The organism is Arcobacter vandammei, from assembly GCF_016106035.1.
In the GTDB taxonomy this organism is placed as follows: domain Bacteria; phylum Campylobacterota; class Campylobacteria; order Campylobacterales; family Arcobacteraceae; genus Aliarcobacter; species Aliarcobacter vandammei.
Window position 1 is genome coordinate 1 of record NZ_JADKPZ010000005.1, and the last position, 57,671, is coordinate 57,671.

At 27.8% G+C, this 57,671-nt stretch carries 61 protein-coding genes, 3 tRNA genes and 1 pseudogene (1 of these 65 running past the window's edge); 45 read left to right on the top strand and 20 right to left on the bottom strand.

Annotated features, from left to right (window positions below; all coding sequences use genetic code 11):
- Positions 1-560 precede the first annotated feature (560 nt).
- The 5 genes from IQC44_RS03610 (at position 561) to mltA (ending at position 5,465) form a co-directional block, all read left to right on the top strand.
- Positions 561-1,352, top strand: coding sequence for a heat-shock protein (locus tag IQC44_RS03610; protein WP_198304853.1), 792 nt, complete (start codon positions 561-563; stop codon positions 1,350-1,352).
- 9 nt (positions 1,353-1,361) lie between these two features.
- Positions 1,362-1,931 carry a nucleotide exchange factor GrpE gene (gene grpE / locus IQC44_RS03615; protein ID WP_198304855.1) on the top strand — a complete coding sequence of 190 codons (570 nt, stop codon included), beginning with the start codon at positions 1,362-1,364 and terminating at the stop codon, positions 1,929-1,931.
- Between the two features lie 210 nt (positions 1,932-2,141).
- The gene (gene dnaK / locus IQC44_RS03620; RefSeq protein WP_198304859.1) at positions 2,142-4,025 is read left to right on the top strand and encodes a molecular chaperone DnaK; all 1,884 of its coding nucleotides are present in this window, start codon (positions 2,142-2,144) and stop codon (positions 4,023-4,025) included.
- Between the two features lie 10 nt (positions 4,026-4,035).
- The gene (locus tag IQC44_RS03625; RefSeq protein WP_198304860.1) at positions 4,036-4,338 is read left to right on the top strand and encodes a hypothetical protein; all 303 of its coding nucleotides are present in this window, start codon (positions 4,036-4,038) and stop codon (positions 4,336-4,338) included.
- Positions 4,335-5,465: a murein transglycosylase A gene (gene mltA, locus IQC44_RS03630; RefSeq protein ID WP_198304861.1), complete on the top strand. Its 1,131-nt coding sequence runs from the start codon at positions 4,335-4,337 to the stop codon at positions 5,463-5,465. Before IQC44_RS03625 ends, mltA begins: the two co-directional genes overlap by 4 nt.
- Positions 5,466-5,480: 15 nt before the next feature.
- On the opposite strand, the gene IQC44_RS03635 is transcribed toward mltA, so the two are convergent.
- On the bottom strand, positions 5,481-5,723 hold the full coding sequence (locus IQC44_RS03635) for a hypothetical protein (protein ID WP_198304863.1): 243 nt from the start codon (positions 5,721-5,723) through the stop codon (positions 5,481-5,483).
- Between the two features lie 114 nt (positions 5,724-5,837).
- Between IQC44_RS03635 and IQC44_RS03640 the strand changes: the two genes are divergently transcribed.
- The 5 genes from IQC44_RS03640 (at position 5,838) to rimK (ending at position 10,370) form a co-directional block, all read left to right on the top strand.
- Complete coding sequence (locus tag IQC44_RS03640; protein WP_198304864.1) at positions 5,838-6,644, top strand: phosphatidylserine decarboxylase; 807 nt, start codon at positions 5,838-5,840, stop codon at positions 6,642-6,644.
- Between the two features lie 3 nt (positions 6,645-6,647).
- The gene (locus IQC44_RS03645; RefSeq protein ID WP_198304866.1) at positions 6,648-8,681 is read left to right on the top strand and encodes an EAL domain-containing protein; all 2,034 of its coding nucleotides are present in this window, start codon (positions 6,648-6,650) and stop codon (positions 8,679-8,681) included.
- Positions 8,682-8,742: 61 nt separating this feature from the next.
- Complete coding sequence (locus IQC44_RS03650) at positions 8,743-8,967, top strand: hypothetical protein (protein WP_198304868.1); 225 nt, start codon at positions 8,743-8,745, stop codon at positions 8,965-8,967.
- Positions 8,968-9,014: 47 nt separating this feature from the next.
- Positions 9,015-9,428 carry an ATP-dependent zinc protease family protein gene (locus tag IQC44_RS03655; RefSeq protein ID WP_198304870.1) on the top strand — a complete coding sequence of 138 codons (414 nt, stop codon included), beginning with the start codon at positions 9,015-9,017 and terminating at the stop codon, positions 9,426-9,428.
- A 9-nt stretch (positions 9,429-9,437) separates the two neighbouring features.
- Positions 9,438-10,370, top strand: coding sequence for a 30S ribosomal protein S6--L-glutamate ligase (rimK, locus tag IQC44_RS03660; RefSeq protein ID WP_198304872.1), 933 nt, complete (start codon positions 9,438-9,440; stop codon positions 10,368-10,370).
- Between the two features lie 19 nt (positions 10,371-10,389).
- Here rimK and IQC44_RS03665 read toward each other — a convergent pair whose 3' ends face one another.
- Positions 10,390-10,746: a rhodanese-like domain-containing protein gene (locus tag IQC44_RS03665; protein ID WP_198304874.1), complete on the bottom strand. Its 357-nt coding sequence runs from the start codon at positions 10,744-10,746 to the stop codon at positions 10,390-10,392.
- Positions 10,747-10,878: 132 nt separating this feature from the next.
- Here IQC44_RS03665 and IQC44_RS03670 point away from each other — a divergent pair, with 132 nt between their 5' ends.
- The 3 genes from IQC44_RS03670 to IQC44_RS03680 are packed head-to-tail and all read left to right on the top strand — an operon-like array spanning position 10,879 to position 13,828.
- The gene (locus IQC44_RS03670) at positions 10,879-11,241 is read left to right on the top strand and encodes a thioredoxin family protein (RefSeq protein WP_198304876.1); all 363 of its coding nucleotides are present in this window, start codon (positions 10,879-10,881) and stop codon (positions 11,239-11,241) included.
- A gap of 9 nt (positions 11,242-11,250) precedes the next feature.
- Positions 11,251-13,035, top strand: coding sequence for a protein-disulfide reductase DsbD (gene dsbD, locus IQC44_RS03675; protein ID WP_198304878.1), 1,785 nt, complete (start codon positions 11,251-11,253; stop codon positions 13,033-13,035).
- 49 nt (positions 13,036-13,084) lie between these two features.
- Positions 13,085-13,828 (top strand): sulfite exporter TauE/SafE family protein, encoded by a 744-nt coding sequence (locus IQC44_RS03680; RefSeq protein WP_198304880.1) that lies wholly within the window; start codon positions 13,085-13,087, stop codon positions 13,826-13,828.
- Positions 13,829-13,857: 29 nt separating this feature from the next.
- Here IQC44_RS03680 and IQC44_RS03685 read toward each other — a convergent pair whose 3' ends face one another.
- A complete protein-coding gene (locus IQC44_RS03685; protein ID WP_198304882.1) occupies positions 13,858-15,264 on the bottom strand; it encodes an anion permease in 1,407 nt (468 codons plus the stop codon).
- Positions 15,265-15,392: 128 nt separating this feature from the next.
- On the opposite strand from IQC44_RS03685, the gene IQC44_RS03690 reads away from it, so the two are divergent.
- From IQC44_RS03690 to IQC44_RS03705, 4 genes are read left to right on the top strand one after another with little or no spacing between them, the layout of a single operon-like run.
- On the top strand, positions 15,393-16,016 hold the full coding sequence (locus IQC44_RS03690; protein WP_198304884.1) for a GDSL-type esterase/lipase family protein: 624 nt from the start codon (positions 15,393-15,395) through the stop codon (positions 16,014-16,016).
- Positions 16,017-16,075: 59 nt separating this feature from the next.
- Complete coding sequence (locus tag IQC44_RS03695) at positions 16,076-17,017, top strand: Wzz/FepE/Etk N-terminal domain-containing protein (protein ID WP_198304886.1); 942 nt, start codon at positions 16,076-16,078, stop codon at positions 17,015-17,017.
- 3 nt (positions 17,018-17,020) lie between these two features.
- Positions 17,021-17,626 (top strand): transglutaminase-like domain-containing protein, encoded by a 606-nt coding sequence (locus tag IQC44_RS03700; RefSeq protein WP_198304888.1) that lies wholly within the window; start codon positions 17,021-17,023, stop codon positions 17,624-17,626.
- Positions 17,623-18,051: a hypothetical protein gene (locus IQC44_RS03705; RefSeq protein WP_198304890.1), complete on the top strand. Its 429-nt coding sequence runs from the start codon at positions 17,623-17,625 to the stop codon at positions 18,049-18,051. Before IQC44_RS03700 ends, IQC44_RS03705 begins: the two co-directional genes overlap by 4 nt.
- On the opposite strand, the gene IQC44_RS03710 is transcribed toward IQC44_RS03705, so the two are convergent.
- Complete coding sequence (locus tag IQC44_RS03710; RefSeq protein ID WP_198304898.1) at positions 18,023-18,934, bottom strand: RluA family pseudouridine synthase; 912 nt, start codon at positions 18,932-18,934, stop codon at positions 18,023-18,025. The two genes, IQC44_RS03705 and IQC44_RS03710, sit on opposite strands and share 29 nt — an antisense overlap.
- Before the next feature lie 102 nt (positions 18,935-19,036).
- Between IQC44_RS03710 and purB the strand changes: the two genes are divergently transcribed.
- From purB to IQC44_RS03735, 5 genes are read left to right on the top strand one after another with little or no spacing between them, the layout of a single operon-like run.
- Positions 19,037-20,365: an adenylosuccinate lyase gene (gene purB, locus IQC44_RS03715; protein WP_198304899.1), complete on the top strand. Its 1,329-nt coding sequence runs from the start codon at positions 19,037-19,039 to the stop codon at positions 20,363-20,365.
- Between the two features lie 22 nt (positions 20,366-20,387).
- Positions 20,388-22,766 (top strand): ribonucleoside-diphosphate reductase subunit alpha, encoded by a 2,379-nt coding sequence (locus tag IQC44_RS03720; RefSeq protein WP_257120163.1) that lies wholly within the window; start codon positions 20,388-20,390, stop codon positions 22,764-22,766.
- 29 nt (positions 22,767-22,795) lie between these two features.
- Complete coding sequence (locus IQC44_RS03725) at positions 22,796-23,818, top strand: ribonucleotide-diphosphate reductase subunit beta (RefSeq protein ID WP_198304901.1); 1,023 nt, start codon at positions 22,796-22,798, stop codon at positions 23,816-23,818.
- A gap of 11 nt (positions 23,819-23,829) precedes the next feature.
- On the top strand, positions 23,830-24,813 hold the full coding sequence (locus IQC44_RS03730; protein WP_198304902.1) for an OmpA family protein: 984 nt from the start codon (positions 23,830-23,832) through the stop codon (positions 24,811-24,813).
- Position 24,814: 1 nt separating this feature from the next.
- Entirely contained in the window at positions 24,815-25,207 is a 393-nt protein-coding gene (locus IQC44_RS03735) for a hypothetical protein (RefSeq protein ID WP_198304903.1), read from the top strand.
- A 17-nt stretch (positions 25,208-25,224) separates the two neighbouring features.
- On the opposite strand, the gene IQC44_RS03740 is transcribed toward IQC44_RS03735, so the two are convergent.
- The 4 genes from IQC44_RS03740 to ilvD all read right to left on the bottom strand — a co-directional run bounded on the left by IQC44_RS03740 (position 25,225) and on the right by ilvD (position 30,367).
- Entirely contained in the window at positions 25,225-26,448 is a 1,224-nt protein-coding gene (locus IQC44_RS03740) for an ArsS family sensor histidine kinase (RefSeq protein ID WP_198304905.1), read from the bottom strand.
- Complete coding sequence (locus tag IQC44_RS03745) at positions 26,445-27,122, bottom strand: response regulator transcription factor (RefSeq protein ID WP_257120164.1); 678 nt, start codon at positions 27,120-27,122, stop codon at positions 26,445-26,447. Before IQC44_RS03745 ends, IQC44_RS03740 begins: the two co-directional genes overlap by 4 nt.
- 12 nt (positions 27,123-27,134) lie before the next feature.
- Positions 27,135-28,556: a Do family serine endopeptidase gene (locus tag IQC44_RS03750; protein WP_228286248.1), complete on the bottom strand. Its 1,422-nt coding sequence runs from the start codon at positions 28,554-28,556 to the stop codon at positions 27,135-27,137.
- Positions 28,557-28,678: 122 nt separating this feature from the next.
- Entirely contained in the window at positions 28,679-30,367 is a 1,689-nt protein-coding gene (ilvD, locus tag IQC44_RS03755) for a dihydroxy-acid dehydratase (RefSeq protein WP_198304910.1), read from the bottom strand.
- A 188-nt stretch (positions 30,368-30,555) separates the two neighbouring features.
- Here ilvD and IQC44_RS03760 point away from each other — a divergent pair.
- The 3 genes from IQC44_RS03760 to IQC44_RS03770 all read left to right on the top strand — a co-directional run bounded on the left by IQC44_RS03760 (position 30,556) and on the right by IQC44_RS03770 (position 30,857).
- A tRNA-Leu gene (locus tag IQC44_RS03760) sits at positions 30,556-30,642 on the top strand.
- A 9-nt stretch (positions 30,643-30,651) separates the two neighbouring features.
- Positions 30,652-30,740 (top strand) — tRNA-Ser (locus IQC44_RS03765).
- A 41-nt stretch (positions 30,741-30,781) separates the two neighbouring features.
- Positions 30,782-30,857 (top strand) — tRNA-Cys (locus IQC44_RS03770).
- A gap of 728 nt (positions 30,858-31,585) precedes the next feature.
- Here IQC44_RS03770 and IQC44_RS03775 read toward each other — a convergent pair.
- From IQC44_RS03775 to IQC44_RS03790, 4 genes are all read right to left on the bottom strand, one after another.
- Entirely contained in the window at positions 31,586-31,750 is a 165-nt protein-coding gene (locus IQC44_RS03775; RefSeq protein WP_198304912.1) for a hypothetical protein, read from the bottom strand.
- Positions 31,751-31,771: 21 nt separating this feature from the next.
- Entirely contained in the window at positions 31,772-32,197 is a 426-nt protein-coding gene (locus tag IQC44_RS03780; RefSeq protein WP_198304913.1) for a hypothetical protein, read from the bottom strand.
- Positions 32,198-32,337: 140 nt separating this feature from the next.
- On the bottom strand, positions 32,338-32,667 hold the full coding sequence (locus IQC44_RS03785) for a hypothetical protein (protein ID WP_198304914.1): 330 nt from the start codon (positions 32,665-32,667) through the stop codon (positions 32,338-32,340).
- Positions 32,668-35,649: an Eco57I restriction-modification methylase domain-containing protein gene (locus IQC44_RS03790; protein ID WP_198304917.1), complete on the bottom strand. Its 2,982-nt coding sequence runs from the start codon at positions 35,647-35,649 to the stop codon at positions 32,668-32,670. It lies immediately after the preceding gene.
- Positions 35,650-35,811: 162 nt separating this feature from the next.
- Here IQC44_RS03790 and IQC44_RS03795 point away from each other — a divergent pair, with 162 nt between their 5' ends.
- A complete protein-coding gene (locus IQC44_RS03795; protein WP_198304919.1) occupies positions 35,812-36,165 on the top strand; it encodes a hypothetical protein in 354 nt (117 codons plus the stop codon).
- 27 nt (positions 36,166-36,192) lie between these two features.
- On the opposite strand, the gene IQC44_RS03800 is transcribed toward IQC44_RS03795, so the two are convergent.
- From IQC44_RS03800 to IQC44_RS03815, 4 genes are read right to left on the bottom strand one after another with little or no spacing between them, the layout of a single operon-like run.
- Positions 36,193-37,155, bottom strand: a complete 963-nt coding sequence (locus tag IQC44_RS03800; protein WP_198304920.1) for a hypothetical protein — start codon at positions 37,153-37,155, stop codon at positions 36,193-36,195.
- Positions 37,148-37,819 (bottom strand): ABC transporter ATP-binding protein, encoded by a 672-nt coding sequence (locus tag IQC44_RS03805; protein ID WP_198304921.1) that lies wholly within the window; start codon positions 37,817-37,819, stop codon positions 37,148-37,150. Before IQC44_RS03805 ends, IQC44_RS03800 begins: the two co-directional genes overlap by 8 nt.
- Entirely contained in the window at positions 37,816-38,907 is a 1,092-nt protein-coding gene (locus tag IQC44_RS03810; protein WP_198304922.1) for an ABC transporter permease, read from the bottom strand. The genes IQC44_RS03805 and IQC44_RS03810 overlap by 4 nt, the downstream gene beginning before the upstream one ends.
- The gene (locus IQC44_RS03815) at positions 38,897-39,181 is read right to left on the bottom strand and encodes a hypothetical protein (RefSeq protein WP_198304923.1); all 285 of its coding nucleotides are present in this window, start codon (positions 39,179-39,181) and stop codon (positions 38,897-38,899) included. The genes IQC44_RS03810 and IQC44_RS03815 overlap by 11 nt, the downstream gene beginning before the upstream one ends.
- Positions 39,182-39,240: 59 nt before the next feature.
- Between IQC44_RS03815 and dksA the strand changes: the two genes are divergently transcribed.
- Positions 39,241-39,612, top strand: a complete 372-nt coding sequence (dksA, locus tag IQC44_RS03820; protein WP_198304928.1) for an RNA polymerase-binding protein DksA — start codon at positions 39,241-39,243, stop codon at positions 39,610-39,612.
- Positions 39,609-40,607 (top strand): tRNA pseudouridine(13) synthase TruD, encoded by a 999-nt coding sequence (locus IQC44_RS03825; protein WP_198304929.1) that lies wholly within the window; start codon positions 39,609-39,611, stop codon positions 40,605-40,607. The genes dksA and IQC44_RS03825 overlap by 4 nt, the downstream gene beginning before the upstream one ends.
- A 46-nt stretch (positions 40,608-40,653) precedes the next feature.
- On the opposite strand, the gene IQC44_RS03830 is transcribed toward IQC44_RS03825, so the two are convergent.
- Both IQC44_RS03830 and IQC44_RS03835 read right to left on the bottom strand, forming a co-directional pair.
- The gene (locus tag IQC44_RS03830) at positions 40,654-41,637 is read right to left on the bottom strand and encodes a hypothetical protein (protein ID WP_198304930.1); all 984 of its coding nucleotides are present in this window, start codon (positions 41,635-41,637) and stop codon (positions 40,654-40,656) included.
- Positions 41,638-41,646: 9 nt separating this feature from the next.
- Entirely contained in the window at positions 41,647-42,225 is a 579-nt protein-coding gene (locus IQC44_RS03835; RefSeq protein ID WP_198304931.1) for a hypothetical protein, read from the bottom strand.
- A gap of 114 nt (positions 42,226-42,339) precedes the next feature.
- On the opposite strand from IQC44_RS03835, the gene IQC44_RS03840 reads away from it, so the two are divergent.
- The 10 genes from IQC44_RS03840 to argS are packed head-to-tail and all read left to right on the top strand — an operon-like array spanning position 42,340 to position 49,838.
- Positions 42,340-43,638, top strand: a complete 1,299-nt coding sequence (locus IQC44_RS03840; RefSeq protein ID WP_198304932.1) for a S41 family peptidase — start codon at positions 42,340-42,342, stop codon at positions 43,636-43,638.
- 8 nt (positions 43,639-43,646) lie between these two features.
- The gene (locus IQC44_RS03845; protein WP_198304933.1) at positions 43,647-44,600 is read left to right on the top strand and encodes a phosphoribosylaminoimidazolesuccinocarboxamide synthase; all 954 of its coding nucleotides are present in this window, start codon (positions 43,647-43,649) and stop codon (positions 44,598-44,600) included.
- Positions 44,601-44,648: 48 nt separating this feature from the next.
- Positions 44,649-44,894, top strand: a complete 246-nt coding sequence (gene purS, locus IQC44_RS03850; RefSeq protein ID WP_198304942.1) for a phosphoribosylformylglycinamidine synthase subunit PurS — start codon at positions 44,649-44,651, stop codon at positions 44,892-44,894.
- Between the two features lies 1 nt (position 44,895).
- The gene (gene purQ, locus IQC44_RS03855) at positions 44,896-45,567 is read left to right on the top strand and encodes a phosphoribosylformylglycinamidine synthase subunit PurQ (RefSeq protein ID WP_198304944.1); all 672 of its coding nucleotides are present in this window, start codon (positions 44,896-44,898) and stop codon (positions 45,565-45,567) included.
- Positions 45,568-45,592: 25 nt separating this feature from the next.
- Complete coding sequence (locus IQC44_RS03860; protein ID WP_198304945.1) at positions 45,593-46,663, top strand: hypothetical protein; 1,071 nt, start codon at positions 45,593-45,595, stop codon at positions 46,661-46,663.
- Positions 46,650-47,336: a lysophospholipid acyltransferase family protein gene (locus IQC44_RS03865; protein WP_198304947.1), complete on the top strand. Its 687-nt coding sequence runs from the start codon at positions 46,650-46,652 to the stop codon at positions 47,334-47,336. Before IQC44_RS03860 ends, IQC44_RS03865 begins: the two co-directional genes overlap by 14 nt.
- Positions 47,326-47,712, top strand: a complete 387-nt coding sequence (crcB, locus tag IQC44_RS03870; RefSeq protein ID WP_198304948.1) for a fluoride efflux transporter CrcB — start codon at positions 47,326-47,328, stop codon at positions 47,710-47,712. Before IQC44_RS03865 ends, crcB begins: the two co-directional genes overlap by 11 nt.
- A gap of 59 nt (positions 47,713-47,771) precedes the next feature.
- The gene (locus IQC44_RS03875; RefSeq protein WP_228286249.1) at positions 47,772-48,002 is read left to right on the top strand and encodes a Sec-independent protein translocase subunit TatA/TatB; all 231 of its coding nucleotides are present in this window, start codon (positions 47,772-47,774) and stop codon (positions 48,000-48,002) included.
- A 17-nt stretch (positions 48,003-48,019) separates the two neighbouring features.
- Complete coding sequence (gene tatA, locus IQC44_RS03880; RefSeq protein WP_198304951.1) at positions 48,020-48,238, top strand: twin-arginine translocase TatA/TatE family subunit; 219 nt, start codon at positions 48,020-48,022, stop codon at positions 48,236-48,238.
- Positions 48,239-48,248: 10 nt separating this feature from the next.
- Entirely contained in the window at positions 48,249-49,838 is a 1,590-nt protein-coding gene (argS, locus tag IQC44_RS03885; RefSeq protein WP_198304953.1) for an arginine--tRNA ligase, read from the top strand.
- Positions 49,839-49,848: 10 nt separating this feature from the next.
- On the opposite strand, the gene rsfS is transcribed toward argS, so the two are convergent.
- Positions 49,849-50,175, bottom strand: a complete 327-nt coding sequence (gene rsfS, locus IQC44_RS11505; protein WP_228286254.1) for a ribosome silencing factor — start codon at positions 50,173-50,175, stop codon at positions 49,849-49,851.
- A gap of 3 nt (positions 50,176-50,178) precedes the next feature.
- Positions 50,179-50,715 (bottom strand): annotated as a pseudogene (gene nadD, locus IQC44_RS11510) (nicotinate (nicotinamide) nucleotide adenylyltransferase); the annotation flags it as partial.
- Positions 50,716-50,805: 90 nt separating this feature from the next.
- On the opposite strand from nadD, the gene gap reads away from it, so the two are divergent.
- From gap to hisC, 7 genes are all read left to right on the top strand, one after another.
- Entirely contained in the window at positions 50,806-51,804 is a 999-nt protein-coding gene (gene gap, locus IQC44_RS03895) for a type I glyceraldehyde-3-phosphate dehydrogenase (protein WP_198304964.1), read from the top strand.
- A gap of 8 nt (positions 51,805-51,812) precedes the next feature.
- Positions 51,813-53,009, top strand: a complete 1,197-nt coding sequence (locus IQC44_RS03900) for a phosphoglycerate kinase (RefSeq protein WP_198304965.1) — start codon at positions 51,813-51,815, stop codon at positions 53,007-53,009.
- Between the two features lie 3 nt (positions 53,010-53,012).
- Positions 53,013-53,723, top strand: coding sequence for a triose-phosphate isomerase (locus IQC44_RS03905; RefSeq protein WP_198304967.1), 711 nt, complete (start codon positions 53,013-53,015; stop codon positions 53,721-53,723).
- Positions 53,723-54,547: an enoyl-ACP reductase FabI gene (fabI, locus tag IQC44_RS03910; RefSeq protein WP_198304969.1), complete on the top strand. Its 825-nt coding sequence runs from the start codon at positions 53,723-53,725 to the stop codon at positions 54,545-54,547. Before IQC44_RS03905 ends, fabI begins: the two co-directional genes overlap by 1 nt.
- 243 nt (positions 54,548-54,790) lie before the next feature.
- The gene (gene lysA, locus IQC44_RS03915; RefSeq protein WP_198304971.1) at positions 54,791-55,999 is read left to right on the top strand and encodes a diaminopimelate decarboxylase; all 1,209 of its coding nucleotides are present in this window, start codon (positions 54,791-54,793) and stop codon (positions 55,997-55,999) included.
- 8 nt (positions 56,000-56,007) lie between these two features.
- Positions 56,008-57,087, top strand: coding sequence for a chorismate mutase (gene pheA / locus IQC44_RS03920; protein WP_198304973.1), 1,080 nt, complete (start codon positions 56,008-56,010; stop codon positions 57,085-57,087).
- Between the two features lie 35 nt (positions 57,088-57,122).
- Positions 57,123-57,671, top strand: the beginning of a protein-coding gene (hisC, locus tag IQC44_RS03925) for a histidinol-phosphate transaminase (protein WP_198304975.1). Its footprint extends 555 nt past the window's final position; 549 of the gene's 1,104 nt are visible here — the first part of the coding sequence; the start codon lies at positions 57,123-57,125; its stop codon lies beyond the right edge, outside the window.

A 57,671-nucleotide genomic window follows, 5' to 3' on the forward strand; every position in this document is an offset into this window, starting at 1 on the left:
CAATCACACTAACTCCAAATATTTTATTTAGAGTTATTTTATTTATTTTTATTAATAAAGTGGTGCATTTTTACTTTGCACTACTGGTACATTTTACCTTTGCATTTGACAAATGCCATAAATCGGAAAAAAGAATAACCAAATGTAGCTTTATCAGATGTTAGAGTTTCAGAACCATTAAATTGGATAGAAATAGAGGGAATTGAAATAAATAAAGATATATATGAATATTTAAATAAAGTTTGTGAGGAAATAGAACTTTGTCATTTAAATGATTATACAGGAGCTTTAACACAAGAGCAAAAAGAGTATATAAAGAAAAATAGATGGAGTACAGATAAAGTTTGGAAATAAAAACCACAAAAAGAAGATAAAGGAAGTTCTAATCCTTGGAGATAGGATACTATCCAATAAACCTAGAGTTTGACAACAAAGGATGCTTTACTTTATAAATAATGAACTAAAAGAGTTTTAAATACTTGACAAACTTTGACTCAATTTGCTATAATTCTTTAGCAGTTTGAGATATAGAGTGCTAAATCATAGAAAGGTTAAATAAAGTGATAGATAAAAAAGAGTTTTTATTACAATCAATTATAAAAGCATATATCGAACACTTAGAACCAATTGGCTCAAAAGAGCTAAAATCTATGTACGATTTAGAGTATTCAACTGCGACAATTAGAGGTTATTTTAAAAAATTAGGCGATGAAGGTTTTTTAGCTCAAGAGCATATAAGTAGTGGAAGAACTCCTACAAATGAGGCTTTAAAACAATACTGGTTGGGAAAACTAAATTTCCCAATAAGTGGTGTAAATATAAAAGCTGTAAAATATTTAGCAGATGATTTAGGAGTAACTGTTTTTCTAAAAAAAGAGAAAAACGATATTTTAGAAAACCTAATAAATGTAGAGAATAGATATATAATTTTGGAATTTACAAGCTTTGCTGTTAGCATAAAATTTAGCTCAGCTTTATATAAATTTTTGAGTGATTTTTTGCAAAATAGCTTAGATGATATTTTAAAAATATCAAAAGATGTCGGAGCTTATGAGCTTTATAGTGCGATAAATTTTAGCTTACAAAATAGTGATTTTGAGATTTTTAACTATAAAGAGTTTTTATCTTTGGCACTAAATTTTGATTTTGATGAGTTTACAATAAATAGATTTTTAAAAGGCACAATTTTAGATGAACTAAAAGAGGGCTTATATTTTGATGGTTTTTTACCACAAGATTATATAGGAGTTTGTAAATTCTGCAAAATCAATAATGAAGATGTAAAAATGTTTGTTGTTGGTCGATTATCAAAAGATTATGAATACTTTTTTGAACAAATTAAAAATTTTTAAGGAGATAAAATGAGTGAAGTAAAACAAGATGTTGATTTAGAAGAAGAGATAGAAAAAACAGAAAGTTGTAGTGAAGAGTCAAAGTGTTGCGAAGAAAATGAGCAAAAAGAGGAGACTCTTGAAGATGTAGTAGCTAGACTTGAAAATGAGTTAAAAGAGAGTGAAGATAAGTTCTTAAGAGTTCATGCTGATTTTGAAAATATCAAAAAAAGATTAGAAAAAGAGAAGTTTATGGCAATAGATTATGCAAGTGAGAAGTTTGCAAAAGATTTATTAACTCCACTTGATACACTTGAAATGGCATTACAGTCAGCAAATGCAAATATTAGTGCTGAAGAGCTTTTACCAAAATTAAAAGAGGGAATAGAGCTTACAATTAAAAGCTTTTTAACAACTTTTGAAAAACACAATATCACAAAAGTTGCAACAGATGGTGAGTTTGATCCAAATTTACACGATGCAGTTATGAAAGTAGATAGTAGTGAACATGAAAGTGGACAAATTGTTGCAGAGTTGCAAACTGGATATTTGTTAAAAGATAGGTTATTGCGACCAGCGATGGTTTCAATAGCAAATTAATTTATATAGAAACTTCATATAAACTCATCTCGACAAGAGTTTACCACATTTGGTAACCCAAAGCTGAAGCTTTGACCAAATGGGCAAAATTGTCTCTTTTCGTTTATATTTTGTTTCTACTGGTGCGAAAAGCAATTCGACCGCAATGTCATAAAACTATAAATTAGAATTGAAAATTAAAAAAACAAAACTTAATAAAAGGATAAGAAAATGAGTAAAGTAATAGGTATAGATTTAGGAACAACAAACTCTTGTGTTGCTGTTTATGAAAATGGTGAAGCAAAAATTATTCCAAATAAAGAGGGAAAAAATACAACTCCATCAATTGTTGCATATACAGATAAAGGTGAAGTTTTAGTTGGTGATCCAGCAAAAAGACAAGCTATCACAAACCCAGAAAAAACAATATATTCTATAAAAAGAATTATGGGACTTATGATGAATGAAGAGAATGCAAAAGCAGCTCAAGGGAAAGTTGGATATAAAATAGTTGATAGAAATGGAGCAGCAGCAGTTGAAATTGCTGGAAAAGTTTACACTCCACAAGAAATTTCAGCAAAAATTTTAGGAAAATTAAAAGCTGATGCTGAAGAGTATTTAGGTGCAAAAGTTACAGATGCAGTTATTACAGTTCCTGCATATTTTAATGATGCACAAAGAAAAGCAACTCAAGAAGCAGGAACAATTGCAGGATTAAATGTACTAAGAATTATAAATGAGCCAACAGCGGCATCTTTAGCTTATGGACTTGATAAAAAAGGTGAAGAGAAAGTTTTAGTTTACGATTTAGGTGGAGGAACTTTTGACGTTACAGTTTTAGAAATTGGTGATGGAACTTTTGAAGTTTTAAGTACAGATGGAAATGCTTTCTTAGGTGGAGATGATTTTGATAATGCAATTATTGATTGGTTAGCAGATGAGTTCAAAAGTGAAAATGGATTTGACATTAAAAACGATAAAATGGCACTTCAAAGATTAAAAGATGCAGCTGAAAATGCTAAAAAAGAGCTAAGCTCAGCTGAAAGTACAGAGATTAACTTACCATTTATCTCTATGGGAAATGCAGGTCCAGTTCACTTAGTAAAATCTTTAACAAGAGCAAAATTTGAAGCTATGACTGAAAAATTAATTGATGAAACACTATCTCATATCAAAGTTGCACTAAAAGAGGCAAGTCTTGATAAAGGTGATATTGATGAGATTATTATGGTTGGTGGAAGTACAAGATTACCAAAAGCAAATCAAGTAGTACGTGAGTTTTTTGGAAAAGATTTAAATAAAGGTGTAAATCCTGATGAAGTTGTTGCTGCTGGTGCTGCTGTTCAAGCTGGAGTTTTAAGAGGAGATGTTAAAGATGTTCTTTTACTAGATGTTACACCATTAAGCTTAGGAATTGAGACTTTAGGTGGAGTTATGACAAAATTAATCGAAAAAGGTACAACAATTCCAGTTAAAAAATCTCAAGTTTTCTCAACAGCTGATGATAACCAACCAGCAGTTTCTATCCATGTTTCTCAAGGAGAAAGAGAGTTTGCAAGAGATAATAAATCTTTAGGTATGTTTGAACTTTCAGATATTCCAGCAGCTCCAAGAGGTGTTCCTCAAATTGAAGTAACATTTGATATTGATGCGAATGGTGTTTTAAATGTAAGTGCAAAAGATAAAGGAACAGGAAAAGAGAATAAAATCACAATCTCTGGAAGTTCTGGATTAAGTGATGATGAGATAGCAAAAATGGTAGCTGAAGCTGAAGCAAACAAAGATGCAGATGCTAAGAAAAAAGCTCTAATTGAAACTAGAAATCAAGCAGATGCAATGCTTCACACTACTAGAAAAACTTTAGAAGAGAATGAAAATGCTATTTTAGAAGAAGAGAAAAAAGCAATTATTGACTCAGCTGCTTCTTTAGAAGAAATTTTAAAAGATGAAAATGCAACAAAAGAGCAAATTGATGAAAAACTAAAAGTTTTAACAGAAAAATCTCACAAATTAGCAGAAGCTATGTATAAAAAAGAGGGTGAGCAAGGTCAAGGTGGACAAGCAAACCAAAAAGCAAAAAAAGATGACGATGTTATCGATGCAGAAGTAGAGTAATCTCTACTTCATGCAAACACTATTTTTCCTATTTTTAACTTTTATTATAGTAATATTTTTACTATATATCTTTTTTAAATCAAAACAAAACCGACTTTCTAAACTTTTAAATGGGACTTGTCCTAGATGTTTGGAAACAAAAAAGATTTTTTTTGATGAAGCTACAAAAACAAAATTTACAAAAGAGATTATTGAAACAAGAGTCTTAAAAGACTATGGTTGTTCGGGAATCAAAGATGTTGAATTTTCTTGTAAAAGTTGTGATTTAAAAGAGATACACTCTATAAATTCTCAAAATGGATGTCATATATGAAAAATTTATTATTTTTATTTTTAGCTATTTTTATAATTTCTGGATGTTCAAAAAAACAAGAACAAATTCCACAAGCTCCAGTTATTGAAAAAACAAAAGAAGTAGTTATAGAAGAGCAAAATAGTGAAGTTGAAAATGGTATGCAAAAAGTATCTTTTTTAGAAATTGATGGCTTTTTTGAGGATGATTTAAATCATGCTTTAGAGGTTTTTAAAAAAGATTGTAAAAAATCAAAAAGATATGACGAATTTAAAAATGTATGTAAAAAAGCAGAGTTTGAAAAAGATGGAAGAAAATTTTTTATGTTAAATTTTGAACCATATAAACTTTTTGATAGTAAAGCAAAGGATGAGGGGACAATCACAGGTTATTATGAACCACTTTTATATGGAAGTCTAAAAAAAACTTCAAGATATAAATATCCAATTTATTACACTCCAAAAAATTTGATAATTACAGATAGAGTAAACTCAAATGGAAGTAAGAGAGGCAAAATTGTAAAAGGTAAAATCGTACCTTATGATACAAGAGAGCAGATAGAGAAAAATCCAAAAAATCCAAATTTAGTTCCAATAGCTTATGTTGATGATAAGTTTGATTTGTTTTTCTTGCATATTCAAGGAAGTGGAAAAATAAAGCTTGATACTGGAGAGCTTTTAAATGTGGGATATGCTGAACAAAATGGTTGGCCATATGTTAGTATAGGCTCATATTTAATTGAAAAAAACTATATTACAAAAGATGAGATGAGTGTTCAAGCTATGAAAGATTTCTTTGTGGCTAATCCAAAAATTATGGATGAAGTTTTTAAATCAAATCCTAGTTATGTATTTTTTAAAGTTTCTCCAAATGGAGCAACAGGAGCTTTAAATACCGTTTTAACAGCAAAAAGAAATTTAGCAGTTGATAGAAGTTATATTCCTCTTGGAATGCCAGTATTCTTAAGCACAAAAAATCCTGTTACAAAAGAGCCATTAAATCAAATGATGGTTGCAGCTGATGTTGGTGGAGCTATTAAAGGTGAAATTAGAGCTGACTTTTTTTGGGGATTTGGTGATGAAGCTTTTAATTATGCTGGAAGAATGAAAGAAAAAGGAAAAATGTATATTTTAAAACCTAAGTATTAAAAGATGGTTGTTGTATTACATACAACAACCATTTCCACAACATGAACTTATAGGTTCATCTTTATAAAATTTTATAACAAGATTATTAAACATCTCTTGTATTTGGAATTCATGTTTTTTGCAAAATGTTCTATTCATAATATTTTTCATTTCAATTGCTTTTAATAAAGCATCATCTTTTGAAGCAAACTCTATATTATTTTCTAAATCACTCTTTTTAAAACAAGAACATTGGTCTTGAACAATAATTTTAAACATAAAAATACCTTTAAATAATAAAAATTAAAGGCGAAATTTTATCAAATTTTATATATTAAAGCAAATTAATAAGAAAAAAGGGTATAATCTACTCATAATTTTAAAAGGAAACTGATGCATATTACAAATCTTTTATCACAATATTTTGGAAAATTCGCAAAAACAAAATTCCCAAGCTTTATTCAAAAAATAATAAATTCAAGTTATGTTAGATTAATGAAGTTAGATATGACAGAATTTAAGAATGCAAAACATTATAAATCTTTAAATGAACTTTTTACAAGAGAACTAATTATAGATAGAAAAATTGATAATAGCTCAAATATTTTTATATCTCCAACAGATAGTTTAATAACAGAGTGCGGAGAACTTAAAAAAGATATAGCCTTACAAATAAAAGGTATGGAATATAGTGTTGAAGAGCTTTTAACTTATCACTGTAGCAACAATTTTGATAAATTGGAAAATGGAGATTTTATGAATTTTTATCTATCTCCAAAAGATTATCACAGATACCACTCTCCAATAGATTTTAAATTAAAAAAATTAATTCATATTCCAGGTAAGTTATATCCTGTAAATTTAAAATATCTAAATAAAGAGTTTGAACTATTTGTACAAAATGAAAGAGTTGTATTAGAGTGTGAAAGTGAAGGAAAACTATTTTATATGGTTTTTGTAGGAGCTTTAAATGTTGGTCAAATGGTATTTACTTTTGAACCACAAGTTGAGACAAATAAAGATACAAAAGAGATAAAAGTTTATACTTATGAAAATATAGAAATTTCAAAAGCTGACTGTTTGGGGTATTTTAAAATGGGTTCAACTGTTGTAATGATTTGGGAAAAAGATTTTGTAACAATAGAAAATCTTTTAAATCAAAATATAAAATTTGGGCAAAAGATTTCTACAATAAGATAAACAATGAATACAAAACTTTTTTTCAAAATTGCTTGGTTACTAATAGTTAGTCTTTTGCTATATATAGCTTTTGTTATATTTTTCTTATCTCCAAAGATAAATGATTATTTATCAAATATTGAGCTTGAAATATCAAAAGGACAATTTGAGAAAATAGCTCAAGCTATAAATAATGAATCAAGAAAGTATGAAGATAAAGAGCAGTTAATTGGGCAAGTTAAACTAATTGTTTCTAGTTTGACTTTGGGAAAAGCTGGATATGTATTTATTTTTGATAAAGATGGAAAAATTATTTTTGACCCAAGTGGAGAGTTTGCTTCAAAATCTTTGGAAGATGTAATAATTCCAGGAGTTGGAAAAAAATATCTTTATGAAGAGATGAAAACACACTCTCTTACAAAAGAGCCACTAGAGTACGATTGGAATAGAATTTATGATCCATATAACTACTCATATAAAAAAGTATCATGGGTTATCCATAATGATAAATTTGATTGGTATATAGCCTCAAATGTTTATAAAGAGGATTTTTTAAACTTTACAGAAGGGGTTAATTCTTTAATTTTAAATATCTCAATTCTACTTTTTGCTGTTTTAACACTAATTGGTATATTTATTACAGTTAAAATTGTTGCTCCAATAAATAAAATGTTAGCAGAAGTAAATAAGATAAATATTGTATCAAATTTAGATAGAACAGGAAAAACGAAAGATGAGATGGTTTATCTTTCAAAACAATTTAATACTTTAGTTGATGAAGTTGAGTCAAATAGAAAAAATATAGAGCTTCAAGAAAAAGTATTTAAAGATAAGTTATATTTTGATGGATTAACTGGAATTAGAAATAGGGTTGCTCTTGAAGATGATATAAAAGATGTAGAATTTGTTTCTGTTGTTTTAGTTGATATTGACTCTTTTGCAGATATAAATGAACTTTATGGGTTTAATGTTGGAGATTTAGTTTTAGTTGAAACAGCAAAAGTTTTAGAACAATTTTCAGAAAAATTTGGGGTAACTCCATATAGACTTTATGGAAATGTTTTTGCTTTAGTAAATACAACTATGATGAATTTTACAAAGTATGATGAGTTTATTAGTGAAAGCTTGAAAGTTTTCAAAGAGAATCCACTATTTATAGAAAAAGAGAATTTAGAAATTTTTATAAATGTAACATTGGGAATTTCAATTGCTCAAGATGAGCCTTTAAAAGCAGCTACAATAGCTTTAAATAGAGCAAAAAAATCTAGTAAAAGATTTTTTGTTTATAATGCAGAAATTGATACAAAAGAGTCAATTAAAAACTCAATTTATTGGCGAGAAAAGATAAAAGAAGCGATTCAAAATGATTGTGTTGTTCCATTTTTTCAGCCAATTTATAATACTGAAAATGAGATAGTAAAATATGAAGCTCTAATGAGAATAAAAGATTTTGATATGCATGGAAAAGAGATTTTTCATTTACCATACTTATTTTTAGATACAGCATTTAAAACAAAACAGTATTTGCAGTTGGCAAACCAGATGTTAGGTAAGATTATAAGACTTCTTCCTACAACACAAAAATATATCTCTTTTAATATTAGTTTTGATGATATTATGAATAATGATTTTATTGAGATGCTAGATAAATATATTGATAAATTAGATATTGAAAATAAAGCAAAATTAGTATTTGAGATTTTGGAAAGTGATTCTATAAGTGAGTATCAAATACTTGATGATTTCATAAGTAAATATAGAAAACAAGGTGTAAAAATTGCGATTGATGATTTTGGAACAGGTTATTCAAACTTTGCTCATATTTTAAAAATAAGACCAGATTTTATAAAAATAGATGGCTCTTTAATAAAAAATATTACAACAGATAAAAATTCTAGTGAAATGGTAAAATCAATTATTGACTTCTCAAAAGCTTTAAATATTAAAATAACTGCTGAATTTGTACACAATGAAGAAGTTTATAAAAGATTAATAGATATGCAAGTTGATGAATTCCAAGGTTTCTATTTAGGAAGACCTGAAGCAACAATTGAGTAATTTAATATAATAAAAAGTATATTTTAGTAAGAATTAATAAATTTAATACTAAGGAGAATTTATGTCACAAACTACAAAAATTTCAGAGCTTGAACTAGCTGGAACAAAACAAGGTAAAATCATTGTTTCAAATGTAACTGAACCTTATGGAAAAGATACAGCAGATGTTGTAAGTATTGCAATTGCTTTAAATGGTGAAGATATTCAATGGAAAGCTCATATTCCATATGAAAATATAGATGGAGTAATTGAAGCTTTACAAAAAGCAAAAGATATTAAAAAGTAATCTTTAAGCTTTTTCTTGTGATATAATTAAGCAAAAAAAGGCTTCTTATGTCACAACTACAAATAATTGGAAGAGTAGAGCCTATATCTATTTTAGATTTAGAACTTTTTGATTTAGATGCAAAGATAGATACAGGTGCTTATTCAAATTCCCTACATTGCGATGATATAACTATAGAAGATAAAATGGTGAGTTTTAGACTATTAGATAAAATTCATCCAGCCTATCACAATAAAAAAATACAAATGCCACTTTATGAAGAGAGAAAAGTAAAAAGCTCAAATGGAACTGCACAAAATAGAGCCTTTATTCAAGTAAAAGTGAAGTTTGCAGATAAAACATATAAAACTGTAGTCTCCTTAACAAATCGTGCTGATATGAAATACCCAATGCTAATTGGAAGAAAATTTATGAAAAATCGTTTTTTAGTTGATGTATCAAAGAAAAATTTAACAAAATAGGAGTGAAAAATGTTGGTTTATATTTTATCAAGAAATGAAAACTTGTACTCTACAAAAAGATTATATGAAGAGGCTTTAAATAAAGCTTGGGAAGTAAAAGTTATAGATTATTTAAAATGTACAATTGAGATTATGAAAAATGAACTTGTTGTAAATTATGAAGGAAAAGTTTTACCAATTCCAGATGCTATAATTCCACGAATTGGAGCTAGTAGAACTTTTTATGGAGCTGCTATGGTGCGACACTTTGAGATGCAAGATGTTTTTAGCACAACAGGAAATTTAGCACTTACAAGAAGTAGAGATAAGCTAAGAAGTCTTCAAGTTTTATCAAAAAATGGAGTTGATTTACCAAGAACAGTTTTTGCTTCAAACAAATCAAGTGCAAAAGATGTTATTGCTTTAAGTGGTGGAACTCCTTTGGTTTTAAAAATTCTTGAAGGAACTCAAGGAGTTGGAGTTGTTTTAGTTGATAGCAAAAAAGCCGCAAAATCTGTACTTGATGCATTTTATGGAATGGATGTAAACTTACTTGTACAGGAGTATATAGAAGAAGCAGGTGGAAGTGATATAAGGGTTTTTGTTGTAAATGGTGAAGTTGTTGCTGCTATGAAGCGACAAGGAGCAGAGGGAGATTTTAGATCAAACCTTCATCAAGGTGGAAATGCAAGTGTTTATAAGTTAAATAGAAAAGAGAAAGCAACAGCTCTAGCAGCAGCGAAAGCTATGGGTTTAGGAGTTTGTGGAGTTGATATGATAATCTCAAAAAGAGGACCTTTGGTTATGGAAGTAAACTCAAGTCCAGGATTAGAGGGTATTGAGAAATCTACAAATATAAATGTAGCAGGAAAAATTATGGATTATATTGAACAAAATGTAAAACCTAGTTGCCCAATAAACCCTGTAAAAAGAAAAATAAAAAAAGATACAATAGGTGCATAAAATTAGAGATTTTAGCCTATTATTTATAGGCTACAGTCTCTCTATTTTCATCTAACCAAGCAGCCATTCCACCTTCTAAATGAGCAACATTTGTGTAACCTTGACTTAACAAAAAAGTCCCAATCATTCTAGTTCTATTTGCATGAGCACAGATTAAAATAAATTTTTGATCTTTTGCTTTTACATATTTTTGGAACTCATTTAACCATTTCTCTATATCATAATTCCCAAAATCATCGAAAAATGTAAGTGGAATACTGTTTTTTATAATTCCAGTAGCTATAAATTCACCTTCTCTTCTAACATCAATCATTATAATATTTTCAGTTTCTAGCTTCTCTATATCATCTGGACTAATTTCTGTTAAATTTGCCATAATTCTCTCCTAAAAAATGAAATATTATCATAAAAATTTATAATTTATTAAAAACTAAATATTATAAATATTAATAAACAAACTCTTTACAAAGATTAAATATAATATAAAAATTTTTTTTGGGGGTATTAAATGAAGAGATATTTATTTATATTTTTATTGTCAGTAACTGCACTTCTCTCTTATGAAGAGCTTACGATTGATGATTTTGATGAAAAGCTAAAAGGTAAAAATGCTATTGTTGATTTTTATGCACCATGGTGTCCACCTTGTAAAATTTTAGCAAATAATTTGGAAGATTTTGAGATACAAAAGCCTGAAGATGTTGAGATTTTCAAAGTAAATATTGAAAATGAATTAGTTTTGGCAAAAAAATATGGTGTGCGAAAGTTACCAACTTTGATTTACTTTAAAGATGGTAAGGCATTTAAGCAAGATGTTGGAATAAAAACAGCTGATGAACTTATTGAAATCAGCAAAACAGAGTTTAAATAGGGGAATTTTATGAAAAAGATTATTTTATTTTTATCACTTTTTATATACTCATTTTCTTTGGAGTTAGGAAACAAAGTATTAGAACCAGAAGAAGCTTTTAAAGTAAATTTTGAAAAGCAAGAGAACAGTTTAAATATAAAACTTGAACTTGGAAAAGATATATATTTGTATGATGATAAACTTCAAGTAAATATTACAAAACCAAAAAAAGTGGAGCTTATCAAAGATTTAAAGCTTCCAAAACCAGTGGAATATGATGGCTTTATAGTACATTTGGAAGATTTAAATATAGATATTCCATATAGTTTATTAAAAGAGAAAATTAGCTCAAATAAGTTTGAAATAGAGTTTAAATTTCAAGGTTGTTCAAAAGCTGGGCTTTGCTATGCACCTATGAGTGAAAAACAGGTTATTTTCTTTGAAGCTGATGTAAAAGAGCAAGTTATTGAACCTGCAAAAGAAGAAGCCAAAGAAAATCAGGCAAGTCAAAAAGAAGATAGCAAAATAGCTACAACTGAAGTTTTAAATGAAACAGATATTATTGCAAACACATTTAAAGACTCTAGCACTTTGATTGTTCTTGCTACATTTTTTGGATTTGGATTACTTTTAGCATTTACACCTTGTGTATTTCCAATGATTCCAATTCTTTCATCAATTATTGTAAAAGCTTCACAAAATGAAACAATGAGTGCAAGAAAAGGCTTTACAATGTCTTTAGTTTATGTACTTGCTATGAGTTTTGCTTATTCACTTGCAGGTATTATTGCAGGAGTTTTTGGAGCAAATTTACAAGCATCTTTGCAAAATCCTTATGTTTTAGTTGCTTTTGCTTTGATTTTTATAGCCCTTGCATTTTCAATGTTTGGATATTTTGAAATAAGACTTCCAACATCTTTGCAAAATAGAATAAATAAAACAAGTGAAGGAAAAGAGCAGCAAGGAATGCTAGGAATTGCTATTATGGGGTTTCTTTCAGCACTTATAGTTGGACCTTGTGTAGCCCCTCCACTTGCAGGTGCTTTAGTATATATTGGTCAAACAGGAGATGCAGTTCTAGGAGGTATGGCACTATTTGTAATGAGCCTTGGAATGGGAGTTCCACTTCTTTTAATAGGACTTGGAGCTGGGAAATTTATGCCAAAACCAGGTGGATGGATGGAAGGTGTTACAAAAATCTTTGGAATAATTATGCTAGGAGTTGCTATTTGGCTTCTTGATAGAGTTTTAAATGCAAGTGTTTCAATGATTTTATGGGCATTACTATTTATTGGGGCTGCAATTTATTTAAAAGTTTATACTCATATTATTTCAAAACTAATAACAAATGTTTTATATATTTTAGGAGCAGTTTTGCTTATTGGTGCAATAAGTGGTGCTACAAATCCACTAAAACCACTTGAAAAGTTTACAAGTGGTGTTGCAGTTAAAGAAGAAGCAAAACTAAACTTTACATATATTAAAAACCTTGATGAGCTTGAAATTGCAATTAAAAACTCTTCAAAACCAGTAATTTTGGATTTTTGGGCTTCTTGGTGTGTATCTTGCAAAGAGTTAGATGAGATTACATTTAAGAATAGTGAAGTTATAGAAAAGCTTAAAAACTTCACACTTTTAAAAGTTGATGTTACACAAAACAGTGATGATGATAAAGCAATACAAAAAAGATTTGCTATTGTAGGACCACCAGCACTTGTTTTTTGGGATAAAGATAAAAATGAAGTAAAAAGTGCAAAAATTGTTGGATATAAAAATCCAAAAGAGTTTTTGGAAATAGTAAATAAGAATTTTTAAATTAAATAAATTTGTTATATAATAACTCCTTTTTTAGGGAGTTATTTGTATGGAATTTACACTAGAATTTTTAATATTTGCTTCTATTGTCATTTTTTTATCTGCATTAGTTCAAGCAACTATTGGGTTTGGTTTTCCGATGATTGCAACTCCTCTTCTAGCTATGGTTACAGATATGAAAACTGCTGTGATATATGTTGCTATTCCAACACTTTTATTAAATCTGAGTGCATTAATACTTGAGAAGGATTTATTTAAAGCTATTAAAAAATTCTTTCCATTGGCTTTTATGGCTATGATTGGAAGTGCAATAGGCACACAAATTTTGATTTATAGTAACTCAGAGTTTTTCAAACTTCTTTTAGCTATTTCAATACTTTTTTATCTTTTTAGTCAAAAATTTTCTTTTTCTATGCCTTGGGTAGCAAACAAACCAGTTTTATCAACAGTGATTTTTGGGCTTAGTGCAGGTATTATTGGTGGCTTAACAAATGTTATGGCTTTAGTTTTAATAATATACTCTTTGGAGTCAAAACATACAAAAAAAGAGATTATTCAATCTTCAAATTTATGTTTTCTATTTGGAAAAATTATTCAAATTATACTATTTGTATATCATGGTTCTTTTTCTCAAGAGATATTAGAACTCTCTTTCTACAATTTAATAATAGTTGCAGTTTGTATAGCAATAGGATTTAATTTAAAAAATAGAGTTGAAAATAGTTATTTTAAGGTAATTAAGTGGTTTTTGTTTTTTATGGCAATAGCTTTGATAGGACAAACTCTATTTTAAAAGAGAGTTTACCTCTCTTTTAAATTCTTTTATATAAATATAAATACTCCAGCTAGAATAAACAGTAAATATAGTAAACCAAATATTCCACCTAAAAGCCACCATTTAGCTTGTGAAATATATCCAGCTCCATACCAAATAGGTGCAGGACCAGTTGCATAAGGAGTAAGAATACCCATAACTCCTAAACTTCCAGCTAGTAAAATTGTAAATGTAAGAATCGACTCAGCAGGTAAGAATTGAGTTGCAATTACCATAAACAATGGAACTAAAGCTGTAACATGGGCAGTTGTACTAGCAAAGAAATAGTGTAGTGCATAGAACAATAAAAGTAAAGCAATAATAAGTGCCATAGGACTTAAACCAGATAACATAGCTTCAGAGTTTTGACCAATGTAATCTAAAATACCAACTTTTTTTAATCCATCTGCAAGTGCAACTAAAGTAGCAAACCAAATAAATACATTAAATGCTGCTTTTTCTCCAAGTAAGTCATCCCAAGAGATAACTCCTGATAAAACCATTACAGAAACTACACAAATAGCAGTTGTTGTTGCATCAATACCTACTTCTTTCCCAAAAATCCAAAGAATTAGAGCAACTGTTGCAAGTCCTGCCATTAAATACTCTTTAAATGTTACACCACCTAATTTTTTTAACTCTTCAGCAGCCCATGCTGGTGCTTCTGGAGATTTTTTTTGAGTTGGTGGATATAAAACATAAGTTAGCCAAGGAGTTAAAATAAATAGTGGCAACATAAGTGGAATCATAATTTTTGCCCACTCCATCCAAGTTATTGCATGTCCTGTACTTTTGCTTATTAAATCAACAGCTAGTAAGTTTGGTGCAAGTGCTGTTAAAAACATAGAACTTGTTACACAAGTTGTTGCAATTGCAACCCAAGAGATGTAAGCACCAATCTTTCGCGGTTCATTATCTGGATATGAGTTGAAAATATGTGGAATATTAATAGCAACTGGATAGACACTTCCTCCGCTTCTTGCAGTGTTTGAAGGCATAAATGGAGCTAAAATTAAGTCAGAAAATGCAACAGCATATCCAAGTCCAAGAGTACTTTTCCCCATATATTTAACCATAATTAAAGAAACTCTTCTTCCAAGTCCTGTTTTTTTGTAACCAAGAGCAAACATAAATGCAGCAAAAATTAACCAAATAACACTATTACCAAATCCGCTTAATGCCCAATTTATACTAACTTTTGCATTTCCCATAAGCCCTAAAGCTGCTATTAATGAAACTCCAGCAAATCCTATAAGTGCTGCTGGAACTGGTTCTAAGATTAGCCCTACAACAATTGCCAAGAAAATTGCTAGAAAATGCCAAGCATTTTGTGACAATCCTTCGGGTGCTGGAATAAACCATAAAACTAATGCAACTAATACAGGTATTAGTAGACCTATACTTTTTTTAGACATATCGTCCCCTTTCTATTAAAGTTATGTAATTATAATATAAATATATTACAAAACATATATAAGCAAGAATTAATAATAGCTATATTTAAAATATTTGCTATAATTTCACAAAAATTTTGGAGAAAAAGATGAAAATATTTTTGATATGTTTTTTATTTATTGTTGGATTATTTTCTCAAGAGTGGAAAATACAAAATGATCCATATTATAAACATAAAGTGAGCCAATTTCTTATGCTAAAAGATGATACAAATGCAAAAATTATGATGTTGGGAGATTCAATTACAGATGAAGGTGAGTGGAGTGAACTTTGGGGAGAAGTTGTACAAAATAGAGGAATTAGCGGAGATACTACAAGTGGAGTTTTGGATAGATTAAATACAGTTAGCCCAAATATAAAAGAGGTTTATATAATGATTGGTGTAAACGATATTATGAGGGGAACAAAATATGAAACTGTATTTGAGAACTACAAAAAAATTGTTGAATTCTTTAAAAAAACAGGAGTGAAAATAAGTATTCAATCAACTTTATATATTGGGGAGAGTAGAAAAAAAGATTTTAATAGTGAAGTTGAGAATTTAAATAATAGTTTAAAAGATTTTGCAAATAAAGAGGGAGTAAATTTTATAGACTTAAATCCATTTTTAGCTCCTAATAAGGTGTTAAAACAAGAGTTCACAAAAGATGATTTGCATCTAAATGGTGATGCTTATAAAGTTTGGATAACAAAAATAAAGAAGCAAAATTAAGGAATTAATTCTTCTTTTGATATAATAAAAGACTTTTAAAAATGACAAAGGGTGGTTTTATGCAAGAAAAACAGTTACAAGAAGATGAAATAGATTTAAAAGAGCTATTTAAAACTATTTGGGATAAAAGAATTTTTATAGCTATTTTTACTTTGGTAGTTACGGTTTTATCAGCTATTTATGTTTATACTAAAACTCCAATATATGAAGCAAAGGCTTTAATTGAAATTGGAGAGTATAAATTAAATAATAACACTAAAACATCTGTTGATGATACAGCAAGTTTGGATAAGAAGCTAAATACATTATTTGTTGATATGGAAAAAAATAACCAAAATAAAACTTCAGAGATTACAAATATTTCAGTAGTAAAAGGTCTAAAAAACTTTTTAGAGATAAAAAGTGAAGCTATTTCAAACGAAGCAGCTAAAAATGAGATTTTAAAAGTTTTAGCATTTACTCAATCTGAACATGAAAAAGTTCTTGATGATGTTAAGAAACAAAAAGAGTTAGAATTAAAGATGATAGATCTTCAAATTTCTGATATTAAATCAAAATCAGTTGCATTAATAGATAAGAAATTAGAAAATAATGCAAATAGATTAGCAAGTTTAGAGGAACAATTAAAATTTGTAGATGAAAATCTTAAAAAAATTGATACTTTAAATCCATCTTTAGCTGCTTTAAAATTAATGGAGAAAAAAGATATTACAACTTTAATAAATAATCTTACTGTGCAAACTTTTGAACTTGAAAGTAAAAAAGATGAGTTATTGACAACTACTTTATATAAGTTAGAAGAAAATAAAAAAACTATTGAAGTTCTTCTTTTACCTCATAATTATAAGAATAGCCAAATTGTTGGAGACATTATGACAAATGATTTTCCAACAAAACCTAAAAAATCTCTTACAATCGCAGTTGCTTTTGTTACAGGATTTATTTTATCTATTTTTGTTGTATTTGTATTAAATTTTATTAGAACATCAAAAGATAAGTAATTTATGTTGATAAAAAGCAATAGTATAAAATTTCTATCGCTTTTTATCTCTCTTTTTTTCTTAATTTACCTCTTTTATCTTATCTACTCTTCATTTTTTATAGTTAAAAATCAATTTACTGATATTGGAAGTTTAACTTATGTAAATCAAGTAAGATTGGATGAATATACAAAAAATTTGAGTGATTTTTTAACAAAAGATTGTAATAAAGACTCTATTTGTGAAGTTCAAAATATCTTAGATTTTGTTACAAAAATTCCTTATAAAATAAATGAAAGTATCGCAAAAAGCCCAAAAAAAGTTGTTGAGCAAAATTTTGGAGATTGTGATGACAAATCAAATCTACTTATATCTTTACTTAAACAAAAAAATTATGAAGCCTATTTTGTTTTAGTTCCTGAACATATTTTTGTGATTGTACATCTTGAAAATATAGATTTAAAAAAGCCATCTTTATATTTAAATGCTAAAAGATTTTATATCTTAGAAAGCACAGCAACAGCTTCAAAAATAGGCTTTCCACTAAAATATAAATTAGGTGAAATTGAAGCTATTATTGACCCATTTATAAATAAAAAGCTTATAATAAATAGTTTGGAGTACAAATGACATACAAAGAGTGGTTTTTAAATCAAGGTAATTTGCATAAAGAAGTTATGAAAAAGCTTGAAAATTTCACAAAAGATGAGATTTTAGAGTATTTTAAATTTGAAAATATGCAAAAAAATGAACCAGATTTTTGCTTACTTTACAAAGAAAATAAGAAATGTCACGATATAGAGGATTTAAATTGCTATTTATGTGCTTGTCCACATTTTAGATTTAATGATTCTGGTCTAAGTGTTAATCAAGATAAAAAAACTATATATTCAATTTGTAGTATAAATTCAAGAAAAGGAAGCCAGTTTGAAGGCGATGATTATATTCATCAAGATTGTTCAAACTGTGATATTCCGCATAAAAAAAATTATATAAAAAAAAGATTTAATATAAATTGGTTTGAGATTATGAAAGATTCAGAAACTCATTTTTAATTTCATCATTTTTTGAGTAGATTTTATATTTTATATTTTTATAATAAAACTCTAAATAATTTGCATGAAGCCACAATCTATGGGATTTTGTAACTTTTTCTCTATCTTCTTTACTTAAAGTTTTGTTTAGATAATTTTCTGCATTTTCATCATCAATTCCATAAATTGGATCTCCAAAAATTGTATGCCCAATTGAGTGAAGATGAACTCTTATTTGATGTTGGCGACCTGTTAGTGGCAGGGCTTCAACTAGAGTCAAATCTCTTTTTTCATTGTATTTTAATGGTTTTATAATAGTAATTGACTCTTTTCCTCCTTCATCCTCTGAACAAGTTTTCATTCTAACTCCAATTAAAAGACCTTCTCTATCAAGTGGTTTATCAATTTTTATCTCTTTTTCTATTTTTCCTTCTACAATTGCAAGATAAGATTTATGATACTTTTTATCTTGAAACATATCTTTTAACTCTATTTCGCTTTTTTTGTTTTTCCCAACAATCACAAGTCCACTTGTTTCAGCATCTATTCTATGAATTAAATTTGCATCTTCACCAAAATGAAATCTTATTTCATCTAGTAAAGAGTACTCTGTATGTTTAGAAATAGGGTGAACCATCAAATGAGATGGTTTATCAAAAATAGCAAAATCTTTGAACTCCAAAAGAGGCTTTAATCCTCTTGTATTTCCTTCAAAAAGCCCTATATAAATATGTTCACAATTTACTTTTTCGCCAGAGCTAAAAGCACTCATATCTTCTTTGAAAACTCTACCTTTAGATACCAATCTTTGGGCAACTTGAGTTGAAAATCCCAAATAATGGGATAGTAGAATTTGGATTTTTTTATCTTTTATCGCTTTAAATTTTTTAAGTACAAATGGCAAAATTCTCTTCCTAATTTTAAGTTCACAATGGATACAATGTCTATTCATTTTAAAACAAAATTGTACATAAAATTTAATAAAATATGATTAGAAGGGTTATTTATGGTTGAAAGATATGCTAGAAAACAGATGAGTGATAAGTGGACTCAAGAAGCAAGATATGCAGCTTGGTTAGAAGTTGAAAAAGCAGCTGTAAAAGCTTGGAATAAACTAGGGCTTATTCCTGATAGTGATTGCGAAAAAATTGTAAAAAATGCAAAATTTTCTGTGGAGAGAATTGAAGAGATAGAGGCTATTACAAAACACGATTTAATTGCTTTTAATACAAGTGTAAGTGAGAGTTTAGGCGAAGAGTCAAGATGGTTTCACTATGGAATGACAAGTTCAGATGCTGTTGATACAGGTGTCGCTTTGCAAATGAGAGATTCTTTAGAAATAATCATTGAAGATGTAAAAATGTTACTTCTTAGTATAGAAAAAAGAGCAAAAGAGCATAAATATACTTTAATGGTAGGAAGAAGCCACGGAATACACGGTGAACCAATTACTTTTGGTCTTACACTTGCTGTTTGGTATGATGAAGTAAAAAGACACCTAAAAAATCTTGAAGAGACTATGGAAGTTATTGCTGTTGGTCAAATATCTGGGGCTATGGGAAATTTTGCTCATGCTCCACTTGAGCTTGAAGAGTATGCAATGGCAGAATTAGGTTTAAAACCAGAGCCTTGCAGTAATCAAGTAATTCATAGAGATAGATATGCAAGACTTGCTACATCTTTAGCTCTTTTAGCTTCAAGTGTTGAAAAATTTGCTGTTCAAGTGCGACACTTACAAAGAACAGAAGTTTATGAAGCTGAAGAGTATTTTGCAGCTGGGCAAAAAGGCTCATCTGCAATGCCACACAAAAGAAACCCGATACTAACTGAAAATATTACAGGACTTGCAAGAATGATAAGAGCTTATGTAACTCCAGCTCTTGAAAATGTAGCTTTATGGCATGAAAGAGATATTTCTCACAGCTCAACAGAGAGATTTTGGCTTCCAGATGCATTTATAACAACAGATTTTATGCTTCATAGAATGAATAGTGTTATTGCAAATCTTACAGTAATGCCTGAAAATATGATGAAAAACTTAAATCTTACTGGTGGATTAGTTTTCTCTCAAAGAGTTTTATTAGAGCTTCCACTTCAAGGTGTAAGCAGAGAAGATGCATATAAAATTGTTCAAAGAAATGCAATGAAGGTTTGGAGTGAAATTCAACAAGGAAAAGCAACAACAAATGAAAAAGGTGAAAGCTTATATCTTCAATATCTACTTGCTGATGATGAGTTAAGAAAATCTTTGAGTGAAGAAAAAATAAGAGAGTGTTTTAATTTTGATTACTATACAAAAAATGTAGATGCAATATTTAATAGAGTTTTTAAATAGTTTTTAGGGGTAAAAAATGACAATTATGATTCAAAAAAGAAATGGTAGAAAAGAGGTTTTGGATATTACAAAAATCCAAAAAATGACTATTGATGCAACAAAAGATTTAGAAGGTGTTAGTCAAAGTGAACTAGAACTTGATTCTCATATAAAATTTATTGATGGAATGAGTTCAAGTGATATTCAAGATGCTTTAATAAAAACAGCAGTTGAAAAAATAGATATTGATGTTCCAAATTGGACCTTTGTTGCTGCAAGACTATTTTTATATGATTTATACCATAAAGTTGGAATTGCAACAAATGGAATAAAAGGTGAAGCTTATTGTCATTTAAAAAATTATATTGATTTTGGAATAGGTGCAGGAAGATTAATTCCAAATTTAGCAAATGGTTATGATTTAGATGATTTAAATGCTTATTTAAAACCTGAACGAGATTTTTTATTTAACTATTTAGGAATTAAAACTCTATATGATAGATATTTAATCAAAGATAGCCAAGCAAGACCAATTGAGTTGCCACAACAGATGTTTATGGCAATAGCTATGTTCTTAGCTCAAAATGAAGATGATAAACAAAACAGAGCAAAAGAGTTTTATGATGTAGTTTCAAAATTTGAAGTGATGCTTGCAACTCCAACTTTATCAAATGCAAGAACAAATAGACACCAACTAAGCTCTTGTTATATTGGAAGTAGCCCTGATAATATTGAAGGGATTTTTGATGGTTACAAAGAGATGGCACTACTATCTAAATATGGTGGTGGAATTGGTTGGGATTGGAATCAAATAAGAAGTCTTGGTGGTGCTATTGATGGACACAAAAGTGCTGCTGGTGGAACAGTTCCATTTTTAAAAATCACAAATGATATTGCTATTGCTGTTGATCAGTTGGGGACTAGAAAAGGTGCTATTGCTGTTTATTTAGAGCCTTGGCATATGGATATAGTTGATTTTGTAGATTTAAAGAAAAATTCTGGAGAAGAAAGAAGAAGAGCACACGATTTATTCCCTGCTTTATGGATAAGTGATTTGTTTATGAAAAGAGTTTTAGAAGACTCTTACTGGACACTATTTGACCCTGTTGAAGTAAAGGATTTAAGTGAGTGCTATGGAGATGAGTTTGAAGCAAAATATATAGCTTATGAAAAAGATGAAAATATCACAAAAGATAGAATGAAAGCAAAAGATTTATGGAAAAAAATCTTAACTTCATACTTTGAAAGTGGAAGTCCATTTTTATGCTTCAAAGATACTGCAAATAGGGTTAATCCAAACTCTCATGTAGGACATATTAGAAGTTCAAATCTTTGTACAGAGATTTTCCAAAATACAAATCCAAATCACTATAAAATAAAATTAGAGTTTGAAGATGGAACATTTAACTATTTTGAAGAAGAAGATTTAGTTTTAGTTGATGGAGGGCTTACAAAGAAAGCAAATAAAGTAACAGCACTTGATAGTATAAATGGTAAAAAAATATTTATAGTTGAAAAAGAGAAAATAGATGGAGATACAGCAGTTTGTAATCTTGCTAGTATAAATCTATCAAAAATAAATACAAAAAATGATATACAAAGAGTTGTTCCAACAGCTGTTAGAATGCTTGATAATGTAATTGATTTGAATTTTTATCCACTTAGAAAAGTAAAAGCAACAAACCTAAAAAGTAGAAGTATAGGACTTGGAGTTATGGGAGAAGCTGAGATGTTAGCTTCAGAAAAAATAGCTTGGGGAAGTAGTGAACACTTCAAAAAAATTGATGAAGTTATGGAAGAAATTTCGTACAATACAATAAAATCTAGTTCAAATTTAGCACTTGAAAAAGGTACTTATCCAACTTTTGAAGGTTCAAATTGGAGTAAAGGTTTAATGCCACACGATTTTGCACCACAAAGTGTAAATGCACTAGTAGAAAAAGATTTGTTTGATAGCTCTTGCGATTGGGAAAGTTTAAGAGAAAAAGTAAAAAAAGATGGAATGAGAAATGGTTATTTAATGGCAATTGCACCAACTTCATCTATTTCTATTTTAGTTGGAACAACTCAAGCAATTGAACCTGTTTATAAAAGAAAATGGTTTGAAGAAAATTTAAGTGGATTAATTCCTGTTGTTGTACCAAAGCTAAGCCCTGAAACTTGGAATTTTTATACTCCAGCTTTTGAAATAGATCAATTAGATTTAATAAAAGCAGCAGCAATTAGACAAAAATGGATAGATCAAGGTCAAAGTACAAATATTTTTATGAGTTTAGATAAGGCAAGTGGAAAATATCTTCACGAAATTTATACACTTGCTTGGAAATTAGGTCTTAAATCAACATACTATTTAAGAAGTCAAAGCCCAGAAGCAAAAAATGATGTAGAAGATAGAAGTATGGAGTGTGCTGGTTGCCAATAAGCAAAGCACTTTTTTTATAAAGGAAAGATATGGAAAGAAAGACGATTTATAACCCAAATTCAAAAGAGAGCCTAAACGATAGAAGAGTTTTTGGTGGAGATAGTGATGGAATGATAAATTTCACTAGAATGAAGTACCAATGGGCATTGAATTTATGGGATATGATGGAAGCAAACACTTGGTTTCCACGAGAAGTTCAAATGACTCAAGATGCCAAAGATTATAAATATTTAACACCATCTGAAAAAAGAATGTATGATTTAGTTCTATCTCAACTTATTTTTATGGACTCTTTACAAACAAATAATTTAATGGATAATATAAATCCATATATAACTGCGCCTGAAATAAATGCTTGTTTAAGCAGACAATCTTATGAAGAGGCAAACCATAGTAAATCTTATGCGGTTATGGTTGAAAGTATTTCTGATAATACAGACTTAATCTATGATATGTGGAAAAATGATGCAAAATTGAAAGAGAAAAATACTTATATTGCAAGTGTTTATGAAGGTTTATCAAATGGTGAATTAACAGATGAAAAACTTCTTTTGGCTATGTTTGCAAATCAAATTTTAGAAGGGCTTTACTTTTATGCAGGTTTTGCAGCTATTTATGCTTTGGGGAAAAGTGGGAAAATGCTTGGAAGTTCTCAAATGATTAGATTTATTCAAAGAGATGAAGTTACTCACTTAATACTATTTCAAAATATGATAAATTCTGTGAGAAAAGAAAGACCTGAACTTTTTACAAGTGAATTAGAAGATAAAGTTAGAGCTATGTTTAGAAAAGCTGTTGATTTAGAGGCTTCCTGGGGTGCTCATATTACTCAAGGTCAAATTCTTGGATTTACAGATAATATAATTAGACAATATATTGAATACTTAGCAGATAGAAGACTTGAAGCTGTAGGATATAAGGCTGAATACAATGTAAAACATCCAATTCCATGGGTTGATGGATATGCAAGTTTTAATGACCAAAGAACAAATTTCTTTGAAGGAAATGTAGTAAACTACTCAAAAGGTAGTATAGATTTTGATGATTTCTAATAGGAGCTTTGATGTCTTTCTTTAAAAAAATATTTTATCTTTTACTAATATTTTTAGTTTTAAATATAATTACAGTTTATAATTTTGATTATAGAGCTACAAATAGTGAAGATAGTAACTTTTTTACTTCAATAAACAAAAAACTTAGCTCAATTTTTGATAAAAAAGTTGAGAGTACACCTTTTAGTTTTGTTGTAGAAAAGAGTGATGATATTTTAAAGTTAAGTGCTATTTTAGCAAATGAAAGCGATGCAAAAACTCTATTAAATGCTCTTAAAATTGATAAAGAGATAGGACTTACATATAAAGATGGAGTTGTTATTGATTATTTATTACTAGAAAAAATAAAACCTTTTATTGAAGAGTTCAAAAAAAGTGCCATAAATGGTTCTAAAATAGTTTTTGATGAAAATGGGCTAAAAGTAAATGCAGAGATAAAAGATGAAGATAGTATTACAATTTTAGATGAGTTAAATAAAAAAAACCATTTAAATGCTTCTTTGGATATGAAAGTTTTAGTAAAAAATCAAGATATGATAAATCAAGAAATTGAAGATGTTAAACATATTGTTGAAACTAATTTAAAAAAAGACGAGATACAAAAAGAAGTTATACCAACTATAGAAGATATTCAAAATCAAATTAATAATATTTTAAAAGAGAATAAAATTACATTTGCAAGAGCAAGTACAAATTTAACTCCAGAATCACTTAAAACTATTGAAAATATAGTAAATATTCTAAAAAACTATAATTATTTAATAGAAGTAGGTGGGCATACAGATTCAAAAGGAAATCCGACATTAAATCAGCAACTATCTGATAAAAGAGCTGCTAGTGTAAAAAACAGTTTAATTAAATTTGGGATAAATAAAGATTTAGTAAAATCTTTTGGTTATGGAAATCAATTCCCAATTGCACAAGAGGATGAGTTAGGTTTATCTGAAGAGAATAGAAGAGTTGAAATCTTACTAAAAGAGAAAGGGAGTAATTAAAATGCTTGAAATAGCTTTACAGATTATTTTAAATCTACTTATTGCACTAGTTATTGGTATATTTATAGGCTATATTATTGGTAAATCAAAAACTACAAAACTTGTTGAAAATAAAGAGGAAAAATTAGATTATAAGAAACCTACAAAAGATAATCTAAAAAAGATTAAAGGTATTGATTCAAAATTAGAGTTTGAGCTAAATAGAATGGGAATAAATAGCTTTAAACAAATAGCAGAGTGGTCAAAAGAAGATAAAATAACTATAGGTGCTTCTATAAATGCTGAAAGCTCTATTGAAGAGTTTTCTTGGATCGAACAAGCAAAAATTTTAGCTTCAGGTGAAGAGACTATATATAGTCAAAAAGTTGAGAACAAAGAGATAAATGTAGCATAATTTTATGTTACATTTATCTATATTTTCATATCTATTATGAAGTAATTTTCTCCATTTTTATGTTCATAATTTAATTTATATTTATGTAAATTTACAATTGTTTTTACAATATAAAGCCCCAGACCAAAACCGCTACTTCTTTTATCTTCTTGGTAAAAAGCATCTGTGTAAAACTCTAAACTATTTTTTAATGCTTCCCCTTTTGAAACAACTTTAATAGTTTGGTTATTTGCTTCTATTCTAGCTTTTTTATCTATGCTAAATTTTAAAGCATTATCAATTAAGTTTTTAAGAGCAATAGACATCATATAAATATCAACATCAAAAGTGAAATCTTCTATATTTTTTTCTATATTTTGTGGATTTATTAGCATTAATTCTATGGTTTTGTCAAATACAACACTAAAATCAACTTTTTCTTTGTAAATCATACCATTTTTAGAAGTAAGCTTTTCAACAGTTGCTAACTCCTTTATAATGTCATCCATTCTTTTAAAAGCTCTTTGAAGATTATTTCTTGTTTTCTCATTTTCTAGGGTTTCAGCAATAAACATAGCTTTAGTAATAGGAGTTTTAAGTTCGTGCATCATATTTCTCATAAATAAATCTTTTGATTTTGATTGATTATTTATAATATTTATAGCTTCATTAAAATTTTTAGCTATTGTTCCTACTTCATCATTACCTGTATAGTTTAGTTTTATATCTTTATTACCTTTTGAAAACTCAATAATTTGTCTATTTAAAACCTTTAAAGGTCTTAATTTTCTATTTAAAATTTCATATAAAAATAGGAAAATAAGTAGAGCAATAATAAATCCAACCGAGATAAAAGCAACACTATAATTATAATGATTTGTATCTTTTAGCATAATATTATAACCATATTGCTGTACATAAATATAGTATGTGTCATCATATTTGTAAACTCTATAAGTTCCTAAATAGTTTTGAGTAATTGTCAATTCTTGAGCATTATTTATAATCTCTAAAATTCTATCTCTATTATCCATAGGTCTTACATTAAATTTTTTATAAAGTTCGATTAATCGTTCATTTGTAGGGTGATCTTGAAAAAGTATTAAGAAATTTTCTGCAATTAGTTCATATCTATTTTGTAAACTTAAATCATGTCTCTCTTTATCATATTTGATAAACATAGAAAAGGTTATAAAAATAGATATAAATGCCAATGTAAATATAATATTTACAAAGGTAGAAATAGAGATATTTTTTATCATATTAGTTGATAACCAATACCTCTAACTGATTTTATATATTGTCTACTATTATCTATATTTGCTAATTTAGTTCTAATTCTTGAGATAATTACATCAATATTTTTTAAAGATGAATCATCCTCTATATTATCACTTGTGTAGATAAAATCTTCTCTTGAAACAACTCCATGATTTCTTTGAATTAGAAGTTTTAAAATATCATATTCAGCTAGAGTAAGATTTAAAGTTACACCTTTAAAAATTATTTGAATATCGCTCTCTCTTAGCTCAAAAATTTGATTTTCATTTTCTTTTTTTGATAAAGAGTTTGAATCAACTCTTTTTAAAATTGTTTTAATTCTAGCTTGAAGTTCTCTTGGATTATATGGTTTTGGTAGATAATCATCAGCTCCTCTTTCTAATCCCATAACTTTGTCCAAAATATCATCTCTTGCTGAACTAATAATAATTGGAATTTGAGATTTCTCTCTTATTTTTGGAATAAGCTCCAATCCATCTATTTCAGGTAAAGTCAAATCAAGAATTAACAGCTGATATTCTTTGTTTAAATCCAACATAGATAAGCCATTGTAAGGGCTATCTGTCGTTGTAACTTCTATATCAAACGATTTTAAATAATCAGTGATGATTTGAGCTAACTCCAAATCATCTTCAATCATAAGTATTTTAATAATGGCTTATCCTTTTTATTGAATTACAAACATTACAGTTTGTCCATATCTATTTACATAAACTCTTTTATGCTTTTCATTATATTTTTTCAAAGCAGTTTCAATATTTGAGAAGTTTTTAATCTCTATATCTTCAATTTGTACAATTATATCTCCAGCTAAAAAACCTGCTTTTTCAGCCTTTGACTTTGGTTCTACATCTGTAACTAAAACTCCACTTGCATCACTAGATAGTCTATACTTTTTTATCGCTTCATTTGTTAAATTATTTAGTTTTAACCCTCCAAGCAGCGTGCTAGACTCGTTTTGTATATCAATTAAAGATGTTCTATCACCTAAGATTATATCTAAATTTATATCTTTTCCATCTCTTTCAATTCCCAAATTAACTTTTTCATTTGGTTTAAAAGATGCTATTGTATTTTGTAAAGCATTTCTATCTTTTATCGCTTTTCCGTTTATAGAATAGATTAAATCTCCTCTTTTTAAACCATATTTAGAAGCTGGAGTATCATTTGAAATATCTAAAACAACAGCTCCTTCATTTCTCTTGTAAACTAATTTTGAATCTTTTTCTAGTTCAGCTATTACAACTCCCAAATAACCTCTTGTAACTTTTCCGTCGCTTACAAGTTTACCTACAACATCTTTTACCATATCAACAGGAATAGCAAATCCAATCCCATCATTTCCACCACTTTTTGATAAAATTGCAGTATTTATTCCAATTAATGCCCCACGGCTATCAACCAATGCTCCACCACTATTTCCAGGATTTATAGAAGCATCAGTTTGGATATAGTTTTCATATTTATTTATTCCAACTTTATTTTTATTTAGTGCTGAAATAATACCTTGAGTTACAGTATTTCCAACTCCAAAAGGGTTTCCAATAGCAAAAGTAACATCACCTACAAGTAAAGAGCTAGAATCACCTAGTTTTATAGGAGTTAAGTTTTTACTTGCATCAATTTTTACAACAGCAATATCGCTATCGCTATCTTTTCCTATTAGTTTGGCACTATATTCAGTTGGGTCATCTCCAATAGTTACACTTATTTCATCTGCATTTTCTACAACATGGTTATTTGTTACGATATATCCATCTTTTGTAACAATAACACCAGAACCCAATGATCTTTGAACTCTATCTTGTTTAAATTGATTTGTGAACTCTTCTCCAAAAAACTTTTTGAAAAATGGATCATCAAACATCTGCATAGGTAGAGTATTGATATTTGAGTTTATATTCTTTTTTGTCGAGATATTAACAATAGAGTTTACAGAAGACTTGATACTATTGTTATAAGATAAAATTTCATTTGACGAATTTGGGCTTATTCTTTGTGGATTTCTATCCATCTCTTCAAACTCTATATTTTTTCCAAAGAGTGAAGAAGCCAATAAAATAGATGTGAAAAATAGTTTTTTATTCAAATTTAAATCCTTAAATATTAAAATTTATAATTGAAGAAATATAACGAATTAGTGTAAACTATTCTACAATAAAAGGTTAATAAAGAGTAAACTTAAAATAGGAGAAATTCTCCTATTTTAAATTAAAGGTCAGTTCTTAAAACTGCACCACTACTTGCATTTGTAACTAATGCTCTATACTGCCCAAGCCAAGAAGATTTAATTGGTTTTTTAAGTGGAGTAAACTCTGCTTTTCTTCTTTTTATCTCATCATCACTTAAATCTACACTTAAGATATATTTATCAACATCAATATTTATAATATCGCCATCTTTAAGCAATCCTATCATTCCACCCTCAGCTGCTTCTGGACTTACATGCCCAATAGATGCCCCTCTTGTTGCTCCACTAAATCTTCCGTCTGTTATTAGTGCAACACTATCTCCAAGTCCCATTCCCATAATTAAACTTGTTGGTGCTAACATCTCTTGCATTCCAGGACCACCTTTTGGACCTTCATAACGAATTACAACAACATCCCCAGCTTTTACCTTTCCGCTAACTATTCCTTTTATAGCTTCTGCTTGTCCGTCAAAACAAACAGCTTTTCCACTCATAGCTCTAGCTCCTGTAATTCCAGCAGTTTTAATAACAGCTCCTTGCTCTGCTAGATTTCCATATAAAATAGCAAGTCCACCAACTTCAGAATATGGATTATCTATTGTATGAATAATTGATGTATCTTTTATAGTTGCATCTTTTATTCTCTCTTTTAGAGTTTCGCCAGTAACTGTTAAGTTATCAAGTAAAATATCATCTCCTCTTTTACTCATTTCGTGCATTACGGCACTTACTCCACCAGCTTTATTTATATCTTCCATATGAACAGTTGTTAAACTTGGAGAGATTTTTGCAATATGTGAAACTCTTTTTGAAATAGCATTTATATCTTTTAACTCAAAATTAACACCAGCTTCTTTTGCAATAGCTAACATATGTAAAACAGTGTTTGAGCTTCCACCCATTGCCATATCAACAGCAAAAGCATTTTTAACAGCTTTTTCATTTAAAATATTTCTCAATTTAAATTTATCTCTATTATCACGGTCAAGTGCCATTTCGCAAACTCTTCTAGCTGCTTTTCTATATAGCTCTTCTCTCTCTTTTGTAAGTGCAAGAATTGTTCCATTACCTGGAAGTGCAATCCCCATAGCTTCCATAAGTGTATTCATAGAGTTTGCTGTAAACATACCAGAACAGCTTCCTCCACCTGGACAGGCATTACACTCAATATCTTTTAACTCTTCTTCAGTTATTTCACCAGCTTCAAATTTTCCAACAGCTTCAAATGCAGTTGCTAAATCTATTGGTGTTCCATCTTTTGTATAACCTTTTTGCATAGCTCCACCACTTACAAAAACAGTTGGAACATTTACTCTTAAAGCTCCCATAATCATACCAGGTACGATTTTATCACAGTTTGGAATAGCTATCATGGCATCTAGTTTATGTGCATTCATAACTGTTTCTATTGAGTTTGCTATTAATTCTCTACTTGGAAGTGAAAAAAGCATTCCATCGTGTCCCATAGCAATTCCATCATCAACTCCAATTGTATTAAACTCAAATGGAACACAACCCATACTTCTAATCTCATCTTTTATTATTTTAGAAACTTTATCTAAAAAGAAATGTCCTGGAATAATCTCAATAAAAGAGTTTGCAACTCCAATAAATGGTTTATTAAAATCATCGTCTTTAAGTCCAGTTGCTCTTAAAAGAGATCTATGTGGGGCTCTATCGTAACCTTTTTTTACTTCATCACTTCTCATAATTATCCTTATTTGAATTTTTAAAAATATGCTTAGATTATACAAATATTCGTTTTTATATATTATTAAATTAACACTTTTTTGAGAAATTATGATATTTGTCAAAAAACATCTTGACAAAAAGAAAAAAAGCTATTATAATTCCAGTCCATTTTAAGTAAAAGCTTAAAAAGGTTCTTAAAAAATATGCGAGTGTGGCGGAACAGGTAGACGCGCGGGACTTAAAATCCCGTTCCAGTTTTGGAGTGTGGGTTCGATTCTCACCATTCGCACCACTTAAGAGTAGAGGATTGACAGAGTTGGTCGATTGTACCGGTTTTGAAAACCGGCGAGGTTCACGCCTCCGAGGGTTCGAATCCCTTGTCCTCTGCCACTTAAAAAATTAATCAAATCTTTCTTTTGATTTATTCATTTGGAGCTATAGCAAAGTTGGTAATGCCTCGGATTGCAAATCCGACATGCGTTGGTTCGAGTCCGACTAGCTCCTCCAATTTTCTATTTTATACAATTCAACAGACTTTTTTATAGCACTTAAAATTTAAAAAATCTTTCTTAAATATCAATAGTTAAAGTTTTCATAAATATCCTTTTGAAATTTAGTTTTTGGTTATATCATATTTGGTTTTTATTTTTTCGGAACTGACACTTTAGTGTCAGCTCTTTTTTTGGCTAGGGCTAAAGCCTTAGTTCCGATTAGTTTTTATATTTTTTAATTAATTTGTTTTTTATAATATAGATAAAGAGTGGTAACAGGATAGGTTGATAAGTCCTATCCCTTTTATTAGTATGCTTTAGTAACTAGTACAAAACAAACTAAAATTATTACCACTATAAGAGTATTCAAAGTAGCTCCTTTTTAGTCGCTCCCACCCTTTAAACTGCTACACTACCCGCAAAAAAAAGGGTAAAGCCAGAAGCTTTACCCTTTTCTACGACTTTGTGGATTATCAGCCCACATAAGATACTTTTATACTCTTATCGGTCGGATTATACCAAAGCATAAAACAGTTGTCAATATTTTTATAAAATGGTTTATAATTTTTATAAAATATTATTGTATTTTTCATATACTAAAACTAAGGTCATAGACCTTAGTTTCGATTAGTTTTTATATTTTTTAATTAATTTGTTTTTCATAGAAAATAAAAATATCTTAACAAAAGCCTATTTTATGGCATTCTTAAAAATTTCTTTTCTTTTTTAAACAAAATTTGTTTTTTATTTATCCAAATCAATATCAAACTTTTTTGCCATATCTTCCAAAGATATATAACTCTCTTTCGGTTCTTTTTTTCTATTTTGAATAACTTCAAAAATCTCTTTATGCTCTAAAAACTCTTCTTGTTTTTTAAATTTTTCATACTCTTTTGTCGAAATAACCATAATTTACTCCTTATTATAAAACTATATAAAATATAACTCATCATTTTCTATATTAAATTTAATATTAGATTTTTCTTCTAAAAAATATACCCCAAAATCATTATCCCAAAGAACAATAAAACTAACTTCTAACAACACATATTGTTTTTTTTCAAAATATAATAAAACAAATTTTCCAGTAAAATAATCTAATTCTTCAATAAATAAATTTACTTTTCTTTCTTCTAGCATACATTTTGTTAAATCTTCAGAGGAATCCCCATTTGCCATTATATTGTTCTTAATTATATTATATTGCTTTTTAGTGCTTTTATCTTCAATTATATATGGATAATTTATTCTCTTTTTTGCTAAATCAAATCTACTTTTATTAGATATATCTTTACTATTTCCTAAAATCTCAGAATAAGCAAAACCATTTAACTCACTTCCCCAATTATTAAACATAACTTCTAAAATTTCTTTATCTAAGAAATTCTTATGATTAAATATATCTATAAAATATACATTATCTTTTGAATAATATACATATAGTAATTCAGAAGTTCTTTTGTCTTGAATATCATCTAAATGAAAATGCTCTATATCTAAATATCTAACATACTGTCATTGTAAAACTCATTTTGCTTATGATGTTTAGAAAGTCGATTAAAAATATTATTAAATGTACCATTTTCAAAACTATTTTTTATATCTTTTATAACTTTTTCATACTTATTATAATTTGAGTTTTTTAAAATTTCTTTTGAAAAGATGACAGTTTTTATTCCTTCTCGCAATTTTCTTTTTCTTTGTAATTTTATTGCTTTCATTAATAAATCTTCAACCTTTTCAAAAGATTTTAAAGAACTATTTTGTTTTAAAATACTTTCTTTTAAACTCTCCTTCCATTCGTGTAAACTCATTAATACCTTCATTTATTTTTCTTCAACAATATTAATCTCATCTTCTGTTAAATCATAGAGTTTATAAACCATATTATCTATCTCTTTATCTGTAATATTTATTTGTTCTTGTATTTCCAAAACCTCTTTTTTATCATTTTCAAAAAGTCTTTGCCAGTCGTTTTTGAAATTTCTTTCTTCTAATTTATCGGCAAATTTTATTTTCTTTGTTTTTGAATACTCTTTTACAAAATCATCAAACTCTAATTCTTCAAATTTTTGCAGTTTTGTAGGAACTTTTTCTAGTTTTAATTCAGAAATAAAATTCTCTTTTGTTTCTTGAAGTTTTTTATTTAATTCAAGCATTAAATCTGCTTTTTCAATAAATGGTTTTTGATTGGATAAATTAATGTAAGGCAACTCTAGTATTTGAGAGCCTTTAATTTTTGGAAATATAATCTTATTGTCTGAAAATTTATTTATAAAATAAAAGAACATTAATTTGGAATTTAATAAAGACAATAAATATTTTAAGTTTTGATTATCACAAGTTCTATTTATAATATAAGTTGTTTGGTCTGTATAAAGCTTTTTATCATCATAAGTTGTTACTATATTTTTTCCTAGAATTTGTCTTATAACTAATTTTTCTTGTTCAAAAATTTCTTTACTTCTAAATGCTTGATTTGTATATAATTTTTCATTCTCCAATGTATAATCTATGTATATATCATCGAAAGTGTTTGAATACTTAAATATATTTTTACCAAGTATAAAAGGCTTATAGTTTTCATTTTTAATATTATTGAAAAGTAGTTCTTTTCTAACTTTAATCCCATTTTTAACTTCAAAAAAGTTTTTTAATGCAAGATGTTTTCCTATTTTTTGAATTATTGGTAAATTATTCATATTAATTTTTTCATTAATAATATAATCTTGTTCTATAAAAATAGTTTGTAAAATATCATACTTAAAAATAATTTCTGAGTTTTCTATTGAAAAAATATTAGTTTTATCGGATTTTTTATTTTTTATAATTGTAAATACAACAGTTTTTACACTAGCATCTTCAAAAATATCTTGATTACTTGTAGCAAAAGAAGATAGATTGTAATTATCTAATATATATTTTCTTAATGGTTTATCAAAATCATTTACTAAAAATGCTGAAGGAGTTATAAAAGATAAATATCCACTAGATTTTAATAAATTAATAGATAATTCAATAAAAAGTTTATATAAATCTAATTGATAAGAAGTTGTACAATATTTATTTATAAAATAAGCTTTTTCTTTTTCTAAAAACAATTCTCGACTTCGTACATACGGCGGATTACCAATAACAATATCAAAACCACCATTTTCAAATATTTCTTTAAACTCTTCTTCCCAAACAAAAGCATTTGAAACTACACTTTTATCATCTATTAAAGAGTTTCCACATTTGATTTTATCACTAAGTTTTGTAAGCACTCTACCCTTTTGTGCAGTTCTTAGCCAAAGACTAAGTTTTGCTATTTCTACTGCATCTTCATTTATATCTACACCATAAAGATTGTTTTCTAAAACTGTTTCTTCTACCATATATGAAGCAAACAAATCTCCCATAAGTGCCAAATCATTTTGCAAAATTTTATGTTCATTTATCAAAAATTCCAAAGCTTGATTTAAAAAAGCACCACTTCCACACGCTGGGTCTAGGATTTTTAGATTTAGAAGCCAATCTTTGTAAGTTAGTAGATTTTGTTTTATTTGTTCTTTTGCCTTTTTATTTGCTGAGACTAAAGTCTCAGTTCCGATGAAACCGATATTTAGTTCTTCTCTTTTTTCTTTACAAATTTTCCCCAAAGTATTTTCAACTATATATTTTGTGATGTATTCTGGAGTATAAAAAACACCATCTTTTTTTCTTTTTGATTTTGATTTATCAAAATCTATATTTTCTATATTTGCTTGAAGCTCTTCCAAATCAGTCAATGATTGTTCAAAAATATGACCTAAAATATTTACAGATATTTCGCTAACAAAATCATAGTTTGATAGTTTTTGAGCTTTTTCATCTAAGATTTCATCATCTATAATCAAGCTATCAAGAAGTTCATCTTTTGCAAAAAGTCCGCCATTATATTTTGGAATTTGTAGTTTATCATTTCCATTGTTTATGGCTTCAAAGTAAAATTTATAAATATCATAAAGTTTGTAAGAGGTAAATTTCTGATTTGTAAACTCTTCTCTTATCTCTTTTATTGTGTTTGTATTTAAAAGCCCTCTATCTTCTGCAAAAAGTATAAATATTATTCTATCACATAGCTTTTGAGTGAGTCTTAGCAATGTTGATTTGTCTAAAACAGCTAAGGTTAAAACCTTAGTTCCAAAATTGTTTTTTACAATATTATCAAAAAGGGCTGTTCTAAAATCTGAAAAATCTTTATATAGCTCTTTTGAGATATTTTGTTCAAAAAGATTTGATTTCTCTTTGATTTTTAGTGGAATTTGCTCTTTAATGCTTTCAAATGATAGCATTAGATGAAGTTTTTTAAACTTTTCATAATCAAGATTAAAAAGATTAAATTTCTCATAAGCTGTACTTTTTTCTATATAAAATCTTAGCTCATCAAAGTTTGAGATTATCACATATTGTGCATTTGAGTGTTGTGATAGATAATAAAAGGCTTGTTGTTGGACTTTGTCAAGATTTTTTGTATCTTGTGCTTTTAGTTCGATTACTCCTATGATTTTATTATCAAGATAAAAAACTCCATCAGCTTTTTTGCTATCTGTTTCATTTTTCTTTTCTCGTTCAAGATTAAAAGAGTTTGGATTTGAAGTTTTTAGAGTATATCCTAAACAAAGCTCAAAAATATCTTTTAAAAAGCCATCTTGATACTCTTCTTCTTTAAAATCTTTTATAGCTTCTACTTTTGCTTTGTAGTTTTGGTAAGCTGCATATCTTGATGCGATTAAACTCTCATCTTGTTTGAAAGTTTTTAAAACACTATTTTGAAAAATTGACATAAATAAACCTTGTATATTTTTATTTGATAAGTTTTATTTCATTATATCTTTTTAGTATTAAAAATTTAAATTTGTTATTTAACAATTATTTCACAACTAATTTGATACTATTTCGCAATTTATTTCTTATATAGAATAAAATACAAAAAAAAGGAAAACAAAATGAAAAAAATTTTATTAGCATCTGCAGTTGCAGTAGCACTATTTACAGGTTGTAACGAAGACAAAAAACCAGCTGAAACAAAAGTAGAAGCAGCTAAAACTGAAGCGGCAAAAGTTGTTGAATCTGTAAAAGAGGAAGCTAAAGCAACTGTTGAAGCTACAAAAGAAGAGGCAAAAGAATCTGTTTCAAATGCAGTAGAAGAAGCAAAAGAAGCTACAGCTGAAGCAAAAGAGCAAGTTGTAAATACAACAGAAGAAGTTAAAGAAGAGGCAAAATCTGCTATAGAAGCTGTAAAAGAAACAGCTACTGAAGCAAAAGAAGCATTAACAACTCCTGCTGAAGATAAAAAATAATTATATAAATCCGTGAATTTCACGGATTTATAATAAAACTCCATTTAAAAAATAGTACCTAATTAAATAAAAACTCACAATAAAAACAAAAATTAGATTAAATACCAAAGATAGTTTCAAAAATCTATATATATTTTGAACTCTTGAAAAAATATTTGCACAAATAGAGAAGAAAAGTGCCAAAAATAGGCTACTCCAAATAAAATATCCTATAAAATAGTACTCACTTTGAAGCATACAAAATGGGCATTGATGAGTTGGAAGCTCATAAATATAAGGCGAGAAGAAATAAGTTACACTAAAATATGAGATATATGTAAATAAAAAGTTAAATAAAAGTAACAATAAAGCCATTTTTTGAATAGCTAAAATAAGTAATAAAATAGCCAAAAGATAAAATAATAAAACTAAACCATTTATACTTAAACCAAAAGGAATAGGGCTTGAAATAGCACTTTGTCCATAGATTATAGAGCAACAAGAGACTTCTTTGTTTACTGGAATATTATATAAAAAATAGAAATCTAAAACTAGCTCAATAGTAAAAAATAGGAAAAAGATAGAGAAAAATATAAATTTTAATTTTGTATATTTATAATCTTTTTGTTTTAAATCAATAGAGTTTAAAAAAAGCCAAAAGCCAATGAAAAATAGATTTACAATTTTTAATAAAAGAGCAAATTCTCCAAAATTATTTGAAGAGAAAATTCCAGCAGCACACATAGCTCCACTTACTAAATAACTTAAACTATCAATTCCATAGATAAAATAAAAAAAGATAAAAATCTTTGAAAAAAGTGCAAAAGAGATGATTAAAATTACTAAATATGCTCTTTTTTCTAAAGTATATTGGAAAGAAGTGCTTTTTTTGTAATCCCAATTTTTGATTATTGAAAGAGATATTAAAAAAGAGATAAAAAGCAAAAAATATATAGATATTTGTGAAAAAATAAAAACTAAAATTTCATTTGATAAGAAAATACTACTCAAAAATCTCTCCATTTTTAAGCTCAAAAGCTTTATCTATAAAATCTTGATTAAAAAATATCTCATCATGACTTGCAATAATTATAGTTTTTCCAAGTTTTTTTAACTCTTTTAAAGTCTCTATAAAATCTTCAGAGTTATTAAAATCAAGAGCTGAGGTTGGCTCATCGCAAAGTATTAGGTTTGCACTATTTACCAAAGCTCTTGCAATCGCACATCTTTGTTTTTCTCCACCACTTAAATTTAAAACCAACTCATCTTTTTTGTGGGAAATATTTGCCAAACTCATAGCTGTTTTTACTTTTTCATCTATTTGTTTTTGTGAAAAACCCAAAGGAATTAATGGCAAAGAGATATTCTCTTCTACACTAAATTCTGAAAAAAGATTAAAAAACTGAAAAATAAATCCTACATTTTCTGCTCTAAAACTGCTTGAGTGAATATCTGGAAATTTTGAGATTAACTCATTTTCATAAAAAACTTCTCCACTTGTTGGTTTTTGTAAAGTTGCTATAATTGAAAGAAGAGTTGATTTTCCACTTCCACTTCTGCCTTTTAAAAGTACACAAGAGCCTTTTTCTATTTTTATATTTATATTTTTTAGAGCAAAAAACTCTTTTTTTGTATCTTCATAGAAGATTTTATTTAGGTTTCTTATCTCTATCATTTTAGACTTTCATATGCATTTATTGCAGATGTTTTCCAAGTTGGAATTAAAACAGCACTTAAAAAAGGAATCATAAAAAATAAAAATATTGTAATAATAGATGAAATATCAAAATATATATCAAAAATAAAATCGTTTTCTATATTTGAAAATCCTATAAAAATATATTTAAAAATAGGTGCTTGTAAAACAAAAACAAAGATAAATGCAAAAATAAGACCCAATAAAAAAGCAACAAAAGATAAAATAAAATTTTCTGCCATTTTTATTTTTATAATATCTTTTATACTAAAGCCTAAAGCCTTTAAAATCGCTATTTGTTTTTTTTCATTTGAACTAATTTGTGAATATCTTTGAAAAACTATTAGGCTAAGAGTAAAAATCACTATGGTAAAAAGAGTTAAAAAAAATCCACCTTTATAGTTGAAAATATTTTCGTATGATTTTTTTATATCAGTTTTTTCTATGATTTTAAGATTATTATCCAATTTGAAGATTTTTTCTCGTATATTTGCTCGTTCTAGCTCATTTCTTACATCAAAACCAATATCACTTGCAAATTCTTTATCTATTTGTAAAAGCTCTTTAGCAATATCTAAATTCATAATAATTACATCATTTGCTATTAAATTTTCCTCTTTTTCTAAGGTTTCTTTTATTTTGAAACTTTTGTTGTGTATAGAAAATTCATTAAAAAAATGGTATTTATTTAATATTTTTTTTACACCATTTCCAATAATAATTGAATCTTTATCAAAATTTTCAAGACCAATAATTGTAAAATAAATATCTTCACTTAAAAATTTATATTGACCATAGACTCTTTGTTTTGTATTTGAAATACCTCTGATTTTTTTAAGTTTTGAAATTAAATCTAAGCTTATATCTTTATTGAAACTATTTTTTACAATAAAATCATTATGATTTTCAAGAGTTTTATAGAGGCTATTTTGTAGTGAATCTTTTATAAAAAAACTTGTCAAACAAAGAAAAACTATAAGAGTTGAGATTATTAAGATAGGAATATGTTTTGATTTATGTTTAAATAACATCAAAAATACAAAGTTTAAAAAAACACTATTTTTCATATACAAAATCCAAATATGAACTTTTGAAATTTAAATTATTTAAATCTTTTTGTACAGTTATATAATCTTTAAATCTCTCTTCATAATTTTTTGTTGAGTATGCAAAATTTGAGATATTGCTATATTTTGAAATTTCTTTACTATTTTGATTTTGTGTCTTATAGAAAAATAATAAAAAGATAATAAAAATAAGTAGAGAAAAAATTGATGATATTGAAAAAATTGTATAAGCTTTAATATCCTTCTCCTTGTCAAAATATAATAATTTTAGCAATTTTAAGTTAAGTAAGTGTTAAAAAAGGGTATAATCGCACGAATTTTTAAGGAGAGTTTATGGCAAATAAGAATCAAATTGATGAATTAAAAGCAATTTTACTTGAAAGAAAGGAGAGTCTTTCAAAAAATATTCACAATAGTATTGATAGTATTGATCAATTAAAAAATCAAGATATAAATGACGATTTGGATTATGCAGATTTTGTGAGTGATTCTTTTACAGAGGGGATGATTGCAAATCATCAGTTAGATGAACTTAAACAAATAGAAGTATCTCTAAAAAAGATACAAGCTGGAACTTACGGTATTTGTGATATGTGTGGGGTTAATATTCCAATTGGAAGATTAAAAGCAAAACCATTTGCTAGATTTTGTACAGAGTGTAGAACTGTTTTTGAACAAGAAAGTATAAAAAGAGCAAAAGCTTGATAAGAAGAGTTTATCCTTTAAATGATAAAACTCTAAATTTTAAGTTTTCACAAAATGAAGAGGATTTTATAGTTGAAGAACAAGCTATAAAATTCTCTGGTGCTGGAAATTTTGTAGTTTTAGAGGTAAAAAAACAAAACTGTGATACTTGGGAATTAATCGATAGATTATCAAAATTTCTAGGTGTTTTCTCAAATGAAATAGGTTATGCTGGTCTAAAAGACAAAAGAGCTACAACAACTCAATATATTACAATCCCAAAAAAATATTCAAAAGAGATAAAAAATTTTAGATCAAAGAAAATAGAGTTAAAAGAGCTTTGTTTGCATAATAAAAAGCTAAATATTGGTGATTTAGAAGGAAATAGATTTAAAATAAATCTTTATGAAGTTGAGAAAAATGATATTTTTCATATAGAAAAAATTATTAAAATAATTTCAAAATTTGGTATGCCAAACTATTTTGGTTACCAAAGATTTGGAAAAGATGTAAAAGATAATTTAGAAAAAGCAAAAGAGATTATTTTAGAAGATAGCAAAATAAAAGATAAAAAAGTTTCAAAAATGCTTCTTAGTGCTTATCAAAGTACTTTTTTTAATGCTTGGCTTGTTGAAAGATTGAAGCTAGAAAAAACTGAATTCAAACTTTTAAATGGAGATATTTTTTATGATATAAAAAGTGCTAAACTTTTTACTCCAAAAACTATAAATGATAAAATATTAAATGACTTTAAAGAACAGCAAATTACTCCAACTGGGCTTTTACCTGGAAGAGATGTTTTTAAAGCAAGAGATGAAGCCCTCAAAATTGAACAAAGATTTGATGATAGTTCTATTGTTGAAAAAGGTTATAGAAGAGAAGCTATAGTCTTCCCTAAAAATATTACTTGCAAGTATAATATGGAAAATAAAATGTGTAGTTTAGATTTTGTTTTACCAAAAGGCTCTTATGCTACTGTTTTAATTGAGTTTTTGGCAAATAGAAATTTTTCGTAAGTAGATTTTTAAAAAATTTAGTGGGTTTAAACCACTAAATTTATATTTATGGAAGAAGTGCTTGTTTTGAACCGTAGTAGATTGTATTTCCTATTGCTATCATTCTTTCTTCATTATCAAAGCTGAAATCATAAACTGTATCTTTTGTAAAATCTTTATCTATATTTATTAAATAACCTTGAGACTCAACAGCATATAAAGAGTTTGTAACAGCTAAAGCATGGAATTTAGCATATTTATATTTTTTCTTTGCTTGTTCTTCTAAACTTGAAGATAATTTGATTAATTGACCATCAATAGTTGCTATAAATATATCTTTTCCAGAAACAACAACATCTCTAATTCTATAGCTTTTTGACAAAATCTCTTTTGGAGAGATAGAAACTATTTTATTTGAACTAGCAACAATTAGTGTTTGCTCATCTTCAATTACACCTAATTCTATGATATTGTTAATCTCATTTTCGTGATCAACAGCAATATTTTTAATTTGTTCATTATTTATAGATGAAACAATTAAAACTCTACCATTTAAAGTAGGGAATAAAATTAAGTTACCAAAAAATAGTGGATTTGCAACTCTTGTATCATTTGCTAATGAAAGAGGTAAATACTCTTTAAATAGAGTTTTATTTGAAGATAAATCAATTAATTCCATAGTATTGTTAGAGTGAACAATAGCTAGTTTATTATCTTTAATAGAAGCTGCAACGATAGGGTCTTTCATAGGTCTTTCTTCATTTCCTATTAAGATTTTATCAATATAGTTTGTAGCTATTATTTTCCCATCTTCTGTTGTATTTAAAAACTCAAAACCTTTTGGAAGTTCAATAGTTGAAACACCAGCTTTTGTAACAAATTTGTTATCATCTAATGTTGCACCAACTTTATTAAATGATTTGATATTAGCACCAATTGAACTTTTGTCTAGCTCAATATTGCTACTTGTCTCTTTTGGCTCATAATATTTTTTACCAGAACAAGCTGTAAATAAAATTAAAGCAAGTGATGAAATTAAAATAGATCTCATATTTTTTCCTTATTTTGTAAGTAGATAGTGGTTTAATAAATTTACTAATTCAATAGTTTTTGAATCTTCTGAAATTTTCGATATTGTATCTTTTGACTCTTGATATTTACCTTCATTTGCCAAAATTAATGCCTTATTAAAAAGAGCATAATCTTTTAGTAAAAAATCGCTTTTCATAGATAAATTATTTAAAGCTTCAATATTATTTCCGCTTTTTGCAAGTTCAAACTCTAAAAGTTCTTTTAAAATTGGTAAAGAAATATCTTCTTTTGCATTACTCTCTTTTGCTTTTGTATATAAAGCAATTTCATAAAGAGATTTACTTTTCTCTTTTAGAGTTAAAAGAGCTTTTTCATCACCATTTTCTAAATAATTACTTAGAAGAGTATTTGCCTCATATCTATTTGCTTCATCAAGACTATTTTTTATAAAATAGAATATTGAACCAAGAATAATCACAATTATTAAAGCAAAAAATAGATTTTTATATTTTTTAAAAAATCTCTCACCTTTTACAAAGCCTTCAAGAAGTTTTTCTTCATTGCTCAATTCATTTTTAATATAATTTACATCGTCTTTTATGCTCATTTAATTAACCTTTTTTAAAACTAATTGATATATTACAAAATTTTAAATAAAATATTACTTTTATGAATTTTTTTGTATAATATTGGGCTATAAATTTTAAAGGTTGAAAAGATTATGAATAGATTATTAGTTGCTACTTCCGTTGCATTTTTACTAAGTTCTAGCCTATTTGCAAAAGAAAAAGTAGAAGAACCTGCACAAACAAGATTTGAATCCCTATCAAAACTTACAAAAGTAATAGGAACAGTTGAAAAATACTATGTTGATGATATAAAATTACAAGAAATTGTTGATAAAGCATTAAAAGGTTTAATGCAAGAACTTGATGCTCATTCAAGTTATTTGGATAAAAAAGCTTCTAAAGAGATGAGTATTCAAACTCAAGGTGAGTTTGGTGGACTTGGAATTACTGTTGGAATGAGAGATGGAGCTTTAACTGTTATTTCTCCAATTGATGATACTCCAGCATATAAAGCAGGAGTTAAATCTCTTGATATTATTTTAAAAATAAATGAAACTGCTACTATTGGAATGACTTTAGATGAAGCTGTAAGTATGATGAGAGGTGAGCCAAATACTGATATTAAGCTTACATTAGTAAGAAAAGGTGACCCAAAACCAATAGAAGTAAAAATGAAAAGAGATATTATAAAAGTTCAATCTGTTTTTGCAAAAAAACTTGAAGATGAAAATGTTTTATATCTTAGAATTTCAAGTTTTGATACAAAAGTTTCAACAGAGCTAGAAAAAGCAATTAAAGAAAATAAAGATGTTAAAGGAATAATTCTTGATTTAAGAAATAATCCAGGAGGACTTCTAAATCAAGCAATCGGTGTTGTTGATATGTTTGTAAGAAGTGGAATTATTGTTTCACAAAAAGGAAGAGATGCTTCTGATGAAGAGAAATTTGAAGCGAGTAAAATGGGGTTTAAAACAGATTTACCTTTAGTTGTTCTTGTAAATGAAGGTTCAGCATCGGCTTCTGAAATTGTAAGTGGAGCTTTACAAGACCATAAAAGAGCAGTTGTAATTGGTGAAAAGACTTTTGGAAAAGGTTCAGTTCAAGCTGTTCTTCCAATTGATAACGAAAAAACTGAAAATATCAAACTTACAATTGCAAAATATTATTTACCAAGCGGAAGAACAATTCAGGCTGAAGGTGTTACACCAGATGTTGTTGCATCAGCTGGAAAAGTTACAAAAAATGATGATAGTGCTATAAAAATTAAAGAAGCAGACCTTAAAAAACATCTTGAAGGTGAGTTAAATAAAGTTGATGAAAAAATCAAAGAAGAGGTAAAAGCTGTAAGAGATGAGAGTAAAAAAATCATTACAAAAGATGATTTAATGGAAGATAATCAACTAAACACTTCTTTAGCAATTTTAAAAAGTTTAATTATTATGAATAAATAGGAAAGATAATGAATATTGAAAAAATAAAAAAATTGGGTCTTTGGCCAGATAGCAAAAAAACTACAACACAAAAAGGTTTAGATGAACTTGAAACTTTGGGTTATAATCTTTTTTACATAGGAAAGAATGCAGACTTATATAGTTGCATAGGAGATGAGCCAAAAGTATTGCTTGTTAGAAGTGATAGAACTTCTGTTTTTGATATTCCTTTAAATCTTGAAATAGAAGGAAAAGGGAAAATCCAAACTGCTATTTCAAATTTTGGAGCTAGTTTTGCAAAAAAAGCTGGAATTAGAACAGCTATTTTAGATGAGAATGTTCCTTCTAGTGTAAAAGAGTTTTCAAGATGCCAAATGATGGAACTTTGTAAACCTCTTGAAGCTACTATTGATGGAGAACTTGTGCAGTTTGAGTTGATTTTTAGAAACTATTTAACTGGTTCACTTTTCCAAGCTATAAAAGATGGAATTGACCCTTATGGTCTAAATTTACCAAGTGATTTAAAAGAGTGGCATAAATTTGATAGTGCAATTTTTACACCTACAACAAAAGGTTTAAAAGATGAGCCATTAAAAGCTAGTAGTGTAAAAGATAAATTTTCAGAGATAATTTCAAGTTTAGAAAAATTATTCAAAGATTTTACAGATTTTGCAAAAACAAGAGGAATAGTTGTAGTTGATACTAAATTTGAGATTTTTGTAGATAAAGATGGAAATTGGGTTTTAGGAGATGAAGTTTTAACTCCAGAAAGCTCAAGATTTATAGCTTTAGAAGATTTTGAAAAATCAAATTTTATCTCTATGGATAAACAAATTTTAAGAGATTTCGGTAAAAAAGAGAACTGGAAAGAGCAATCAAAATCTTTAAAAGCTGGTGAGAAACTAGCTGTTGTTGTTCCACAAGAGATAAAAGATAAAATTTTAAGTGGTTATAACACAATTTTAGAAAGATTAAGCAAATAAATTTTTGGCTATAATCCAAAAAATAATATATTATAAAGGTACAAGAATATGAAAGCAATTGTAAATGTAGGATTAAAAAAAGGTGTTTTAGATGACCAAGGGAAAGCTATTAATCATGCTTTAGGAACTTTGGGATTTAAAGATTTAATCTCTGATGTTAGAGTTGGAAAACAAATTATTATTGAACTAAACTCAAGTGACAAAGAGAGTGCTAAAGCAGAAGTTACAAAAATGTGTGAAAAGTTACTAGCTAACACAGTTATTGAAGATTATAGTGTAGAGATAGTAGGTTAAAATGAAAGTAGCAGTTCTACAATTTCCAGGAACAAACTGTGAATTTGATGCAAAATATGCATTTGAAAAATTAGGTTGTGAAGTTAATGTAATTTGGCATAAAGAAGATAAGCTACCAGAAAATACTGATTTAGTTGTAGTTCCTGGTGGATTTTCTTATGGAGATTATTTAAGAAGTGGAGCAATTGCAAGATTTGCAGCTATTATGGAAGATGTTAAAAAGTTTGCAAACAATGGCGGTAAAGTTATAGGAATTTGTAATGGTTTTCAAATTTTATTAGAGGCTGGATTATTACCAGGTGCTATGAAAAGAAATGATACTTTACACTTTATATCAAAATATCATCATCTAAAAGTAGTTGATAATCAAAATGAATTTTTAAGACTTTTAAAAGTTGGAGATGTTGTAAATATTCCTGTTGCACATCACGATGGAAATTACTTTATTGATGAAGCTGGATTAAAAGAGCTAGAAATTAATAAGCAAATTTTATTAAGATATTGTGATGAAGCTGGAAACTTAGCAAATATGAATGGAAGTGTTTCAAATATTGCAGGAATTTGTAATAAAGAGAGAAATGTATTTGGTTTAATGCCACACCCAGAACGAGCAATTGAAGAGATTTTAGGTTCTACTGATGGAGTAAATATGCTGAAAGGGTTTTTAAAATAGAAGTTTTCTTCTATTTTTAAATAAGATGAAAAAAGTATATTTACTTTTATTAGCTTTTACAACAATTTTTACAATAAATCTATTTGCTGCAAAAAACTTATATCTAACAGTTTTAAAAGAGCCAAATAGTGTATATAAAAATCAGAAATTTGAAGTAAAAGTTAAAGCTTTAATTACTACAAATGATTTCACATCTTTAACAACAAACTTTTCAAATCAATCAAATATTACAGTTTTAAACCCTAGTTCTCCTTGGAAAAAAATATCAAATGATACTTATGAAAATAGCTTTTATTTTAAAGTTAAATCTTCAAACTTTAGATTACCGCTAATTGAAGTAAAACTTTGGAATTCTAGCTCTTTAATTGATATTTCAAGTGTAGAGACAAAAGATATTAGATTTTCAAATATTGGTAAAAGTGATGATAGATTTTCAAAAGTAATAGCTGATAATATAATTTTAAAAGCATATAAAACAAAGCAGTACAATAATCAAGAAGCTTTAACTATTATTGATATTGATGCTGTAAACTCTAATTTGGAAGATTTTAATTTAGATAATGTTGTAGAACAGGGTGTTTCAAATATAAAAGAGTGGGAAAATATTCAGAATTTAGTTTACTATTTTGTAACTCCAATATATGATAAAAATCTTACATTCACATATTTTAATTCAACTACAAATTCATTTAAAGAGGTAAAAATTCCTTTGATTCTGCAAAATGAGTTGGTAAGTACGCAAACAGATTTAAATCCAAATGATTCTACTTTTGAAAAATATAAAAAGGTAGCTTCAGCGACAGTTTTTATAATATTTTTGCTTTTATTTATTTGGAAAAGAAAAAAATATTTAATACCTTTTGTATTAATTACTTTCATTTTTGCTTTAATTTATAACCTTCCAAATGAAAAAGGTAAGATAAAACAAGACTCTTTTGTATATATTTTACCTACAAAAAATTCAACTGTATTTTTTAAAGCAGATAAAGAGTTAAAAGTAGAAGTGCTAGAGACAAAAGGTCATTTTGTAAAAGTTTTAGGAATTGAAGATGGATTTATTGGTTGGATAAAGGAGGATAGCTTTGAAAAAAATTAGAGGACTTATAGTATTTATTCAATTTTCTATAACAGTTGCTATTGTTGTATTTTTTATGTATTTGTTTAGAAATCAAGCTCATAAAGTTATAAAAATATGGATGAAAGTTCAAATGTTTTTTCTTGGTATTAAGCTTGAAGTTGAAGGTAAATTGGATGAATCTTGTGATTTGATTATTTTAAATCACCAATCTTTGCTTGATATTATAGTAATGGAACACATTCATAATAGAAATATAGCTTGGGTTGCAAAAAAAGAGATAGCTGATCTATTTTTCTTTGGACATATAATCAAAGCTCCACGAATGATTAGTGTTGATAGAGAAAATAAAGCAGGATTAATAAAGCTTTTAGCTGATGTAAGAAATAGGTTAGATTTAGGTCGCCCAATTGCAATGTTTCCAGAAGGTACTAGAAGTGATGGAACTTATATGGGAGAGTTTAAAGCAGGAGCTAAAATGGTTGGGAATAAATTTAACTTAAGAGTTCAACCTGTTGTTATGTTTAATACAAGAAATATTGTAAATTCTCAAAAGATGGAAGCTTCCCCTGGAGTTGTAAAAGTTGTATATTTAGAACCAGTTCAGGCTTCAAAAGATACATCTTGGTATGAAGATTGTGAAAAAAATATGAGAGAAGTTTTTGACAAAGAGTACAAAAATTATGTTTCTTAGTTGGCAAACTATATTTGCAGTTGGAATTGGTGGAGCTATTGGCTCAATTTTAAGGGCTTATACTGTATTTTTTCAACAAAAATATTATCCAGTAGATTTTCCTTTAGGAATTTTAATTGTAAATATAATTGGCTCATTTATAATAGGTTTTTTATACATCTATTTTTCATCTTATATTGTATCAACTAATATGAGATTTCTTTTAATAACTGGTTTTTTAGGTGGCTTAACAACTTTTTCTACCTTTGCACTTGATAGCTATTTGCTCTTTGGAACATCTTTAAATCTTGCTATTTTAAATATTGTTTTAAGTCTTGGTGGTTCACTCTTTGCTGTTGCAATTGGTGTAAAAATAGCACAAATAATTTTCAAGTAGAAAAAAATTTAAGCAATATGAAGTTATAATAATTTCAATATCAAAAAAAAGGATAATTTATGGGTATGCCAAGTGGAATGCAATTGTTGGTAATTGTTTTAATAGTATTAATTTTGTTTGGTGGTAAAAAAATACCTGAACTTGCAAAAGGTTTAGGAAGTGGTATTAAAAACTTTAAAAAAGCTGTAAAAGAAGATGATGAAGAAGTTGCAACTGCTTCAAAAATTGAGGAAAATGACAAAAAAGCTGAAACAAAACAATCAACAGCAACTGAGTCAAAACAATCATAATTTTATAAAGGATTTTTATGAGTATGCCAAGTGGAATGGAACTTTTAATAATAGTTCTAATAGTATTAATTTTGTTTGGTGGTAAAAAAATACCTGAACTTGCAAAAGGTTTAGGAAGTGGTATTAGAAACTTCAAAAAAGCTATAAAAGAAGATGATGAAGCTTTAGCAAAAAATGAAGAAAATGAGAAAAAAGAGCAAATACCAACACAAAATGAAGAGATAAAAAAATCATAAGAGAATAGCATTGCAAAATATAGTTAAAGAATTTATAGAAAAAGTATTAGAAAAAAGTATTGTATTAGAGAAACCAAAAGATAGCTCTTTAGGTCATTTTGCAACTCCTGTTGCATTTAGTTTGGCTAAAGAGCTTAAAAAATCTCCTATGATTTTGGCAGATGAGCTGGTTTTAAAATTAGAGAATAAAGATTATTTTGAAAAAGTTGAAGCTGTAAAGGGCTTTATCAATTTTACTTTATCAAAAAAATTTATTGAAAAACTTACAAATGAAGCATTAAAAAATAGTGAAGATTTTGCAAAAGGTTCTTATAAAGATGAAAAAATTCTTTTAGAGTATGTTTCAGCAAACCCAACTGGACCACTTCATATAGGACATGCTAGAGGAGCTATCTTTGGAGATAGTTTGGCAAAAGTTGGTAAATATTTAGGTTATGATATTTCAACAGAGTATTATATAAATGATGCTGGTGCTCAAATGGATTTATTAGGACTTTCTGTAAATCTTGCTGCTAGAGAGTTTATATTTAATGAAGATGTAATCTATCCTGAAGTTTATTATAGAGGTGATTACTTAGTAGATATTGCAAATTTAGTAATTGATAAATTTGGAAAAGATTATATTTATAATGAAGATAATTTTAAAGAGATAGCACTTTTTGGAAAAGATTTTGTTATGAATTTAATTATAAAAGATTTAAAAGATTTGGGAATAGAGTTTGATAATTTTGTTTCTGAAAAATCTTTATATAGCTCTTGGGAAAGTACAAAATCTGTGCTAGAAAAAAATGGTTCACTTTATAATAAAGATGACAAAACTTACTTAAAATCTACCCAATTTGGTGATGATAGTGATAGAGTTGTTGTAAGAGATAATGGAATACCAACATATTTAGCAGGAGATATAATCTATCATAAAAATAAATATGATAGAGATTTTGATAGATATATAAATATTTGGGGAGCTGATCATCACGGATATATTACAAGGGTGAAAGCTGCTATTGAATTCTTAGGAAATGACTCTTCAAAGTTAGAAATTCTTCTATCTCAAATGGTTCAACTTTTAAAAGGTGGTGAACCCTATAAAATGAGTAAGAGAAGAGGAACAGTTATCTTGATGTCAGATATTACTGAAGAGATAGGTAGTGATGCTTTAAGATTTGTTTTCCTTACAAAAAAAAGTGATACTCACTTAGAATTTGATATTGATATGTTAAAAAATCAAGATTCAACTAATCCAATTTTTTATATAAATTATGCACATGCAAGAATAAATCAAGTTTTTGTAAAAGCTGGTATATCAAATGATGATGTTAAAGATATAAGTTTTGAGAATTTAAATAGTGATTCTTTGAATTTAGTTTATGAATCTTTACTTTTGAAAGCTGTTTTAGAAGATGCTTTTGCAAAAAGAGAGATGCAAAAAATCACTGAATACTTGTATAGCTTAGCTTCAAGTGTACATAGATTTTATAATGAGCATAAAATTGTTGGAAGTGAAAATGAAAAAGCTTACTTAAAAGTTTTAAGTATGGCAAAATTAAGCATAAAAGTTGGACTTAAACTTTTAGGAATTGAAGCAAAAGAGATTATGTAATCTCTTTTCTTTAATCTTTAGGTTTTACAAAACTTTCTAAAAACTCTTCAATATTATATTTTTCTCTATATTTTTCACTCATTAAATGAATAAAAACATCACCTAAATCAATAACAGTCCAGTTGTCATCTTCATCAACTCTTAAAAACTCTTCACCTTTTGGTTTTAAATCAATTTTTAAGTGATCTAATAATGCACTTGCATGTTTTGGATTTAAAGTTGTAGCAATAACAACATAATCAACTAAATACTCTTTTGATGTTAAATCAAACACTTCAATATCAACAGCTTTTTTATCTTCTAAAATTGCTTTTATATTTTCAATTCTATTATTCAAAATTTTTCCTTTTTTTAAATATTTTAGGTCTTCCCAAATCTCTTTTGGTACATAATCTAAATCTAAATTCTCTCTTAGTTTTGTAGAGCTAATATCTATATTTATATCAAGAGTTTTAAAATCTTTTGATATTAAGTTATAGCCAATTCTAAGTGCTACAACAAATTCTAAACTCTCTTTTAGTTCATCTATATTATGCCATCTATGAAGAGATTTTAGATTGTCTTCACCTATTATAAAATAGATTTTACTAGGCTTGTATAGGTCTTTAATATATCTAATTGTCTCATAAGTATAGCTTAGTTTTTTTTGCTTTATCTCAAAATCACTAATTTCAACTTTAGGATTATTTTTAAAAACTTTCTTAAGTAGTTCAAATCTTACATTTGGCTCAAATAAAAACTCTTTTTTAAATGGATTTAGATAGGTTGGAATGATTATAAGTTTATCAATATCTAGCTCTTTTAATGCTGTTTCAACAATAGCTTTGTGTGCTATGTGAATAGGATCAAAACTGCCACCAAAAATTGCAATTTTCAACTATTTTTTGCCTTTGTTTTATAATTAAATATTATTATAGCAATTTTTGGATAAAATATTTGCTATTTAGAATTTTTATAAAGGGAATAAATGGCTATTAAAGTTGCAATAAATGGATTTGGAAGAATAGGAAGATGTGTAGCTAGAATTATTGCTACAAGAGACGATGTTGAGTTAGTTGCAATCAATGACACAGCAAAACCAGATATGCTTGAATATATCACAAAATATGATACAGTTCACGGAACTTTTAATGGAGATGTTAAAGTTGAAAATGGTTATTTAAAAATGGGAAAAATAAATGCCAAATTGTATTCAACTAGAGATGCTAGTGAATTAACTTTTACAAAAGATTGTGGAGCTGATATTGTTTTAGAGTGTACAGGAGCATATTTGACAAAAGAGTCTTGTCAAGTACATATAAATAATGGTGCGAAAAAAGTTGTAATGTCAGCACCTGCAAAAGATGATACAAAAACTTATGTTGTTGGAGTAAATGAACACACTTATGAAGGTGAAAAAATAGTATCAAATGCTTCTTGTACAACAAACTGCTTAGGACCAATAGCAAAAATTATTGATGATGCATTTGGAATTGAAAAAGGTTTAATGACAACTATTCACTCATATACAAATGACCAAAATATTTTAGATGTAAAACATAAATCTGATAAAAGAAGAGCAAGAGCAGGTGCACAAAATATGATACCTACAAGTACAGGTGCTGCAAAAGCTATGAGATTAATTATGCCTCAACTAGATGGTAAACTTCACGGACAAAGTGTAAGAGTTCCAACTCCAAATGTATCAATGGTAGATGTAAATTTTGTAATCAAAAAAGATACAACAAAAGAGGAAATAAACGAACTTTTCACAAAAAAATCAAAAGAACTTGCTGGAATAGTTGCAGTTGATAATGATATGTTAGTGTCAAGTGATATTATTGGAAATACAAACTCTACAATAATTGCAAGTGATTTAACACAAGTAATTGGTGGAAATATGATAAAAGTTATGAGTTGGTATGATAATGAGTGGGGTTATTCAGCAAGACTTGTTGATTTAGCTGTTTATGTAGCAAATAAGTAAGGAATAAAATGCAATTACAAGAGCTTAAAAATATAGATATAGCAGGAAAAAAAGTATTTATTAGATGTGATTTTAATGTTCCTGTTGATGAGTACAATAATATTACAGATGATAGAAGAATACGAAGTGCTTTAAATACTATTAGATATTGTATAGACAATGATTGTTCAGTGATTTTAGCAAGTCATTTTGGAAGACCAAAAGGTGGATTTGAAGAGAAATATTCACTTCTTCCAATAGCTAAAAGATTACATATTTTACTAAAACAAGAGATAAAACTAGCTCCAAATGTTGTAGATGACGAGACATTAAAAATGGCAAAAGAGTTAAAAGCTGGTGAAATTATGCTTTTAGAAAATATGAGATTTGAAGCAGGTGAAACTAAAAATGATGAAGAGTTAAGTAAAAAACTAGCATCTATGGCTGAAGTTTATGTAAATGATGCCTTTGGTGTTTCACATAGAGCTCACTCATCTGTTGAGGGAATTGCAAAATATTTTGATATGAATCATAAAGCAGCTGGATTTTTACTAGCAAAAGAGATTAAATTTTTTCACCATATAGTTGAAAATCCAAAAAGACCATTTGTTTCAATAGTTGGTGGTTCAAAAGTATCTGGAAAACTTGAAGCTTTATATAATCTTGTTCCAAAGGTTGATAAGATAGTTATTGGTGGAGGGATGGCATTTACATTCTTAAAAGCTTTAGGATATGAAATTGGAAAATCACTTGTTGAAGAGGATTTAATCCCTGAAGCTATAAAAATTATGGATTTAGCAAAAAAAGAGGATACAAAACTATATTTACCTGTTGATATAGTTGCTGCTGAAGCTTTTGATTCTGAAGCAATAGCAAAAATTGTTCCAGTTCAAGAGATGCCAAAAGCTTGGATTGGGCTTGATATAGGACCTGCAACTGCCCTACTATTTAGTGAAGTGTTAAGCGATGCAAACACTATTTTGTGGAATGGACCAATGGGTGTTTATGAGATGGAAAAATTTGCAAAAGGTAGTACAAAAATATCTCATGCAGTAGCTAGTTCTTATGCTACAACTGTTGTTGGTGGTGGAGATACAGCTGATTTAGTAAGAATAACTGGCGATGAAGCTGATATGACATTTATATCTACAGGTGGAGGAGCTTCGCTTGAACTTATTGAAGGAAAAATTCTTCCAGGTGTAAAAGCACTTGTTATTGAGGAATAATTTATGTCAATAATTGCTAGTAATTTCAAGACAAACCATACAAGAGCAACTACTAAAGAGTTTATTGAAAAAACAAACAACTATCTTATAGAAAACAAAATAAAAAGTGAAGTACTAATATTCCCAACAGCTACTTCACTTGACTCATTTTCTACTGTTTCAAACTTAGATATTGGTGTGCAAAATGCTTATGGAGCTATAAAAGGGTCATATACAGGTGAAATTGCATTAGAACAAATAAACGAGTTTGCTCTTAAAACTATTTTAATAGGACATAGTGAAAGAAGAGAGATTTTTAAAGAGAGCCAAAAAGATATAGCTAAGAAATTTGAGTTTTATAAAAATCTTGGTTTTAAAATTGTTTATTGTATTGGAGAGCCTTTAGAGATAAAAGATCAGGGTTTAGAGAAGACTTTAGAGTATATTTTTGAACAGTTTATTGGAATTGATACATCTTATCCTAATCTAATCTTAGCTTATGAGCCAATTTGGGCAATAGGAACAGGAGTTACTGCAACAAATGAAGATATAAAAGAAGTTCATAGTGCAATTAAAAATAAGATAAACAGACCACTTTTATATGGCGGAAGTGTAAAATTAGAAAATATCAAAGAGATTTGTGAAATAGAAAATGTAGATGGTGCATTAATAGGAACAGCATCTTGGAAAGTTGATGATTTTATAGAAATGATTGAAAAGACAAAGGATTTATAATGATAATGAAAGGAAAAAAAGGTGTAATTTTAGGTGTAGCAAATGAAAAATCGATTGCTTACGGAATTGCAAAAGCATGTGCAGAGCAAGGAGCTACAATAGCTTTTACATACTTAAATGATGCACTTAAAAAAAGAGTTGAACCAATTGCAGCTGAGTTTGGAAGTTCTAGTTTAGTTTATCCTTGTGATGTTTCAAAACCAGAAGAGATAAAAACACTAAAAGAGTCTTTAGAAAAAGATTTAGGAGAGATTGATTTTATCGTTCACTCTATTGCATTTGCTCCAAAAGATGGACTTAGTGGAAGATTTCACAATATCACAAAAGAGGCATTTGATATTGCTATGGATATATCAGTGTTTTCTTTAATCGAAGTTACAAGAGAGCTAAAACCACTTTTATCTTCTAACTCTTCAATTTTAACTCTAACTTATTATGGTGGAGCAAAATATATTCCAAATTATAATCTAATGGGTGTAGCAAAAGCAGCTTTAGAGATGACTACAAAATATTTGGCTGAAGATTTAGGAAAAGAGGGTATTAGAGTAAATGCTATTAGTGCAGGTCCTATTAAGACTTTAGCAGCTGCAGGAATTGGAGATTTTAGATTTATGCTTAAATGGAATGAAGCTCACTCTCCACTTAAAAAGAATGTAAGTATTGAAGAAGTTGGAAATTCTGGAATGTATTTGCTAAGTAATCTTTCAAGTGCAGTTACAGGGGAAATTCACTATGTAGATAGCGGATATAATATTATGGGAATGCCAGCGGTTGATTTTTCGGGTGAAAAACCTACTATCGCATGGAATGGTACAGACAAATAATTTATAAAATGTATCTTTTTGCCAAAATCTTCGTTTACAAAAAATCTTAAGCACTCACTTACAAAAGTAAGCTCGTTTGCTTAAGATTTTTCAAGCCTTGATTTTGACTAAGAATATCCATTTTCTAGGTTTTATTAAGAAAAAGAGTAAAATCACTTTCGATAATAGAGTTAATTTTTTAAAATTTTAAGAACTTTTTTTAAAGTTTTTAAAATTTTAAAACCAAATTTATGAAGGATAATTATGAATATAGACTTTAAAGCATTAGCACAAAAATATCAAACACCTTATTATGTATATGATTTTGACCATATTACAAAACAATATACAGAATTAAAAGAGTCATTTAGAGCAAGAAAATCTCTAATCGCATATGCTGTTAAAGCAAATTCAAATTTAAGTGTCGTAAAACATCTTGCAAATCTTGGAGCAGGTGCTGATTGTGTTAGTATTGGTGAGGTAAGAAGAGCCTTAACAGTTGGTATTCCTTCTTATAAGATTATTTTTTCAGGAGTTGGAAAAAGTGATGATGAGATAAAACAGGCTTTAGAACTTGATATTTTAATGATAAATGTTGAAAGTGCAGCAGAGTTAAATAGAGTTGAAATAATAGCAAAAGAGTTAGGAAAAGTTGCAAGAATTTCTATTAGAGTAAATCCAAATATTGATCCAAAAACTCATCCTTATATCTCAACAGGACTTCATGAAAATAAATTTGGAGTAGATATTGATACAGCAAAAAGAATGTATATTCAGTGTAAAAATAGTGAGTTTTTAGAGCCAACAGGTATTCATTGTCATATAGGTTCTCAATTAACAGAGCTTCAACCAATTAAAGATGCAGTTAAAATAGTTGCTGATTTAGTTAGAAATTTAAAAGCTATTAAAATTGAGCTATCTTTTATGGATGTTGGTGGAGGATTAGGAATTGTTTATGATGATGAGAAACTAATTGATACTTATGAATATGCACAATCAATATTAGATGTTATGTTTGGTCTTGATTTAACAATTGTTTGTGAACCAGGAAGATTTATTGTTGGAAATTCTGGAGTTTTTGTTACAAAAGTTTTATATGAAAAAATAAATGGAAACAAAAGATTTGTAATTGTTGATGGAGCAATGAATGATTTAATCAGACCTGCACTTTATGGAGCTTATCATAAAATAGAGGTTTTAAATGAGAATAGAGATTTTAGTGATTGTAATCTTGTAGGACCAGTTTGTGAAAGTGGAGATTTCTTTGCAAAAAATATTGAACTTCCTGTAACTTGCCACAATGATTTAGTAGCAATTTATAGTGCTGGAGCTTATGGATTTACGATGAGCAGTAACTACAATACAAGAGGAAGAGTTGCTGAGATTGCTGTAGAAAATGGAAATGATAGATTAATTAGAAGAAGAGAGAGTTTTGAAGATTTAATTGCACATGAAATTGAATTTATAAAATAGGTGGAAATATGGCTATAGAAGATGGTTTAAATGAGATAAGAAATAAGCTTGATTGTATAGATAATAAGCTTCTTGATTTGCTAAATGAGAGAATGGAGCTTGTTCATCAAGTAGGAGTTATAAAAGCTCAAAGTGGTGGAGCTATTTATAGACCTGAGAGAGAAAAAGCTATTATAGACAGACTTGAAAAGATAAATAAAGAGAATAAAGGTCTTTTAAATAGAAGTGCTATTGAAGCTCTGTTTTTAGAGATTTTTGCAATTTCAAGAAATTTAGAGTTACCTGAGAATATTGGTTATCTTGGACCAAAAGGAAGTTTTACACATCAAGCAGCTGAAGCTAGATTTGGAGCTATGAGTTCTTATGTTTCTGTATCTTCAATTAAAGGTATATTTAAAGAGTTAGAGTCAAAAAAGATAAAATATGGAGTTGTTCCAATAGAGAACTCTTCAAATGGAATAGTAAATGATACAATAAATGGATTTACACATTTTAATTCAAAAATAGTTGCAGAAGTTGTGTTGAAAATTCATCATACACTAGCAACGACTTGCGATAAAATTGAAGATATAAAAAAGATTTATTCAAAAGATATAGCTTTTGATCAGTGTAGAAAATTTTTAAATAATTTTGGTCTTGATGAGGTTGAGTTAATTCCTGTTGAAAGTACAACAAAAGCTGCAAAACTAGCAGCTGCTGAAAAAAACAGTGCTGCAATTTGTGCTCATGTTGCTGCAAAATTGTATAATCTTCCAATATTGTTTGAAAATATTGAAGATAAAGACAATAACAAAACAAGATTTTTTATACTAAGTGATTTTGAAAATGCACCAAGTGGAAATGATAAAACTTCACTTCTTGCAAAATTCCCAGATGAACAAGGTGTACTTGTAAAGTTTTTAAATGATTTAAATGATGCAAAAATAAATCTTACAAAGATAAAATCTCATATTATTGAAGGTGATTCAATATTTTTTATAGATTTTGATGGTCATAAAGATGATGAGAATATTAAAAAAGTGCTTGAAAAACATAAAACTAGTGTAAAAATACTAGGTTCTTATGTAAAAGAGATAAAAGATATATAAATTATAATAGAAGTAAATATAAAAGGAAAAATAAAATGAAATTTAATAAAGTATTTAATAATGTTTCAACTTATGAAGCAGGAAAACCAATAGAATTAGTTGTAAGAGAGTATGGAATAGATCCAAAAGATGTAGTAAAATTAGCTTCAAATGAGAATCCTTATGGTTGTTCACCAAAGGTTATTTCTAAAGTTGAAAGTATTGTGAAAAATATGTATTTATATCCAGATGACTCAATGTTTGAGTTAAAAGATGCTTTAGGAAAAAAATATGATATGGATAGCAAAAATATTATTATTGGTTCTGGAAGCGACCAAATTTTAGAGTTTTGTGTTCATGCAAAATGTAAAAAAGGGTCAAATGTTTTAATGGCAAAAACAACTTTTGCTATGTATGAAATCTATGCAAAACAAGTTGGAGCAAATATCATAAAATGTAAAAAAGATTTACCTGATTTAAAAGAGCTTTTGAAACTATATAAAAAACATGGAGCAGACTTAATCTTTTTATGTGTTCCTAATAATCCACTTGGTGATTGTTTTGATAAAGATGAAATTTACAAATTTTTAGAGAAAATTGATAAA

Excerpts from the sequence above, each read along its gene's own strand:
- ilvD (WP_198304910.1), bottom strand. The coding sequence starts at position 30,367 with ATGAGAAGTGATGAAGTAAAAAAAGGTTACGATAGAGCCCCACATAGA.
- IQC44_RS03670 (WP_198304876.1), top strand. The coding sequence starts at position 10,879 with ATGAAGAGATATTTATTTATATTTTTATTGTCAGTAACTGCACTTCTC.
- tatA (WP_198304951.1), top strand. The coding sequence starts at position 48,020 with ATGAGTATGCCAAGTGGAATGGAACTTTTAATAATAGTTCTAATAGTA.
- IQC44_RS03635 (WP_198304863.1), bottom strand. The coding sequence starts at position 5,723 with ATGTTTAAAATTATTGTTCAAGACCAATGTTCTTGTTTTAAAAAGAGT.
- IQC44_RS03690 (WP_198304884.1), top strand. The coding sequence starts at position 15,393 with ATGAAAATATTTTTGATATGTTTTTTATTTATTGTTGGATTATTTTCT.
- IQC44_RS03790 (WP_198304917.1), bottom strand. The coding sequence starts at position 35,649 with ATGTCAATTTTTCAAAATAGTGTTTTAAAAACTTTCAAACAAGATGAG.
- IQC44_RS03725 (WP_198304901.1), top strand. The coding sequence starts at position 22,796 with ATGGAAAGAAAGACGATTTATAACCCAAATTCAAAAGAGAGCCTAAAC.
- IQC44_RS03740 (WP_198304905.1), bottom strand. The coding sequence starts at position 26,448 with ATGATAAAAAATATCTCTATTTCTACCTTTGTAAATATTATATTTACA.
- IQC44_RS03665 (WP_198304874.1), bottom strand. The coding sequence starts at position 10,746 with ATGGCAAATTTAACAGAAATTAGTCCAGATGATATAGAGAAGCTAGAA.
- dksA (WP_198304928.1), top strand. The coding sequence starts at position 39,241 with ATGGCAAATAAGAATCAAATTGATGAATTAAAAGCAATTTTACTTGAA.
- pheA (WP_198304973.1), top strand. The coding sequence starts at position 56,008 with ATGGCTATAGAAGATGGTTTAAATGAGATAAGAAATAAGCTTGATTGT.
- IQC44_RS03830 (WP_198304930.1), bottom strand. The coding sequence starts at position 41,637 with ATGAGATCTATTTTAATTTCATCACTTGCTTTAATTTTATTTACAGCT.
- IQC44_RS03625 (WP_198304860.1), top strand. The coding sequence starts at position 4,036 with ATGCAAACACTATTTTTCCTATTTTTAACTTTTATTATAGTAATATTT.
- purQ (WP_198304944.1), top strand. The coding sequence starts at position 44,896 with ATGAAAGTAGCAGTTCTACAATTTCCAGGAACAAACTGTGAATTTGAT.
- IQC44_RS03810 (WP_198304922.1), bottom strand. The coding sequence starts at position 38,907 with ATGAAAAATAGTGTTTTTTTAAACTTTGTATTTTTGATGTTATTTAAA.
- IQC44_RS03875 (WP_228286249.1), top strand. The coding sequence starts at position 47,772 with ATGGGTATGCCAAGTGGAATGCAATTGTTGGTAATTGTTTTAATAGTA.
- IQC44_RS03860 (WP_198304945.1), top strand. The coding sequence starts at position 45,593 with ATGAAAAAAGTATATTTACTTTTATTAGCTTTTACAACAATTTTTACA.
- IQC44_RS03645 (WP_198304866.1), top strand. The coding sequence starts at position 6,648 with ATGAATACAAAACTTTTTTTCAAAATTGCTTGGTTACTAATAGTTAGT.
- IQC44_RS03795 (WP_198304919.1), top strand. The coding sequence starts at position 35,812 with ATGAAAAAAATTTTATTAGCATCTGCAGTTGCAGTAGCACTATTTACA.
- IQC44_RS03695 (WP_198304886.1), top strand. The coding sequence starts at position 16,076 with ATGCAAGAAAAACAGTTACAAGAAGATGAAATAGATTTAAAAGAGCTA.
- IQC44_RS03700 (WP_198304888.1), top strand. The coding sequence starts at position 17,021 with ATGTTGATAAAAAGCAATAGTATAAAATTTCTATCGCTTTTTATCTCT.
- IQC44_RS03680 (WP_198304880.1), top strand. The coding sequence starts at position 13,085 with ATGGAATTTACACTAGAATTTTTAATATTTGCTTCTATTGTCATTTTT.
- IQC44_RS03840 (WP_198304932.1), top strand. The coding sequence starts at position 42,340 with ATGAATAGATTATTAGTTGCTACTTCCGTTGCATTTTTACTAAGTTCT.
- grpE (WP_198304855.1), top strand. The coding sequence starts at position 1,362 with ATGAGTGAAGTAAAACAAGATGTTGATTTAGAAGAAGAGATAGAAAAA.
- IQC44_RS03735 (WP_198304903.1), top strand. The coding sequence starts at position 24,815 with ATGCTTGAAATAGCTTTACAGATTATTTTAAATCTACTTATTGCACTA.
- mltA (WP_198304861.1), top strand. The coding sequence starts at position 4,335 with ATGAAAAATTTATTATTTTTATTTTTAGCTATTTTTATAATTTCTGGA.
- IQC44_RS03685 (WP_198304882.1), bottom strand. The coding sequence starts at position 15,264 with ATGTCTAAAAAAAGTATAGGTCTACTAATACCTGTATTAGTTGCATTA.
- dsbD (WP_198304878.1), top strand. The coding sequence starts at position 11,251 with ATGAAAAAGATTATTTTATTTTTATCACTTTTTATATACTCATTTTCT.
- IQC44_RS03730 (WP_198304902.1), top strand. The coding sequence starts at position 23,830 with ATGTCTTTCTTTAAAAAAATATTTTATCTTTTACTAATATTTTTAGTT.
- IQC44_RS03655 (WP_198304870.1), top strand. The coding sequence starts at position 9,015 with ATGTCACAACTACAAATAATTGGAAGAGTAGAGCCTATATCTATTTTA.
- crcB (WP_198304948.1), top strand. The coding sequence starts at position 47,326 with ATGTTTCTTAGTTGGCAAACTATATTTGCAGTTGGAATTGGTGGAGCT.
- IQC44_RS03705 (WP_198304890.1), top strand. The coding sequence starts at position 17,623 with ATGACATACAAAGAGTGGTTTTTAAATCAAGGTAATTTGCATAAAGAA.
- purS (WP_198304942.1), top strand. The coding sequence starts at position 44,649 with ATGAAAGCAATTGTAAATGTAGGATTAAAAAAAGGTGTTTTAGATGAC.
- IQC44_RS03805 (WP_198304921.1), bottom strand. The coding sequence starts at position 37,819 with ATGATAGAGATAAGAAACCTAAATAAAATCTTCTATGAAGATACAAAA.
- IQC44_RS03780 (WP_198304913.1), bottom strand. The coding sequence starts at position 32,197 with ATGTTTAATAATTGGGGAAGTGAGTTAAATGGTTTTGCTTATTCTGAG.
- IQC44_RS03775 (WP_198304912.1), bottom strand. The coding sequence starts at position 31,750 with ATGGTTATTTCGACAAAAGAGTATGAAAAATTTAAAAAACAAGAAGAG.
- lysA (WP_198304971.1), top strand. The coding sequence starts at position 54,791 with ATGAATATAGACTTTAAAGCATTAGCACAAAAATATCAAACACCTTAT.
- IQC44_RS03785 (WP_198304914.1), bottom strand. The coding sequence starts at position 32,667 with ATGAAGGTATTAATGAGTTTACACGAATGGAAGGAGAGTTTAAAAGAA.
- IQC44_RS03650 (WP_198304868.1), top strand. The coding sequence starts at position 8,743 with ATGTCACAAACTACAAAAATTTCAGAGCTTGAACTAGCTGGAACAAAA.
- IQC44_RS03640 (WP_198304864.1), top strand. The coding sequence starts at position 5,838 with ATGCATATTACAAATCTTTTATCACAATATTTTGGAAAATTCGCAAAA.
- fabI (WP_198304969.1), top strand. The coding sequence starts at position 53,723 with ATGATAATGAAAGGAAAAAAAGGTGTAATTTTAGGTGTAGCAAATGAA.
- IQC44_RS03900 (WP_198304965.1), top strand. The coding sequence starts at position 51,813 with ATGCAATTACAAGAGCTTAAAAATATAGATATAGCAGGAAAAAAAGTA.
- IQC44_RS03835 (WP_198304931.1), bottom strand. The coding sequence starts at position 42,225 with ATGAGCATAAAAGACGATGTAAATTATATTAAAAATGAATTGAGCAAT.
- gap (WP_198304964.1), top strand. The coding sequence starts at position 50,806 with ATGGCTATTAAAGTTGCAATAAATGGATTTGGAAGAATAGGAAGATGT.
- dnaK (WP_198304859.1), top strand. The coding sequence starts at position 2,142 with ATGAGTAAAGTAATAGGTATAGATTTAGGAACAACAAACTCTTGTGTT.
- rimK (WP_198304872.1), top strand. The coding sequence starts at position 9,438 with ATGTTGGTTTATATTTTATCAAGAAATGAAAACTTGTACTCTACAAAA.
- IQC44_RS03905 (WP_198304967.1), top strand. The coding sequence starts at position 53,013 with ATGTCAATAATTGCTAGTAATTTCAAGACAAACCATACAAGAGCAACT.
- purB (WP_198304899.1), top strand. The coding sequence starts at position 19,037 with ATGGTTGAAAGATATGCTAGAAAACAGATGAGTGATAAGTGGACTCAA.
- IQC44_RS03845 (WP_198304933.1), top strand. The coding sequence starts at position 43,647 with ATGAATATTGAAAAAATAAAAAAATTGGGTCTTTGGCCAGATAGCAAA.